General features: G+C 48.2%; 43 protein-coding genes (1 of these 43 only partly in view). 20 read left to right on the plus strand and 23 right to left on the minus strand.

Features of this window, described 5'->3' with window-relative positions; translation table 11 throughout:
- Positions 1–33, plus strand: the final stretch of a protein-coding gene (locus tag KVT36_RS24225; protein ID WP_217606038.1) for a fibronectin type III domain-containing protein. It extends 6,321 nt beyond the left edge of the window; the window shows 33 of its 6,354 coding nt (coding positions 6,322–6,354); the start codon falls outside the window, past its left edge; its stop codon occupies positions 31–33.
- Positions 34–307: 274 nt separating this feature from the next.
- Complete coding sequence (locus tag KVT36_RS24230; protein ID WP_217606039.1) at positions 308–1,993, plus strand: GMC oxidoreductase; 1,686 nt, start codon at positions 308–310, stop codon at positions 1,991–1,993.
- A 144-nt stretch (positions 1,994–2,137) separates the two neighbouring features.
- Here the strand turns inward: KVT36_RS24230 and KVT36_RS24235 are convergent, their stop codons facing one another.
- From KVT36_RS24235 to pdhA, 5 genes are all read right to left on the minus strand, one after another.
- Entirely contained in the window at positions 2,138–2,548 is a 411-nt protein-coding gene (locus tag KVT36_RS24235; protein WP_217606040.1) for an EVE domain-containing protein, read from the minus strand.
- A gap of 25 nt (positions 2,549–2,573) precedes the next feature.
- Positions 2,574–3,302 carry a (Fe-S)-binding protein gene (locus tag KVT36_RS24240; RefSeq protein ID WP_217606041.1) on the minus strand — a complete coding sequence of 243 codons (729 nt, stop codon included), beginning with the start codon at positions 3,300–3,302 and terminating at the stop codon, positions 2,574–2,576.
- 54 nt (positions 3,303–3,356) lie between these two features.
- On the minus strand, positions 3,357–3,854 hold the full coding sequence (gene ribH / locus KVT36_RS24245) for a 6,7-dimethyl-8-ribityllumazine synthase (RefSeq protein ID WP_217606042.1): 498 nt from the start codon (positions 3,852–3,854) through the stop codon (positions 3,357–3,359).
- A 21-nt stretch (positions 3,855–3,875) separates the two neighbouring features.
- Positions 3,876–4,586, minus strand: coding sequence for a tol-pal system YbgF family protein (locus tag KVT36_RS24250; protein ID WP_217606043.1), 711 nt, complete (start codon positions 4,584–4,586; stop codon positions 3,876–3,878).
- Between the two features lie 134 nt (positions 4,587–4,720).
- Positions 4,721–5,731: a pyruvate dehydrogenase (acetyl-transferring) E1 component subunit alpha gene (pdhA, locus tag KVT36_RS24255; RefSeq protein ID WP_217606044.1), complete on the minus strand. Its 1,011-nt coding sequence runs from the start codon at positions 5,729–5,731 to the stop codon at positions 4,721–4,723.
- Positions 5,732–5,911: 180 nt separating this feature from the next.
- Between pdhA and KVT36_RS24260 the strand changes: the two genes are divergently transcribed.
- Positions 5,912–7,105 (plus strand): DNA replication/repair protein RecF, encoded by a 1,194-nt coding sequence (locus KVT36_RS24260; protein ID WP_254640177.1) that lies wholly within the window; start codon positions 5,912–5,914, stop codon positions 7,103–7,105.
- Here the strand turns inward: KVT36_RS24260 and KVT36_RS24265 are convergent.
- Positions 7,084–7,968, minus strand: coding sequence for a GyrI-like domain-containing protein (locus tag KVT36_RS24265; RefSeq protein ID WP_217606045.1), 885 nt, complete (start codon positions 7,966–7,968; stop codon positions 7,084–7,086). The two genes, KVT36_RS24260 and KVT36_RS24265, sit on opposite strands and share 22 nt — an antisense overlap.
- A 111-nt stretch (positions 7,969–8,079) precedes the next feature.
- Between KVT36_RS24265 and KVT36_RS24270 the strand changes: the two genes are divergently transcribed.
- Together KVT36_RS24270 and KVT36_RS24275 are read left to right on the plus strand one after the other, a co-directional pair.
- Complete coding sequence (locus tag KVT36_RS24270; RefSeq protein WP_217606046.1) at positions 8,080–9,123, plus strand: hypothetical protein; 1,044 nt, start codon at positions 8,080–8,082, stop codon at positions 9,121–9,123.
- An 18-nt stretch (positions 9,124–9,141) separates the two neighbouring features.
- A complete protein-coding gene (locus tag KVT36_RS24275; RefSeq protein WP_217606047.1) occupies positions 9,142–9,429 on the plus strand; it encodes a DUF721 domain-containing protein in 288 nt (95 codons plus the stop codon).
- Positions 9,430–9,583: 154 nt separating this feature from the next.
- Here the strand turns inward: KVT36_RS24275 and KVT36_RS24280 are convergent, their stop codons facing one another.
- From KVT36_RS24280 to KVT36_RS24300, 5 genes are all read right to left on the minus strand, one after another.
- Positions 9,584–10,144: a DUF4252 domain-containing protein gene (locus KVT36_RS24280; RefSeq protein WP_217606048.1), complete on the minus strand. Its 561-nt coding sequence runs from the start codon at positions 10,142–10,144 to the stop codon at positions 9,584–9,586.
- Positions 10,141–10,665: a DUF4252 domain-containing protein gene (locus KVT36_RS24285; protein ID WP_217606049.1), complete on the minus strand. Its 525-nt coding sequence runs from the start codon at positions 10,663–10,665 to the stop codon at positions 10,141–10,143. Before KVT36_RS24285 ends, KVT36_RS24280 begins: the two co-directional genes overlap by 4 nt.
- Positions 10,666–10,779: 114 nt before the next feature.
- Positions 10,780–11,259 carry a hypothetical protein gene (locus tag KVT36_RS24290; protein WP_217606050.1) on the minus strand — a complete coding sequence of 160 codons (480 nt, stop codon included), beginning with the start codon at positions 11,257–11,259 and terminating at the stop codon, positions 10,780–10,782.
- The gene (locus tag KVT36_RS24295; protein WP_217606051.1) at positions 11,246–11,764 is read right to left on the minus strand and encodes an RNA polymerase sigma factor; all 519 of its coding nucleotides are present in this window, start codon (positions 11,762–11,764) and stop codon (positions 11,246–11,248) included. The genes KVT36_RS24290 and KVT36_RS24295 overlap by 14 nt, the downstream gene beginning before the upstream one ends.
- Before the next feature lie 396 nt (positions 11,765–12,160).
- Positions 12,161–14,617 (minus strand): ABC transporter permease, encoded by a 2,457-nt coding sequence (locus KVT36_RS24300; RefSeq protein ID WP_217606052.1) that lies wholly within the window; start codon positions 14,615–14,617, stop codon positions 12,161–12,163.
- Between the two features lie 343 nt (positions 14,618–14,960).
- Here KVT36_RS24300 and KVT36_RS24305 point away from each other — a divergent pair, with 343 nt between their 5' ends.
- Positions 14,961–15,863 (plus strand): AraC family transcriptional regulator, encoded by a 903-nt coding sequence (locus KVT36_RS24305; protein ID WP_217606053.1) that lies wholly within the window; start codon positions 14,961–14,963, stop codon positions 15,861–15,863.
- A 68-nt stretch (positions 15,864–15,931) separates the two neighbouring features.
- Complete coding sequence (locus KVT36_RS24310) at positions 15,932–16,627, plus strand: nitroreductase family protein (protein WP_217606054.1); 696 nt, start codon at positions 15,932–15,934, stop codon at positions 16,625–16,627.
- Here the strand turns inward: KVT36_RS24310 and KVT36_RS24315 are convergent.
- The 3 genes from KVT36_RS24315 to KVT36_RS24325 all read right to left on the minus strand — a co-directional run bounded on the left by KVT36_RS24315 (position 16,624) and on the right by KVT36_RS24325 (position 19,407).
- The gene (locus tag KVT36_RS24315) at positions 16,624–17,691 is read right to left on the minus strand and encodes an ABC transporter permease (RefSeq protein ID WP_254640178.1); all 1,068 of its coding nucleotides are present in this window, start codon (positions 17,689–17,691) and stop codon (positions 16,624–16,626) included. The two genes, KVT36_RS24310 and KVT36_RS24315, sit on opposite strands and share 4 nt — an antisense overlap.
- 6 nt (positions 17,692–17,697) lie before the next feature.
- Positions 17,698–18,786, minus strand: a complete 1,089-nt coding sequence (locus tag KVT36_RS24320; protein WP_217606055.1) for a BT_3928 family protein — start codon at positions 18,784–18,786, stop codon at positions 17,698–17,700.
- A 63-nt stretch (positions 18,787–18,849) separates the two neighbouring features.
- Positions 18,850–19,407 (minus strand): DUF1599 domain-containing protein, encoded by a 558-nt coding sequence (locus KVT36_RS24325; protein WP_217606056.1) that lies wholly within the window; start codon positions 19,405–19,407, stop codon positions 18,850–18,852.
- 60 nt (positions 19,408–19,467) lie between these two features.
- Between KVT36_RS24325 and folP the strand changes: the two genes are divergently transcribed.
- Complete coding sequence (folP, locus tag KVT36_RS24330) at positions 19,468–20,310, plus strand: dihydropteroate synthase (RefSeq protein ID WP_217606057.1); 843 nt, start codon at positions 19,468–19,470, stop codon at positions 20,308–20,310.
- Positions 20,311–20,383: 73 nt separating this feature from the next.
- A complete protein-coding gene (locus tag KVT36_RS24335; protein WP_217606058.1) occupies positions 20,384–21,193 on the plus strand; it encodes a diadenylate cyclase in 810 nt (269 codons plus the stop codon).
- Positions 21,194–21,360: 167 nt separating this feature from the next.
- Here the strand turns inward: KVT36_RS24335 and KVT36_RS24340 are convergent, their stop codons facing one another.
- Positions 21,361–22,230 carry an FKBP-type peptidyl-prolyl cis-trans isomerase gene (locus tag KVT36_RS24340; protein ID WP_217606059.1) on the minus strand — a complete coding sequence of 290 codons (870 nt, stop codon included), beginning with the start codon at positions 22,228–22,230 and terminating at the stop codon, positions 21,361–21,363.
- Between the two features lie 68 nt (positions 22,231–22,298).
- Positions 22,299–23,318, minus strand: coding sequence for a bifunctional oligoribonuclease/PAP phosphatase NrnA (locus tag KVT36_RS24345; protein WP_217606060.1), 1,020 nt, complete (start codon positions 23,316–23,318; stop codon positions 22,299–22,301).
- A 253-nt stretch (positions 23,319–23,571) separates the two neighbouring features.
- Between KVT36_RS24345 and KVT36_RS24350 the strand changes: the two genes are divergently transcribed.
- Positions 23,572–23,988: a nucleoside-diphosphate kinase gene (locus KVT36_RS24350; RefSeq protein ID WP_089921192.1), complete on the plus strand. Its 417-nt coding sequence runs from the start codon at positions 23,572–23,574 to the stop codon at positions 23,986–23,988.
- 181 nt (positions 23,989–24,169) lie between these two features.
- Here KVT36_RS24350 and KVT36_RS24355 read toward each other — a convergent pair whose 3' ends face one another.
- Positions 24,170–26,548, minus strand: a complete 2,379-nt coding sequence (locus tag KVT36_RS24355) for an ABC transporter permease (protein ID WP_217606061.1) — start codon at positions 26,546–26,548, stop codon at positions 24,170–24,172.
- A gap of 211 nt (positions 26,549–26,759) precedes the next feature.
- Here KVT36_RS24355 and KVT36_RS24360 point away from each other — a divergent pair, with 211 nt between their 5' ends.
- Entirely contained in the window at positions 26,760–28,259 is a 1,500-nt protein-coding gene (locus KVT36_RS24360) for a hypothetical protein (RefSeq protein WP_217606062.1), read from the plus strand.
- A gap of 10 nt (positions 28,260–28,269) precedes the next feature.
- Here the strand turns inward: KVT36_RS24360 and KVT36_RS24365 are convergent, their stop codons facing one another.
- Positions 28,270–31,725: a pyruvate carboxylase gene (locus KVT36_RS24365; protein WP_217606063.1), complete on the minus strand. Its 3,456-nt coding sequence runs from the start codon at positions 31,723–31,725 to the stop codon at positions 28,270–28,272.
- A 379-nt stretch (positions 31,726–32,104) separates the two neighbouring features.
- On the opposite strand from KVT36_RS24365, the gene xerD reads away from it, so the two are divergent.
- On the plus strand, positions 32,105–33,001 hold the full coding sequence (xerD, locus tag KVT36_RS24370; RefSeq protein WP_217606064.1) for a site-specific tyrosine recombinase XerD: 897 nt from the start codon (positions 32,105–32,107) through the stop codon (positions 32,999–33,001).
- Positions 33,002–33,308: 307 nt separating this feature from the next.
- On the opposite strand, the gene KVT36_RS24375 is transcribed toward xerD, so the two are convergent.
- Complete coding sequence (locus KVT36_RS24375; RefSeq protein ID WP_217606065.1) at positions 33,309–34,196, minus strand: hypothetical protein; 888 nt, start codon at positions 34,194–34,196, stop codon at positions 33,309–33,311.
- 734 nt (positions 34,197–34,930) lie between these two features.
- Here KVT36_RS24375 and KVT36_RS24380 point away from each other — a divergent pair.
- From KVT36_RS24380 to KVT36_RS24415, 8 genes are all read left to right on the plus strand, one after another.
- On the plus strand, positions 34,931–35,335 hold the full coding sequence (locus tag KVT36_RS24380; RefSeq protein ID WP_217606066.1) for a hypothetical protein: 405 nt from the start codon (positions 34,931–34,933) through the stop codon (positions 35,333–35,335).
- A gap of 220 nt (positions 35,336–35,555) precedes the next feature.
- Complete coding sequence (locus KVT36_RS24385) at positions 35,556–36,026, plus strand: hypothetical protein (RefSeq protein ID WP_217606067.1); 471 nt, start codon at positions 35,556–35,558, stop codon at positions 36,024–36,026.
- Positions 36,013–36,816, plus strand: a complete 804-nt coding sequence (locus KVT36_RS24390) for a sensor histidine kinase (RefSeq protein ID WP_217606068.1) — start codon at positions 36,013–36,015, stop codon at positions 36,814–36,816. The genes KVT36_RS24385 and KVT36_RS24390 overlap by 14 nt, the downstream gene beginning before the upstream one ends.
- Positions 36,817–36,917: 101 nt before the next feature.
- Positions 36,918–37,592, plus strand: a complete 675-nt coding sequence (locus KVT36_RS24395) for a response regulator transcription factor (RefSeq protein WP_217606069.1) — start codon at positions 36,918–36,920, stop codon at positions 37,590–37,592.
- A gap of 137 nt (positions 37,593–37,729) precedes the next feature.
- Entirely contained in the window at positions 37,730–38,578 is an 849-nt protein-coding gene (locus KVT36_RS24400) for a DUF2911 domain-containing protein (RefSeq protein WP_217606070.1), read from the plus strand.
- A 247-nt stretch (positions 38,579–38,825) separates the two neighbouring features.
- On the plus strand, positions 38,826–41,015 hold the full coding sequence (locus KVT36_RS24405) for a hypothetical protein (protein WP_217606071.1): 2,190 nt from the start codon (positions 38,826–38,828) through the stop codon (positions 41,013–41,015).
- A 12-nt stretch (positions 41,016–41,027) separates the two neighbouring features.
- A complete protein-coding gene (locus KVT36_RS24410) occupies positions 41,028–41,318 on the plus strand; it encodes a hypothetical protein (protein WP_089917073.1) in 291 nt (96 codons plus the stop codon).
- A 12-nt stretch (positions 41,319–41,330) separates the two neighbouring features.
- On the plus strand, positions 41,331–41,570 hold the full coding sequence (locus KVT36_RS24415) for a hypothetical protein (RefSeq protein WP_217606072.1): 240 nt from the start codon (positions 41,331–41,333) through the stop codon (positions 41,568–41,570).
- Between the two features lie 11 nt (positions 41,571–41,581).
- On the opposite strand, the gene KVT36_RS24420 is transcribed toward KVT36_RS24415, so the two are convergent.
- The 4 genes from KVT36_RS24420 to KVT36_RS24435 form a co-directional block, all read right to left on the minus strand.
- Complete coding sequence (locus KVT36_RS24420) at positions 41,582–43,276, minus strand: sodium:solute symporter (RefSeq protein ID WP_217606073.1); 1,695 nt, start codon at positions 43,274–43,276, stop codon at positions 41,582–41,584.
- A 222-nt stretch (positions 43,277–43,498) separates the two neighbouring features.
- Positions 43,499–43,663, minus strand: coding sequence for a hypothetical protein (locus tag KVT36_RS24425; RefSeq protein WP_156093023.1), 165 nt, complete (start codon positions 43,661–43,663; stop codon positions 43,499–43,501).
- A 1-nt stretch (position 43,664) separates the two neighbouring features.
- Positions 43,665–46,145, minus strand: coding sequence for a PIG-L family deacetylase (locus tag KVT36_RS24430; RefSeq protein WP_217606074.1), 2,481 nt, complete (start codon positions 46,143–46,145; stop codon positions 43,665–43,667).
- A gap of 109 nt (positions 46,146–46,254) precedes the next feature.
- The coding region (locus KVT36_RS24435; protein WP_217606075.1) for a DMT family protein at positions 46,255–46,568 on the minus strand (314 nt) is incomplete at its 5' end.

Genomic DNA, 46,568 nt, shown 5'->3' on the forward strand with positions numbered 1-46,568 from the left:
CCAGTGAAGACGATCAAGCTGATCAGACATTAGACATTAGATTTTAGCTCTTAGATTTTAGATTTAGATTTAGATTTAGATTTGACCGGAGCGGACGTATTGTCCGCCCTGGTCAGGATCTAAAGAAAATTAAACAATAGGATTTTAGATCTTAGATTACGATCCTAGATTTGACCGGAGCGGATAAGACCCGCCGCTATCAGATCTAAAATCGTAAATCTAAGATCGTAGATCCGGTTACTGCGGTAACCGGATTTTTTTTCATATATTATACCGGATACATTTTAGCCTAGTAATGCACTGAAATATGAACGCCCTTAAGGAAAATTCATTTGACGCTATTGTCATTGGCTCTGGCATTAGTGGTGGTTGGGCAGCCAAAGAGCTGTGTGAAAAAGGATTAAAGACCCTTTTGTTGGAAAGAGGCAGGAACGTGGAGCATATTAAAGATTATCCCACCACCCTGCTGAACCCGTGGGATTTTAAACACCGCCTCACCAATCCTGAAAAAGATGTGATGGCAGACCCGGTACAAAGCGCTGCTTATGATGAAAGCAGCAAGCACTTTTTTGTGCGGGACTCTGAACATCCCTACATACAGGAAACGCCTTTTAGCTGGATACGCGGCTACCAGGTGGGCGGGCGCTCCCTTACCTGGGGACGGCAATGTTACCGCCTCAGCGACCTTGATTTTGCCGCTAATGCGCAGGATGGAAATGGAGTAGACTGGCCGATCCGTTATAAGGATATTGCGCCCTGGTATGATTATGTGGAAACCTACGCCGGCATCAGCGGGCAGGCAGAAGGCTTAGCTCACCTGCCGGACGGACAATTTCTGCCGGCCATGGAAATGAACTGCCTGGAGCTGCACTTCCGCGAACAGCTGAAAAAGAAATACAACGACCGCTTAGTGACCATTGCCCGCGTAGCCAACCTTACAAAAGGCTGGAACGGACGGCTGCCCTGCCAGTACCGTAACCTGTGCCACCGCGGATGCCCGTATGGCGGGTACTTCAGCAGCAACGCAGCTACCCTGCCTGCAGCAAAAGCTACCAATAATCTTACGTTGCGGCCGTTTTCTACCGTGGCATCTATTATTTATGACAAGGATAAGAAAAAGGCTATAGGCGTTCACGTTATAGATTCGGAAACTAAAGAATCTTACGAGTATTATGCACGTATTATTTTCCTGAATGCCTCTACCATTGCCACAGCGGCTATTCTGCTGAACTCTGTGTCAGATGCATTCCCCACCGGTTTGGGTAATGGCAGCGACCAGGTAGGCCGCAACCTGATGGACCATCATTTTAAAGTAGGCGCCAAAGGTGATTTTGACGGGCTGCATGACCGCTATTATATTGGCAGAAGGCCCACCGGCATTTACATACCACGCTTCCGCAACCTGGATGAAGGCAGTAAAATGCCGGATTATGTACGGGGTTTTGGTTACCAGGGTTATGGCGAACGTGAGGCCTGGATGGATAATTACAGTGCTCCCGGTTTTGGGGAAGACTTTAAAAAAGCCATTACCGCACCCGGTAAGTGGACCATGTGGTTAGGCGGCTGGGGCGAAATGCTGCCCTATGCCTTTAACCGCGTAACGCTGGATAATACAAAACCGGATCCCTGGGGATTACCGCAGGCCAAAATATCTTTTGAGCTGGGCGGCAATGAGCTAAGCATGCGTACGGACATGAAAATAAGCGCCATGGAAATGCTGGAGAAAAGCGGGTTTACCAACATATCCGGTTTTGACTATAATTATATTGGCGGGGAATGTGTGCATGAAATGGGTACTGCCCGCATGGGTAACGACCCTGCCACCTCTGTGCTGAATAGATGGAACCAGATGCACGAAGTACAGAATGTGTTTGTTACAGATGGCAGCTGCATGACCTCCTCCGCATGCCAGAACCCTTCCCTCACCTATATGGCGCTCACTGCCAGGGCCTGTGATTATGCTGTGGGAGAAATGAAGAAAGGGAATTTGTAGATGAGTAGATGTGCAGATATGCAAATGTGCAGATGATAGGATGATAAAACAAAAAGCCCTGACAGTTTTCGTAAGCTGTCAGGGCTTTTTTATATTCGCTGCATTATTTCATCTGCACATTTGCACATCTGCATATTTGCACATCTACTTCATGTCCGCCATTTCCATGATCACACTAAACTCATCGTGGGTAACGGCGCTTACGGATAAGCGGCTCAGCTTTACCAGCTGCAGGTTTGCCAGGCGTTTTTCTGCTTTTACCTGTGCCAGGGTAACGGCTTTCTTTAAAGGTTTTACGGGTTTCAGATCCACTACTACCCAGTTGGCATCCGTAGTGGTAGGGTCCTGGTAATGTTCTTTCAGCACTTCTGCAATACCCACAATTTCCAGTCCTTCATTGCTGTGATAAAAAAACACCTTATCCCCTTTTTTCATGGCTTTGAGATTGTTGCGGGCAGCGTAATTACGCACCCCATCCCAAAAGGTTTTGCCATCTTTTACAAACTGGTCCCAGGAATATTTTACAGGTTCTGATTTAACAAGCCAGTAGTTCATCTTCTAATTTACGATTTTAGATTTATCAATCCACTCCCCATCCGCTTGCCAGCACGTCTGCAATATGCATGGTTTTAATGGAGAGCCCGTGTTTGCGGATATAACCATCCAGGTGCATCAGGCAGGAAAGATCGGTGGAGATCAGGTATTCTGCGCCGCTTTCAATGGCATTCAGCACTTTCTGCTCGCCCATGCCAATGGAAATGGCTTCAAACTTTACGGAAAAGGTACCGCCAAAACCGCAGCATACTTCACTGTCGGCCACTTCACGCAGCTCCAGGCCTTTTACTTTGGAAAGCAGCTGCCGGGGCCCTTCCTTAATACCGCACTCGCGCAGTGCGCCGCAGGCATCATGGTAGGTGGCTACGCCGTTCAGGGTGGCGCCAATATCGGTAACTCCCAGCACCTGGGTAAGGAACTCTGTGAACTCAAACATATGTTTGCGCAGCAGCTTTACCTCGTTGTGTGTGGCAGAGTTATCGAACAGCTTACTGTAGTAGTTGCGCACAAAGCCGGTGCAGGACCCGCTGGGCGCTACTATGTAATCATATACCTGAAAATCTTTTACGAATTTGGTGGCTACAGCGCGGCACTCATCCCGGTAACCGGCGTTAAAGGCCGGCTGCCCGCAACAGGTTTGATTGGAGTTGTAGCTTACATTACACCCCAGCTTTTCCAGTACTTTCACCATATTAAATCCTGTTTCCGGAAAAAGCTGGTCCACAAAACATGGTATGAAAAGCTGTACGTTCATTGAGTTAGTCTTTTGCTATTTATGACCTGCTTTAGGGAGGGGATAATGCTGCCGCTATTTTTGGAGCTGCCGTACCATGGCAATCATCTTTAACGCGGTAATGGCCGCTTCGTCCCCTTTGTGCCCGTGTTTACCGCCCAGGCGCTCCTGCGCCTGTTCCATATTATCAACCGTTAAGATCCCGAATATAACGGGTACGGGTAATTGAACATTTAGCTGCATAATGCCGGAGGTAACGCCATCACATACATAATCGAAGTGAGGGGTTTCTCCGCGGATCACGCATCCAAATGCAATAATAGCGCCAGGTTGTGCGCTGGTGCCCTTTTTAGCCTCCCAGTACTGGCGGCAGGCAAACGGCAGCTCAAAAGCGCCGGGTACCTGGATCTTTGTTACGCGGGATATATTATACTGTTGTAAAGTACGTTCACAGCCTGCTACCAGCTCATTGGTAACACCATCGTTCCATTCAGTATAGATCATAACAACACTGGCATCCTCTAAATGGAGAATGCCAGTATCGTTCAGTAATGTCTGATTATTTATTGACATGTAGAATTACGGATTAGTCAATTACTCTTTCACTTCTCCCAGCTTGGCCAGGTATTTATCCATTTCGCGGCCTTCGTTGGTTTGGGGATATTTCTCTTTGATCTCTTTGTAAATAGCAATGGCGTCCTGCGTTTTACCGGCTTTCTGCAAAGCCAGGCCAGCGCGGAACAGGTACAAAGGAGCGGTTAGCTCATTATCGCTGTAATGACCGGCTTTTTTGTAATAGTCAATGCCATCCTCTGTTTTATTCAGCTCCATATAGGCGTCGCCGGTAAGGCCATATGCATATGCCTGTACCAGTTTATCATTGGCGCTGAATGACTGCAGCAGATCAATACCTTTCTGGAACTCGCCCAGCCGTACGTAACAAACACCGGCGCTATATTTAGCCAGGTTGCCAACTTTGGTACCGCCGTATTTATCAATTACCTGTAAATAACCATAGTTGTTGCCATCACCGTTCAGGGCCAGCTTAAAAGAATCGGCAGCAAAGTACTGCTGCGCGTGGAACACCATTTCCTGTGCTTTCTTTTCGTTGGGGGCTTTAATAAAACGGTTGTAGGCAAAGAAACCGCCTACGATCACGATCACTGCTACTATTGCAATGTTAATGACGTTCTTGTTCTTGTAATAAAAATCCTCTGCCTTGTGCATGGACTCCTGCAGGTCAAAATCCTGCTTAGATGTTGTAGTGTCTGGTGTAGCGGCTTTATGCTTTGTTTCTGCTGCCATTTTTTTTGTTTGTTATCAGTTTTTTACTCATAGGTGTGAGTAATAGTGGTTAGTGACGAATGGTTAGCTGTTAGCGAACGCGGATAACCTTCCGCAAAAATACTAACAACTAACCATCTGTACCAAATCACTTATTAGTCTACTATAAAAGGATAATCCTGCTGCATGTAAACATCCTTCAGCAGTTCATCATCGGAAGGCCAGGGTGATTCTTCAGCGAATTTCACACATTCTTCTACTTCGTTCTTCACCTTCTCGTTGATGGCTTCAATTTCTGCGTCGGTTGCCCACTTGTTCTTCTGGATCGTTTTCAACACTACGTTGATAGGATCTTTGTCTTTATATTCTTCTACTTCTTCCTTGGTACGGTATTTAGCCGGGTCGCTCATGGAGTGGCCGCGGTAACGGTAAGTTTTGATCTCTACCAGGGTAGGACCATTGCCTTCGCGGGCGCGTTTTACTGCGCGGTCCAGGCCTTCGTGTACGGCTTCGCAGCTCATACCATCAATGGTATCGCTGGGCATTTCGTATGCTTCAGCCAGTTTATAGATGTCCAGTACATTAGAGGTACGTTCTACAGAAGTACCCATGGCGTACATATTGTTCTCGCAAATAAAGATCACCGGCAGTTTCCACAGCATGGCCATGTTAAAGGTTTCATGCAGGATACCCTGACGGGCGGCGCCATCGCCAAAGAAACAAAGCACTACGTTATCTGTACCCTGGTATTGCTCTGCAAAAGCCAGGCCTGCACCGGTTCCTATTTGTGCGCCTACGATACCGTGGCCGCCGAAGAAACCTTTTTCTTTGGAGAAAAAGTGCATGCTGCCTCCCTTACCTTTGGAGCAGCCGGTTGCTTTACCATACAGCTCTGCCATACAGGCATCTGCAGTAATGCCTTTGGCAATTGCCAGGGCGTGATCACGGTAAGCAGTGATGAATTTATCAGAGGGTTTGGTAGCACTCATGGCGCCTGCGGCAATTGCTTCCTGTCCGATGTACAGGTGGCAGAAACCACGGATCTTCTGCATACCATATAACTGTCCTGCTTTCTCTTCAAAGCGGCGCAGTAAGAGCATCAGCTCATACCAATACAAGTACGTTTCTTTCGTAAACTTCGTCTTCGCTTCTGTTTTAGTAGCCACTGTTTCTAAATTTGTCCGCAAATATAACAGGAAAATCCTAAAAACTAAATAACTGTGACAATTACCTGTAAATTTGTCGTTTACGAATTAGAAATTAAGCCAAAAGCGCAAAGCTGAAAGCAGAAAGCTTAATGCAGCGTACGGTATTGGTAAAAGCTAAAGGCTAAAAGCTAAAAGCCCATGCGGCATATCGGCCGTACCCTGTACCGGCTGCCAACATACAGTATGGCCCGGCTTTATGCTTTATGCTTTCACCTTTCCCCTTATCTTTGCCGCTTGCTTACCATCAAAAACATATCACTTACCCAGTTCAAGAACTATGCGCATACCGCTTATGCCTTTGAGCAGCGCATTGTAGGTATTACCGGCCGTAATGGCAGCGGCAAAACTAACCTGCTGGACGCCATTTATTACCTGTGCTTCACCAAAAGCTACTTTAGCAGCAATGAAGGGCAAAATACGCAGTACCAGACCAACGGCTTCCGGCTGGATGGGCAGCTGGAACGCAACGGGCAGCCCCACCGCATTATCTGCACCCTGAAAGACGGTAAAAAAGACATTACCCTCGATGAGGAAAGCTATGACCGTTTTTCCCGGCACATAGGCGAGTTCCCGGCTGTAATGATTGCGCCGGATGATGCTGAGATCATCCTGGGCGGCAGCGAAGAGCGCCGTAAGTGGCTGGATGGCCTGCTTTCCCAGCTGTACCCCAATTACCTGGAACACCTCATCACCTATAATAAGATATTACAGCAGCGCAACAGCCTGTTAAAAACCATTGCCACCCAAAACCGCAACCAGGACGTCCTGCTGGACATTTTTGACGCCCAGCTGGTGCAGCACGGTGTGCCGGTATTTGAAATGCGCCGGGCCTTTTTGCCCGCTTTTATACAACAGGTACAACAATTATATGATTACCTGGCCGGCAAACACGAGGTAGTGAGCATCCAGTACCAGTGTAACCTGCTGGAACAGCCGCTGGATAAGCTGCTGGCTGCCAACCGCCATAAAGACCTGCTGCTGCAGCGCACCAGCGGGGGCATTCACCGGGACGACCTTGTGTTCCTGCTGGACGAACATGCCATGAAGGCCAGCGCCTCCCAGGGACAGCGTAAAAGCTTTTTGTTTGCCCTGAAGCTGGCCCAGTACGAGGTGATCAAACAACAAAAACAGTTCCCTCCCCTGCTGCTGCTGGATGATGTATTTGAAAAGCTGGACCAGGAGCGGGTTACACGCCTCATTCAGCTGGTAAGCAGCCAGGAGTACGGGCAGGTGTTTATTACAGATACACATGCCGAACGGCTACAGGCGGCATTTGCAGAGAAAGAAGGTTTTCAGCTGATCGAGGTTGGTCACTCTCCCACCGGCAGGTGAATTTCCGTGAGGAGCCCCTCTGGCGCCGTATTTTTCCGGCTATTCAGGTATACTTCAAAAGGCGGCACCTCCCGCAGCTGCATATTACTGTAAGGCAGCCAGGTTCTGTAAGCCTGGCTCCAGGTTTGCCATAAGGTATCATACGGGCCTTTGTGCAAGAACACCGCCCATTTTCCGGCGCTTATCAGGCACCTTTCCATAGGTTTTACAGGGATGTGCTGCAAGGTTTCCGGCAGCACTATGCAGGCATCAAAACGCCATTGGGCTGTATCCAGCAGCTCCATATCGCGCAGCACCCCTAAGCGCATTTGTACATGGCCGGTAAGCTTGTGCTGGTTTAAGTAATCGTACAAGAGATCAAAAGTAGCACCGGCATTAAAGAACTCATTTTCCACTCCCTTTTTGCTCACATACAATAAAGGCAGGTCCGGCAGCTCGCGTATGGCTGCCTGAAGTGTACCTGCCGGGCGGTTGGTTTTAGCGGGCCTTTGGGGATAGCGCAGCTTTTCCCTGTCTGGCCGGCGGGCTGGCAGCATGCCAAATGCTTTCCTGAACACTTTTATAAAGGCCGATGTGGTCTGATAGCCCACCGCTGCACCGGCATCAGCCACGGTGCAGCCATCCTCCAACAGCCTGGCAGCTTTTGCCATGCGGATGCGGGTAATGTACTCCCCCACCGTTTCGCCGGTGAAGGCGGAAAAGATGCGGTGAAAATGAAAAGGTGAAAAATGGGCCTGGGCGGCAATAGCTGCAATACACAGCTGCTGATCCGAATGTGCACGCATATAACGCATGGCCTGGTTAATGCGGTTCCGGTAATCCATAGTGGTATCCGGGCGGTTGCGGCTTCCGGGGTCTTTCATACTCCCAAGATAGTAAAACCATGTTTTGCAATAACGCGATCTTGCTAACTTCTGTTATGCGCACGCGGGGAATGCATTTGCTATTTAATTTTAAGCGCCATTCTGAATAATATGATGATGAAAATATTCCTGACCGCTTTATTATTTGCCGGTACTGCCTGTGCGCAAACCAGCGCGCCTATACCCAAAACAAAATTCACTCCGCAGCCCACCGGGGTTAGCCAGCGGGAATTTGCAGACAGCTCCCGCAGCAACTGGCTGGGCACCGGTCCGCGGCCTATACGCTGTATAACCTGGTATCCATCCGGCGCCGGCGGGCAGGCAGCGCTCATACAGGATTCCATACAGTTCCCGGCACCCGTAACCGCCATGCGGGATGCCGGCCTGTCTGCCCGCAAAAAAAAGTATCCGCTCATTCTCATATCACATGGCGCGCAGGGCCATGCATTACATATGCGATGGCTGGGTTATTACCTGGCTTCCAGGGGGTACATTACCGTAGCAGTAGATCATAATGGTACGGATGTGGAAGAACGGAAAACCGCGCTGCTTACACTCTCTGATTTTTGCATGTGGATGAGGCCTAAAGACTTATCCTTTGTGTTGGACAAATTACTACAGGATCCGTTGTTTGCCGGCCGTATTGATACCAGCCGTATAGGCGTGGCCGGTCTTTCCCTGGGCGGCGCTACGGCTATATGGATAGCAGGCGCCCGGTTTGACCTGCAGCACCTGGCTGCCAATGCGCCCCCGCCACCGGGCAGCCTTAAAGCAGATGTTGACCGCCTGATCGCTTTATCTAAAACAGATCCGGTGGTAAAGAAAATGATGTTACATTCTGCAGATGATTACCACGATAAACGTATTAAAGCAGTATTTGCATTAGCGCCTGCTATCGGAGAGGCATTCACGAAAGAAGGTTTGCAAAACATCCGGGTGCCTGTGCAGGTAGTGGTGGGTGATGAGGATGTTATTACGCCCAAGGAAACCAATGCAGCGCATTATGCAGCAGACATTCCCACGGCGCACAGGCTCATTGTATTACCAGGTGAGCGCGGGCATTATACGCATCCCACAAGTGGTACATCACGTGCGGTAGAATTGCAGGAAGTAAGTCAGTTAGCGTATGATTTTTTTGCGGAGGTATTGAAATAACTACGTTACCTTTGACGCATGCGTCATGGTATTAGCTCAATAGGAGATGCACTCCGGGAATATATGAATAAAAGCCGCCTGAAACCGCGGATGATGGAGGTGCGTATACAGGAAAACTGGGAACAGCTGATGGGTAAAACCATTGCCCGCTATACACAAAATATACAGCTGATTGACGCTAAGCTGATCATAACCACCAATGTAGCTCCGCTTAAACAGGAGCTTAACTACGCTAAAGAAAAGATCATTAAACTGGTAAACGAGATGCTGGGCGAGCCGGTTGTACGCGAAGTGATTATTAATTAATAATCGGGGTAATTACAGGTTTATCATCTCACAAAACATTGCTGCTTATTTCCTTTTTGAATAAAAAAAGAATGAATAATTGATAACCAACCGGTAGTTGAAGAACTGCCTTCGTGATTATTAATTATTCATTCTTCATTATTAATTAAGCCGGCTACAGGCTTTGCGTACTATCAGCTACAGGTGCAGCAGCTACTGGTTTTGATGCGGCCATCTTTTTATCAATCAGCCCCTGGATATCACTCATTTTCAAACGGGTATGCAGGTGCACCATTACCAGGTCTTGTTCATCCTTTATCAGCACTACCAGGTTGCCCAGCTCATCCCCTTTCCCTTTGTTCATCATGTACACATGGCTGTCTTCATTCCTTACTTCCAGCAGTGGCTCCATACCTGACCGCTGCACCAGCGTATTCCTTAGTTTTTGTATATCGGCAGAGGCTATGCTTTCATGATCATCTGCCGTGATGGTATATACTTTTAGCTTGCCCACTTTTTTCAGCATGCGTTTTATCACGTACACATCTTCATCATCTATTAACCGGGCGGGTATTAATCCGCGGCCCATCCTTATCAGGAATCCCAGGCCTATACGGTGGGTTTCTGCGCGGTCGTAGTACTCACGCTGGAAACGTTTAAGATACTTCTGCTGGCTGAAAGCCGGACCGGCAGCGCATGCCAGGCCAATAAAGAGGAAGAGGGCGCGTACTTTCATTTCTTTAATTTTTTGAGGTTTTCCATCCCGTGAATGTTCATGTTACCGGCAATCTGGGATATTTCGTTCAGGTCAATATCGCCCACCAGGCTCATAGCCACAAATTCATCGTCGCTGCCTACGAGCATGATCAGCTCTGCAATATTGCCTTTGGCATTTTCCTTTACCATGAATTTCAGGTCTGTATTATCATCGCGTACGGTCATCAGCTCTTCCATGTCTTTGGTAAGAAAAGCGGCAGCTTCGCGGTACAGTTTGGGACCGTCCTTCGTGTCTTCCTTTGCCAGGATGCGCAGGCCCCGGAGCTTCTTTATAACCTGCATAAACTGCTGCCCCTCGCCGGTATTAATATCCAGCTTACTGAACATGCTGAACATTTTAGGCGTTACGCTTACCAGTGTAAAGCTGCGGTCCTCTTCATATTTCTGGAAGAAACGGTCTATGGCACTTCCCTGGCCCTGTGCGGATAACCGTAACCCGGCAATGACCAGTAAGAGTATTAATATGATTTGCTTTTTCATGATCTTAGTTTTTGTTTTAGAAGGCGGAAGGATTGAGTTAATTACGAATTGTCAATTACGAATTACAAATGAATGGCGCGCGCACTTTTACCATAATTGAACAACCCTTAATTATTAATTCTTAATTTTTTGTGTAGCATCATTAAAGTAAGATAGCTTCTCCATCTGCTCCGTACCCTTGTTCAGGTTACGGGACAGGAGCTGCAGGGCTTTCTGCGTTTCCGCATATGCCTTTTCCGGATCTTCAAATGTGTCCTGCTGCGTCCAGTCGGCGGCTATCAGCTGATGCTGTTTTTGCCGGAACTGCTGCACGCTGTAACCTACGCCGGCCATAATAAGCAGTACGGCGGCATACTTCATCCAGTGCTGCCAGGGTTTGCTTTTACGCAGGGGCACTATCCTGGCCGCCGGTTGCGGTATTTCCTTCTCCTGTTCCAGCCGAAAGTACTGGAACATAGGTGCGGCTTCCCGCAGGTCTTCCGGTAAGGCCTGTGTGTGCGTTACAAAAAAATGGCGGAGCATCTGTTCCTCTTCCAAAGAAGATTCCCCTTCCCAATATTTCTCCAGCAGCGCTCTTATTTTATTGTAATCCATATACCTGAATATTTTGCAGTTGTTCCCGTACGGCTTTCCTGGCACGGTGCAGGTTTGTTTTCACTTCATTCATTGTCAGCTCCAGAATGTCGGCAATTTCCTGGTAGGAAAAACCGTCAATGTCACGCAGTTGAATAATGGTCCGGTATTTTTCCGGCAGGGCGTGTATGATCCGGTGCACGCGGTCCATTACATCCTGCTGTTCGGCGGCCAGGTGCGGGTTGGGCTGGTGGGAGGCCTGCATCGCGTCTGCTTTGTCCAGTAATTCCGTATTCCGGTATTTTTTTGACTTCAGCCGGTCCAGGGCCAGGTTGCGCACTATACGCATACACCAGGCCTCCAGGTTTTGCAGCTCCGCCATCCTGCCCTGCTGGTTCCATACCCTGAGCATTGCATCCTGGGTAATGTCCTGGGCATCCTGCTCATTATTCAGCAGGCGGTAAGCAAAGCGGTACAGCTTTGGCCTTATGGGCATTACCTGGGAATGAAACAGCTCTAATGACATATCAACGTTATGGCGTTTTCTCGATGTTATACAAGGAAGACGACCGGTAAAAAGGTTTGTTACAAAAAGTACAAAAAAAAATTCCCGCTCACCAATTGATGAACGGGAAACTTCAACCATAGTTATAATCGGGGGAGACTATACTTTATTAAAAACCTGACCATCCGGATGCTTTTTGCCTGGTTTACAAGGCCATACGGCCGGTAGTGAAATTTGTGTTTATGCTGCCGGTAATCAATATACTGGTGAATACCGTGATAAAAGATAATGGTTTATTTTGAGTAAAATGTGGTTTACTCTAAGATAAGGTAAACTAAGTAGATGTGCAAATATGCAGCTGGCAGGCTTCGCAGCATAACCATGCACATCTGCATATTTGCACATCTGCACATTAAATCATTCCGCCTTCAGGCTCTTAACCGGGTTAGCCAGGGCTGCCTTTACGGCTTTATACCCTACTGCTGCCCAGGCAATACCTATGGATAACAGAACCGCCAGCACAAATGTCCCCCAGCCCATACTGGTATGATATTGAAAACCGGACAGCCATTCCTGCATAAAATAATATCCCAGGGGCGCGGCTATTATAAAGGCAATGCCTATTAATAAAGTGAACTCTTTTGAGAACAGGTACACAATATGCTGCACAGATGCGCCCAGCACCTTGCGGATGCCCACCTCCTTGGTTTTTTGCACGGCCATAAAGGATACCAGCCCGTATAAGCCCAGGCAGGAGATGAAAATGGCCAGGAAGGCAAATACTTTGAACAGCTGTGCCGTCATAGCCTCGGCGGTATAGAACCGCCCGATCTGGTCATCAAAGAAAACAGTGTCGTAGATATAAGTAGGATAGATCTCTGTAAAGGTCTTTTGCACCTGCTTCAAAGTAGCGGCCATTTTCTCACCCGGCTGTAAACGCAGCGCCAGTGTGCCATAATCATTATAACCGGATGTGAGCACGGTAGGCTGAATGGGATCGCGTAAGGAGCTGTTATTGAAGTCGCGCAGCACACCTACTACCGGGTACCGGGGGCTGTTATCCCTAAAGCCAATGAGTTTTCCCAGGATCTCTTCCGGCGACTTTAATCCCAGCTTTTTCACCAGGGTTTCATTCACCACCAGCTCACGCGCAGTGTCGCTGGCATAAGGCATGCGGCCAGCCACCATGCTCATTTTGAAGGTGTTCAGGTAACCGGTATCTGCAAACAGCCGTTTTACGCTATAAGGCTGTTTCTCAGCATCATTATTAAAAAATACGTCCGTAAAATACCCTGACAGGGAGGAAGGAGCATTGCTGCACAATGCAGCTGATGTTACGCCCGGCAATTCCAGCATACGCGTTTTCAGGTAAGCGTATTTGGCTTTTAAGGTACTGTCGCTGGGCAGATCCACCAGCACAATAGCCTCTTTCTGAAAACCCATGGACTGCTTGCGGAAATACTGCATTTGTTTTACTACCACCAGGGTGCCTATTACCAGCAGCTGCGCAATAATGAACTGGAACACCACCAGCCCCCGGCGCAGGGAAATACCGCCTACTGTGCGGGCGCTGATCTTATTTTTAATGGCGGCCACCGGGCTGAAGCCGGATAACACCATGGCCGGGTAAAAACCGGCCAGCAACGTTACCAGCAAGCCGGTTGCTATCAGGAACAACAGAATGGAAGGCGCCTGCAACAGGTCCATGGTCAGTGTTTTGCCCATCAGCTGATTTAGCTTCGGTATAAACAGCAGGGCCAGTATAATGCCGCTTATCAGTGCCAGGAAAGTAATAAGGGCTGTTTCGTTCAGGAACTGTCTTAACAATTGCAGGCGGTTGCTGCCCAGCACCTTGCGCACGCCTATTTCCTTGGCGCGGGTTACGGCTTGCGCAGTGGCCAGGTTTATAAAGTTGATGCAGGCTACCAGCAGTAAAAAAGTGCCAATGAGGCCCAGCGCCCACAACTCTTTGGTGGAAAGGCTATTGCCCCTAATGGTACCAAAACGTTTATCCAGGTGCATTTCCCGCATCGGCTGAAAATTAAGTCTGGTGGTGGTAAAGGTATGGTCCTCATCCTCCTTGTAATTATTCTTTACAAATGCCGGCAGCTGCGCCTGTAAGCGTTTTATATTTTCATTTTTGGGCAGCAGCACAAAACATTGGGAGCCTCCGGCAAGAGAGCGCCAGTCGTCCATGGCCTGCGCCTGCTGCTGCGGAGTGCCGATCAGATTTATGCGGGTAGGGTTGGAAATGCCCATGCGCAGCGGTATATCTGTATGCTCCGTCAGGTTCTTAAATACTCCGGTAACGCGCAGGGGTATACGATAAGACCATAATTGTATGGTTTTGCCCATAGCATTGTGGATGCTGCCAAAATAGTTGGTAGCCATATTTTCTTCCAGCACCACGGTGTTAGGCTCTTTCAGGCCGGCAGCATTACCTTCCAGCCAGGTAAAATCCAGTATATCAAACAGGGAGGGTTCTGTAAAAAACAGCCCGCCCGGTTCTTTAAACTTCTTTTCGTCAGACAGGTTTTTGCCGGGCACATAGATCTGCGAACCCCCGATCTCCCACACAGTGGCTATCTTTTCCAGCGTGGGAAAAGTTCTTTGCAGGCCACTTTCCAGGGGTAGCACTACCATACTATGTGTCCAGCCTACTTCCCCATTGCTGCGGTTAATGCTGCTGGTTACTACCCGGTATATGCGGTCACGTTTTGTCTGGTAATCATCATAGGTCATTTCATGCCGGATCACCAGGAAAATGAGCAAGCCTGCGCCAATGCCTACTGCCAGGCCCAGGATATTGATCAGGGAAAAAGACCGCTTTCTCCATAATGCACGGAATGAGAGCTTAATGCTGGTATTGATCATAACAGTGAGATTGGCTACTGCCGTACAAAAAACAGGTCAGAAATATATTGCTTTAATTTTCAATGATATACGTACAGGGAACACTGTGGGTTTGTCCGGTTACGGAACAGGAAGTGTGCGAATATGAACAATTGGAAGTACCACTATCAACCATAAAAAAAGGCGGGCCCGCTCTTAGTTGAAGAACGGCCCCGCCTGCGTTCATAACATGCTGGTATCGGCAAGCCATACCATTCTTTTTGTGTGCTGTTGTTGTGTTAAACGTGAACCAGAAGTGGCATCCAAAGTATGCGATCCAAATTTAGGATAATCACCCCCTTACTTTTAAATACTTTTTTATCCTATGTTTGTACTCATCGGATCAAACACACCCGCTATGGCAAGGGATGCGCAAAAGATACCTTCTTACCCGCTGGAGCAGCAGGCTGCCGCACAATTCAATATACGCCGGGTATCGCGCTCCGGTTATGACGAAAGGAAATGGGTGGCCAGCCCGCACCGGCATAACTTCTACTTCCTGGCCCTTGTACAGCAGGGGCATGGCAAACACCTGATAGATTTTAAGGAGTATACACTTGCACCCAATACGCTGAACATTATCAGCCCTCACCAGGTGCATCATGTGCGTGAGCAGCCGGATACCGGTCAAACCGTAAAAGGCATTGTACTTGCCTTTACCAAAGATTTTGTGCTCCCCCATCCCCTGCTGGATAACATTGAATGGATGGAAGGCCAGCTGCACCTGGACGAAACCGAATTACAGCTGTTGCTGAACCTTTGCGAGCAAATGCTGGCCGAGTTTGAAGCAGCGCAGCCTATGAGCGACCGCATTATTAAAAACTACCTGGATATTTTATTCTCCTGTATAAACCGTATGATGCAAACCCGGGAAACCACGCTACAGCTCAGCAACGACGCCCGTATTGTGAAAACGCTGCAGCAGCTTATTCACCAGCATTTCCGGGAGCAAAAGTCTGCCGGGGAATATGCCGCCCTGCTGAACCTTTCGTCCGGTTACCTGAGCGAGATCGTAAAAAAACAAACCGGCCAAAGCCCTTCCCAGCTTATTGCCGACCGGGTAATACTGGAAGCTAAACGCCTGCTGGTTCATACTGCAGACAGTGTAAAGGAAATTGCCTACCTGCTGAACTTCAATGAAGCCACCTACTTTTACCGCTTTTTTAAGAAATATACCGGGCAAACACCCGAGCACTTCCGCGACGAGATCCGAAAAAAGTATAGTTAAACCCGGGTATTGTATGCAAACGGGAGCTGCCCGGCGGCGGATCTTTGCAGTAACAATTATTACTGCATATGAATAACGTGATCACAACCACACATGACGTACATCCGCTGCTGCTGGACCGTTGGAGCCCTAAATCTTTCCGGGACACCCCGGTATGTTCCAACACATTAGACCGCCTTTTTGAAGCGGCCCGCCTGGCGCCCTCCTGTTTTAATGAGCAGCCCTGGCATTTTATAGTAGCCACTAAGGGCGATGCCGCCCAGTATGAAAAGATCTTACACTGTTTTACGGAAGATAACCAGGCCTGGGCACAAACTGCACCGGTGCTGATGATAGCTGTAACCAAGCTGTATTTTGAACACAACGGCGCGCCCAATGTATTTGCCTGGCATGATATGGGCCTGGCTGTAGCCAACCTCACCTTCCAGGCCGTGTTTGAAGGGCTGCAGGTTTGCGAAGCCGCCGGTATTGAACATGAAAAAGTGTATACTGAGCTTGCCATTCCGGAAGGCTACCAGCCCTGCGTGGGTATTGCGCTGGGCTATGCCGGTAACGGGGATAACCTTTCACCGGTGTTACAGCAAAAGCATAACCGGGAAAGAACACGTAAACCGCTGAGCAGCTTTGTACATTATGGTGAACCGGACCTGCAAATGAGATTAAATGAGCAGCAGAAACAGGTATATGAGATGGTGAAAGGAAAATTTGAGTTCGGGGATCTGCGGCCGGTGTTTGCAATGGTCAGGGGGCGTATGAAACATTAAAGCTTAATGCGGGGATCTACAATGCTGTACAGCACATCTGCCAGCAGGCTAATGATCACAAAAATGCCGGCGGTGAATAACACGGATCCCATGAGCACGGGAAAGTCAAATTTCTCCAACGCATCTACCGTTACTTTGCCGATGCCTTTCCAGCCAAAAATATATTCTACAAAAAAAGCGCCTGCCAGCAGCTCTGCAAACCAGCCGGTAACCGCAGTGATCACCGGGTTCAGGGCATTACGCAACGCGTGTTTAAAGACCACAGCACTACGCTTCAGGCCTTTGGCATATGCCGTGCGTATGTAGTCCTGGTTCAGCACATCCAGCATGGCGCTGCGGGTTAGCTGCACTATAATAGCCAGCGGGCGTATGCCCAGCGTGATGGCCGGCAGCACCAGGTTACGCAGGTTCATCACCCGGCCCTTAAAAGGATCCATATCGAACAGGCTGCCGGTCATATGCAAACCGGTGTACTGGCTCAGCACAAAACCAAACAGGTAAGCCAGCACAATACCTGCAAAGAACGATGGTACGGAAATACCCAGCACACTGGCAAAAATAGCGCTGGTATCCATCCAGGTATTTTGTTTTACGGCAGAGAGTACGCCCAGGGCAATACCCGCTACCGTAGCAAACAGCATAGCTGCCAATGCCAGCAGCAAGGTGCCGGGCAGCGCTTCAATGAGTATTTCCCACACATCTTTTTTGCCCTGGTAAGAGCGGCGCAGATAGGGCGTTTTTAGCACCAGTATTTTGGAAGAGGATATATGCAGTAACGTTAGGTAGTGCAGCTTACCGCGCGCCTCCTGCTCCGGGTGAATGCTGATGGGCAGCAGGTCGTTTAAGTATAACAGGAACTGTACAGGCATCGGCTTATCCAGGTGCAGCTCCCGGCGCACATTTTCCAGGGAGGCCACATCTGCCCGCTGCCCCAGGGTAAGGCGTGCAGGATCTGCCGGCAGCACATTGAACAGCACAAACACCAATACCACTACCCCCAGCAGTACCAGCAAACCATATGATATTTTTTTTAGCAAGTAGTGCATGGTGGTAAAAGAGTCCATGGACCCTCAAGGAATATCATTATAATGCCATTTCCCTTTAATGGTACCCTGCTCCAGCAAAATAAGGCAGGGGTTACTGCGGCCGGCGGTTTTAATAGCCGTGCCATCCATTTGCACAAAGGGGAAGCTGATGCCATGTGCTTTTTCAAAAGCGGCTACGGCTTCTTTGCTGGAGCCGGTAACCCCGTATATATACACTTCATTGGCTTCCATCTTTTTTTGCAGTGCCTGCATTTTGGCATCCCAGCCTTTGCCGGCAGTAGCGGTGTTCAGCACCAGGAACAGGTATACCGGTTTAGGTTCCGATAAAATGGCCTGGGTTTGATTGCCGCCATCAAAGTCCGTTAAAATGAAATCCTTAATGCCCGGCTCTCCAATACCTTTTTTCACCAGCTTATCCTTACGGTCTACGAATTTCCAGGTGCTATCTGCCCAGGGATAGTTTTCCATGGTGAACTCTTTGCGTTCCCCGTTCTTTTCGTAGATCATGGTGGTTTCATATACATCCGGCGTAGAACCCGGCGGCATTTTCATTTTTTCAGGAATGTTGTTACCTACCTTGTATGCCAGGCAATCTACAAACGGCAGGTGGCTTAACGTGTACCACTGTACGCCGAAGGAGAATACCAGCGCAGCAGCCATAATAATATTGGATGCCATTTTAGGGAACAGCGGTTGTATACGTTTGCGGTAGGTAAAGATCACCAGGATCATTACTAACAAAGCAACATCCTTGTAGAAAGTTTGTTCTGCCGTAAGCTTAATGCAATCTCCAAAACAGCCGCATTCCTTAATGGTGCCGCTGAACAGCGCATAACCGGTAAGGAAGGTGAAGAAAATGATGAGCAGCAGCAACAGCACAGAGAACAGGCGCATACGGTATCCCAGCAATACCGCTACCCCGGCTACTATTTCAAACACGTTCATGGTTACAGAATACACCAGGGAATAGTGCGACATGAAGGTCATGTGCAGCACCTCGAAGAACTCATCCATTTTATAGCTGAGCCCCAGCGGGTCATTAGCCTTAATAAGGCCGGAAAAAATAAAAAGTACGCCTACGAGTACCCGTAATAGGATCAGGATAAATTTCATATCTGCAATTATAAGACAGCGATCAATTTAAAGAATTAATAAGGAACGGCGAATAATTAATGATCAAAGGCGGCCCGCGGGTGCGGCTTCATCTATTTTGATCAGGGCAAACAGCGCGTAGTTAATGATATCCACAAAGTTAGCGTCAATACCTTCTGAGATCAGCGTTTTACCTTCATTACGCAGTATTTGCTTGATGCGCAGCAGTTTAGTGAGTATAAGGTCCACGAAGGATTCCTGGCTCATATCGCGCCAGGCTTCGCCATAGTCATGGTTTTTATCTTCCATTACGCTTTGTACAAAACGGGCCTGCTCATCGTACAGGCGGGATACTTCATCTACCGGCAGGTCCTGGTAGGGATTGCCATGCTGCCCCAGCTGTATAAGGCCAATAATGCCGTAGTTTACAATACCGCGGAACTCCCCGTCAATCTGGTCCTCCACCTTCTGGGTGCCCAGCTCCTGGATGTTGCGGATGCGCTGTGCTTTTATAAAGATCTGGTCGGTAACGGAAACGAGCCTTAATACCCGCCAGGAGGTGCCGTAGTCCCTGGCTTTTTTAATGAAGATATCTTTACACGTGCCGATGGCCTGCTGGTATTGCGCTAAGGTGTTGCTCATTGTCTTTATTAAGGAAGAAACTTTAATTTGCAGGGCAAAGTAACAAAAAATAATGTGCGGATGAACATCCAACCCTACACCCTCTCCTGCCGTGGTCAGCTGGTAGACCTTAGTACTCCGGTGGTGATGGGTATTATTAATATTACCAATGATTCTTTTTATGCAGAAAGCCGCAGCCGGCACCTGCAGCATATTATAGAAAAGGCCGGCGAGCACCTGGCCAATGGCGCCCGTATACTGGACCTGGGCGCCCAAAGCACACGCCCGGGCGCTGCTACTATTGGCGCGCAGGAAGAGCTGGACCGCCTGCTGCCCGCCATTCATGGCATCATTAACCATTACCCGGAAGTTATTATTTCTGTGGATACCTATCACGCTGCCGTAGCAGAAAAAACCGTTCAGGCCGGGGCAGCCATTATTAATGACGTTAGCGCCGGGGAAATGGACCCGGACATGTTAACCACTGCCGGCCGCCTGCAGGTACCCTATATTGCCATGCACATGCGGGGCACGCCTGCCACCATGCAAAAAGACCCGCAATATGATAATGTAGTACGGGAAGTGCTGGATTATTTTATACAAAAAACAGCGCAGTGCAGGGCCGCCGGTATTAATGATGTGATCCTGGATCCCGGTTTTGGTTTTGGGAAGACCATTGCCCACAATTACACCCTGCTGCGCGGTCTGAACCTGTTCCACATCCTGGAGTGCCCCGTGCTGGTGGGCGTATCCCGTAAATCCATGATATACCGTTTGTTAAACACTACCCCGGAAGCCGCGTTAAACGGCACAACGGTGATCCATACACTGGCTTTGCAGCAGGGCGCACATTTACTGCGGGTGCATGATGTAAAGGAAGCGGCAGAGACTGTGAAGCTGCTGCAGTACATGCATTCACTGTAAAAAGTGTTGCAACAACGCAGTACATATAAATCTAAAATCGTAAATCTGGGATCTAAAATCTATTTTTACAATTATGGATATGTTTCAATTTTACGGATATAGATTTAACTGGCTGAATATTCTGGACCTGTCGATCGTAATTTTCCTGGTTATTCAATTATACCGGTTATTAAAGGGCAGCCTGGCTTTCAACATTTTTGTAGGCCTGCTGATGGTGTACCTGGCTTACTTCCTGGTACAGGCGCTGGGTATGCCCATTCTCACCAATATTTTACAGAACTTCATTAACGTAGGGCTCATTGCCATTATCATTATATTTCAGCCGGAGATCCGCAAGTTCCTGCTGGTACTGGGCAAGAAAACACCGCTGAGCAAGGATAGTTTTTTTACCAAGCTGTTTATGCCGGACCGGTTTAAAAGCTACCGCGAAGAGGAGAATATTATTAATGAAGTGATCACCGCCGTAGGCCACCTCTCGGCCCGCCATACCGGCGCCCTTATTGTGATTGCCACTACCCACAGGGTAAAGTTTGATACGGCCAGCAGCATTGGTATTGATGGCAACATCAGCGCTAAGCTGGTTGAAAGTATTTTTTCCAAAAGCAGTCCCCTGCATGATGGGGCACTGATCATTGTAGGCAATAAGATCCTGGCCGCCAAGGTAATACTGCCGGTATCCGATAATCCCAACCTGCCTACCCGTATTGGTTTGCGCCACCGCTCTGCCGTAGGTATCACAGAACATAGTGATAACCTGGCCATTGTAGTATCAGAAGAACGCGCTACTATTTCCTATGCACAGGATGGCCGTTTGGTACAGGATGTATCCCTGGAGGAGCTGAAGATCAAGATGTATGAGGTGCTGGTGGATGGCGAGAGTTAATTAATCAGATAGTTTTCTAAAATAAAGAGGAATGGTGTTTACCTGAACATCATTCCTCTTTGTCATTATAGCACTGTTAGCCTTAACTAATAATTATTCATTCTTCACAAAACAAAAGGCTGTCCCAATAAAAATTGAGACAGCCCTTACTATTAACTTTCTGAATATTACTTACCGGGAGCAGCCGGTGCAGCGGCAGGCGCTTTACCGGGCTTTACATCAACCAGTTGCACGTCAAATACCAGTACAGAGTTGCTGGGAATAGCCGGGGGGCTACCCTGCAGGCCATAAGCCAGTGAAGAAGGTATTACCAGCGTAGCTTTGGAACCTTTGTTCAGGGAACCAATACCAGCATCCCAACCTTTAATTACAAAACCCTGGCCAATGGGGAACTTAATAGGTTCCAGCGGCATACCGGGACGTAAAGTAGAATCCAGGCTGGAGTCAAAGGTTTTACCGCTCAGCAGCTTACCGGTGTAGTGTACAAACACGGTATCGCCGGGTTTAGGCATGTCGCCGGTACCGGGCTGGCTAACGGATACGTATACACCTTCAGCATTTTTAGTAGCGTTCAGCTTATGAGCATCCAGGTATTCTTTTATTTCCTTTTCTTCTTTGGCAGTTTGTGTAGATGCAGAATATTTGTTCTCTACAGCAAAAGTTACCTTCAGCTTGTCGCCTTTTTTACCAAATGGCGGACGGGGCTCTGGTAAAGAATCCCAGGGAATAATGAACGTAGCGCTATCTCCTTCTTTCAGCAGGGCCAATCCTTCCATCAGGTCATATTTATTCACTGATTTAGAGATCAGCACCGGCACAGGCGCACCCACCAGCTTGCGGGATTCTGCCAGGATAGAGTCGTTCAGGCGCTGGGTAATGTTCATCAGCACCGTATCGCCCAGCTTCAGCTGTGCACCGCTGCCCGATTTATGTACGGTGTATTCTACACCACCAGGTGTTTTCTTGGGCCCACCGGCACCGCAGCTAGCCATGAACAAGCCTAATGCTGCTACAAGTAACTGATTGTTTTTTTTCATCTGTAGGTATTTGTCTTTATTTTTTTTGGTCAGTCTTTAACGGTTTAAGCCTGAAGGATGTTGTGCCCTCAAACTTTTATATGATCCTGTAATAATGCTTCGTTCTCTTCCATGGCATGAATAAAGCGCTGTACTGTTTTTTCCAGCGTATCCGTACTTCTGCCGCCGGCTGCATTAAAGTGGCCGCCGCCTTCAAAGTACCTGCGGGCAAAGGTATTCACGTCAAAATCGCCTTTGGAGCGGAATGACAGCTTCACCTCTTCCCGGCGGTCTATGATCAGTGCTGCCATTTTAATACCCTGTATAGATAATAAAAAGTTCACTAATCCTTCTGTATCCCCTGTTTGCAGGTCAAACCTTTTCAGGTCTGCATAGGGAATTGCCATCATAGCCGTATTATATTCGTAGAAGACCTCCATCCGGTGCAACAGGCTGTGGCCAATAAAGCGCAGGCGGTTTTCCAGAAAATTGTCGTAAATGTTCTGGTGAATGATCTCATGCTTTAACCCCCTGTCCATCAGGTCTGCTACCATACGGTGCACCCTGGCAGAGGTAGAGGCGAACCGGAAAGATCCCGTGTCCGTGATGGTTCCGGCATAGATACATTGCGCAATCTCTTCGGTAATATACTGCTCTTCCCCCAATTTATAAAGCGTTTCATATACCAGCTGTGCGGTAGAAGAAGCTTTAGTATCACTTACACCATAGTCAAAAGCAGGCTGTGGTTCCAGGTGATGGTCAATGAGTATTTTCGGACACTTCAGCTGCTCCAGGTACGGCGCCAGGTTTTTGGTGCGGTATAAAGCGTTGAAATCCAAACAAAATAACAGCTCCACCCCTTCCAGTGCGCTCATAGCCTTCTCCTGCATGGATTCAAAATCCACCACCAGGTCGGCCCCGGGCAACCAGGCCAGAAAATCCGGGAAGTTAGTAGGCGAAATAACAGTGATGTCATGTCCCTTCTGACGCAGGTAATGATACATGGCCAAAGACGAACCCATGGCATCTGCATCCGGTTTCTGGTGCATGGTAATCACCACTTTTTTAGGGGTTTCCAGCAAAGGCTTGATTTCCTCGATCGGCTTCATACCAAGAATAAGCGGATGATAAAATATTGTTATGCGTTCATTTAAAACGAAGTGCGAAGTTCTTTATTTGGTGCAGCATTTCAAAATTTTGACCCGGATTTATCTGATAAACAAATTCTGGTTACCTTTGCGCCCGTTGGATGCCCGGTAAAGTGGGCAGCTAGCAGTTAGCGGAACCATGAGCCTGGCTGCCGGTAAGCAAGCGACAGACAGTGGACCTCAGAACAAACAATTTAACTTGGAATAACAACATATGGGTAACAGAACATTTACGATGATTAAGCCGGACGCTGTAGCCAATGGGCATATCGGCGCCATTTTGGAAAAGATCAATGGAGCTGGCTTCCGCATTGTGGCACTCAAAATGACCCGGTTATCAACCGAAAAAGCGGGCGAATTTTATGCTGTCCACAAAGAGCGTCCTTTTTACGGGGAGCTGGTGGAATTTATGAGCAGCGGCCACATTGTAGCGGCTATCCTGGAAAAGGACAATGCCGTGGAAGATTTCCGCAAGCTGATCGGCGCTACCAACCCTGCTAATGCTGATGCCGGCACCATCCGCAAATTATTTGCAGAATCCCTGGGCCGTAATGCTATTCACGGTTCTGATTCTGATGAGAATGCAGCTATTGAAGGCAGCTTTTTCTTCAGCGGACTGGAACAGTTCTAAGACGATTCATCTCTCTTTAATAGAAAAGCCGTTCCGGTTAACTGGAACGGCTTTCTTTATAATGTAAAATGTAAAATTTTAAATCTTAAATGTAAAAGGGAAATGCAACGAATGAAGTATGCCTGGTATCGCTGCCTTTCCCTTTTACATTTAGCATTTTACATTTATGATTTTACATTCTTCATTCCATTCTAAGGCTCTTCACCGGATTCGCTATCGCCGCTTTTATGGTCTGGAAGCTCACCGTTCCCAATATCAGCACCAACGCACCTAATCCTACCCCTGCAAAGATCCACCAGGATAATGCCGCCCGGTACTCATAATGCTGCAGCCAGCCATGCATAAAGTAATACCCCGCAGGTATAGCTATCAGCAATGCAATTGTAATGAGCATCATAAAATCTTTGGATAACAAGCACCATACATTAAACACCGTAGCGCCCATTACCTTACGTACGCCAATTTCCTTGGTGCGCTGTTCCGCCACAAAAGCAGCCAGTCCATAGAGGCCCAAACAGCTGATGAAAACAGCCAGGATGGTGAAAAAGGCCGCCAGCTTGCCCAGGCGTTCTTCATCCTGGAACTTGGCCTGGAAATCATCATCTGCAAAAGCATATTCAAACGGCGTAACGGGATTATACTTTTTAAAGATGGTTTCTATCTGCGCTACAGCCTTGCCGGCGCTCAGCGCAGGGTTAATACGCAGGTTAATGAACTTTACCCTGTTAAATGCATCCAGGTAAAATATAGTAGGCCTCACCGGATCAAACATAGATTGCATGACCATATCTTTTACCACGCCAATTACATGGTACTGGCGGTCAAAAGCATTCACCATCTCTCCTACCGGGTTATCAAAACCCATGTATTTTACGGCTGCCTGGTTTAATACAAAACCTGCTGAATCCGTGGCAAAGAGCTTATTAAAATCGCGCCCGTCTGCCATTTGCCAGTTAATGGTTTTTCCAAACTCCGGGGAAATAGCCATGGTTACAATTTCATCCTGCATATTAGGGTCTTTGCCACGCCAGCTAAAACCAATGTTGGTAACGCCTGCATACATAGCAGAGCTTTGGGATTGCGCCACACTGGTTACCACCCCGCTTTGCAGCAGCGCATCGCGGAAGGCAGGATAATTCTTACGGGTTTCCTTCGTGATCATGCGCATGGTTAATAAACCCTGCCGGTTAAATCCAATAGGACGGTCTTTTGCAAACAGGATCTGCTTAAAAACAATAATGGTGCAAATGATCAGCGTTACGGAAATGGAGAACTGCATTACCACCAGCGTTTTACGCGGCACAGCTGCAAACCGCCCGGCCTTAAAAGTCCCCTTCAATACCTTTACCGGTTTTAAGGCCGACAGGTATAATGCAGGGTAACTGCCGGCCAGCACTCCGGTAAACAGGGTAAAACCCAGGCACAGTAACCAGAATATAGGTTGCCCCCATAAAATGCTGAGCTTTTTATCTGCTATCCCGTTAAACCAGGGCAGGATAAAGCTTACCAGCAACAGGGATAATAGGAAACAAATGAATGCCGTAAGTACAGACTCTCCCAGGAACTGCAGGATCAGCTGCCCCCGGCCGGAGCCAATAGCTTTGCGGATGCCTACTCCCTTAGCCCGTTTTTCTGAACGCGCCGTAGCCAGGTACATGAAATTAATACAGGCCAGCAGCAGCACAAAACCGCCAATGATACCAAAGAACCAAACAAACTGTATGCGGCCACCGGCCGGCACCCCGTTCCTGAACCTGGAATACAGGTGCCAGCGGTTCATAGGATGCAGGAACGTCTGCGGCTGAAAGGCATCGCTATTTATCCTTTGCAGGCCCACATTTTTGATCTTTGCAGATACCTGCTGCATATCCGTATTATCCGCTATTTGCACATAAGTCTGGAACCAGCGGTTCCCCCAGCCTATTCCTCTGCCGGCCAGGTCTTCGCTTTTGGCGTATAATTCCCAGGGCGATATGAAGCCCAGGTTTGAGAAGGTAGTGTTAGCAGGCAGGTCTTCATATACGCCGGTTACCTTTACATCCAGCTTATTATCAATTTTCATGAGCTTACCTATGGGATCTGCGTCTCCGAAAAAAGTTTTAGCCACGGATGCGGATAATAAAATGGAAGCTGGGTCCTGCAAGCCGGCCCGCGTGCCTTTGAGCATATGCAGGGTAAACATTTCCGGCGCCTGCGGCTCCATATAACTACCGTTCTTATTGAGATTATTATCCCCGTAAGAAAGGATATGCCCCGCGGGATTAGTGGAGGTAACCACATACTTAAAATAGCTGCTGTACTTAACCCGCAGCTCCGGCGCCATTTGCATAGGCTCATCACCGCTGGTTTGTATTTCCCCGTTCACATACTGGCTGGTCATTACCATGGCAATACGGTCATGGTTTTGATAGTATTGGTCAAAGGACAGCTCATCCCAGATCAGCAAACCAATGAGTATAGACAGGGCTATGCCCACAGATAATCCTGCAATATTGATCACTGACTGTGACTTGTTCTTAAGCAGGTTACGCCAGGCAGTTTTGAGTTGAATGTTAACCATATGCAGCTATTTCCTCTATTGTAAGATAGTGTTTGACTTACTAATTGAATGCCGGAGTTTAACACAATTGATAATCAGCCGGTTGCCTGCTTATAAATGCTTCTCTTGTCCGGTATTGGCACAGGCGGGTGTCCGGTTGCGGACAGGTTTGCCAGGTATTTGTTTTTTTCATAACTTACTATAATCTATTCTTTAAAACATCCCTCATTATATGCCCAATCGATATTACCCCGACCGGTTACAAGTCCCATCCCATCAATCTATACAGGAAAGCAACACCCGGCATGGCATTCAGAAAACCGCTGTTCCGGTAAAGCTGGAAACAAACCATACGGAAATACAACAACCAGTTATACAAGGTGTTTTTGTTTTTGACGGTAGCGTAGTAGTAAATTTTCCCGGCGATCACCCAATTCCCTATTGGGAAAAAACTCATCAGAAGATCTATGACGCCGTTTATGACGATTATGTATATGTGCCTATAGGACAGGTGAAGCTTTACAGGAAAACCATGGAGAAGGTACGCGCACAACATCCGCCCACACCAGTGAAACCAAGCGGTTTGGAAGGCCCACGTGAAGATGATGAGATGCGGGAACATTTAATGGCACTCTATCATTATCATAATGATTTACCTGCACCAGGACCTGGCAGGAAAAGGCGCAAGCCCACAATAGATGCATTTGTAAGAACGTATGAAAGGCTAAAAAAAGAGGAAACTCTTGAAGGCATTACACCGGAAAACCTGTATAAACAGGTAATGGCAGAAAACGGCTTTGATGATTCAGTGGATGATTACTTATCACAGGAAAGCGAAGCAGAGGAAATGTCCCTTCTGTTCCCGGAGATAAAACAGGTAAGTATGGAAGAAATAGAAAAGCTGTCTAAAAAAACCACTAAAGTGGGTGCAGATAAGTGGGACAAGCCAGTTACTTCAAAAAAGGGTATTTACACGGATGAAATGAGACCCTGTATTACCGTAGGGCTAACTGCCACCTCTTCCGACGGGCAACCGGTAAGCGCCTTGTTTCACAGCATGATGCCTTCGCATAAAGCCATTTATATTTTAGGACAATTAAAGGCTGCATTTGGTGAGGAATATAACCAGCTTTCATCCATAAAATATTTTGTAGTAGGCGGAAGCCACGAAAGCATTGGTAAAGCAGTGGATATATTGAACACACTGTCACAAATGGGCCTTAGTGTAAGCGGTGTAAAGCTGACCACAACTTTAGAAGAAAGACATCTGATCAAAAGTGTGGTGGTTACACCAACCGGCCAGCTGCGTTATGCAGTGAGCGTTGCCCCGCCAACAAGCGCACCTATATCATTTGGTACCGATAGCCCGGAGCAGGAAATACCTTCCGGCTTCTCATCCGGTTTTGGAAGACCGCCGGGCGGCAGCGGTTCGTTCTCTGGATTCGGGTCAGCATCAAATATAAACAAGGGCAATACAACGCCCTCTTTTAGCGGTGGCTTTACAACTGCTTCCACAGTCAAAAAACAATCCGAAGAAGGCACACCCACTCAATCACCTCTTCCCGGTTTTTCGCTGGCATCCGGCATCAGGAGGTCGCCGGGCGGCCCGCCTCCCTCATCCGGTTTCAGGCTGGCCTCCCAGGTAAATGAGCAACAGTCCGCCCCTCCTGCTGCAACAGGTTTTACCTTTGCTTCCAAGCTAAAAAAAGAACCCGAGGATAAACCTCAATAGGCAGTTCAGCTTATTCTCCCAGCTCCACTACCAGGTCATCCTGCTGCACCATGGTACCTTCCGGTAAGTGTACTGCTTTTACTTTGGTAGTGCGTGTTGCCGTTACCGTTGTTTCCATTTTCATGGCTTCAATAATAAACAGCGGAGTATTGCTGCCTACCGTGTCGCCCACGCGTACCAGCAGCTTGGAGAGCTTACCCTGTAAGGGTGCGCCTATTTCCAGATCGGGGTTAGCGGCTTTTTTATTAACCGGCACCAGGCTGGATACGGAGTGATCCCTTACCTGCACGCGGCGGGTATAACCATTCAGCTCAAATACTACGGTGCACATGCCGCTTTCATCGGCCTTTTGCACGTACAGCAGCTTTACAATAATGGTTTTGCCTTTGCTAAGGGTTACCAGCATTTCCTCGCCCAGCTTTAATCCATAGAAGAAGGCTGGTGTAGGAATGGCTTCTACGTTCCCGTAAATCACGGCATGATGGTAATACTCATCAAACACTTTCGGGAACATATGGTAGCTGAGGTAATCCAGGAATTCGGCCTGGGGGTATTTTAGCTGGAACTTTGCAAAATCGCTGTCGAAATCAACAGGCGGCAAGTGCTCATTGGGCTTGCCTTTCAGGGGCTGCTCCCCTTTGAGCACAATGCGCTGCAGCTTTTCAGGGAAACCGCCATACGGCACTCCCAGGTCGCCACGGAAAAAGCCTGTTACTGAAGCGGGGAATGAGAGGTTGCGGGTTTCATCCAGCACATCTTCTTTTGTTAACCCGTTGGCTGTCATAAACAGGGCCATGTCCCCTACTACTTTAGAGCTGGGCGTTACTTTCACAATATCGCCAAACAGCTGGTTCACCACGGCATAGTTCTTTTTAATGGTTTCCAGCTGCGTGCCCAGGCCCAGTGATTCTGCCTGCTGGCGCAGGTTGGAGTATTGCCCGCCGGGGATCTCGTTCTCATAGATCTGCGCGGTGCCGGCCTTCATATCCGATTCAAAGGGATAGTAATATTCACGTACATCCTCCCAGTAATTGCTGTACTCATTCAGTGAGGCCAGGTTCATGGGGCGGCTTCTTTCATGCCCGTCTAAAATGGCCACCAGCGCATTCAGGTTAGGTTGCGAGGTGAGCCCGCTCAGAGAAGCTATAGCGCCGTCTACCACGTTCACACCGGCTTCTATGGCTTTCAGGTAAGTGGCGGCCTGCACGGACGATGTATCATGCGTATGCAATACTATGGGCAGCTGCACAGATTCGCGCAGGGTGCTTATTAAGAGTGATGCGGCCTGTGGTTTTAACAATCCCGCCATATCTTTTACTGCCAGCATATGGGCGCCGGCATCTTCCAGGCGTTTAGCCAGGTCCACATAATATTGAAGGGTGTACTTTTTGTTGTCCTTGTTCAGGATATCGCCGGTATAACTAATGGCTGCCTGGGCCAGCGCATCTGTGTATTCACGCACAAAACGTATGCTGGGGGCCATGGCATCTACCCAGTTCAGGGAATCAAAAATGCGGAATACATCAATACCGTTCTCCCAGCTCTTTTCAATGAACTTGGCTATCAGGTTCTCCGGGTAAGCCGAGTAGCCGACACCGTTAGATCCGCGGAACAGCATTTGCAGCAACAGGTTGGGCATGGCCTGCCGGATCTGTTGCAGGCGCCTCCAGGGACATTCATGCAAAAAACGCATGGAAACGTCAAAGGTGGCGCCGCCCCAAACCTCCATGGAGAACAGTTGTGGGTTGTTACGCGCATAGCCTTCTGCTACGGCTATAATATCTTTGGTGCGCACCCGGGTAGCCAGCAGGCTTTGGTGGGCATCGCGGTAAGTAGTGTCTGTAAAATATACCGGTTGTTCCTGCCGCAGCCAGCGCGCAAAGTCATCGCGGCCCATTTGCTGCAGCTTGTTCTTAGTACCTTCCGGGACCGGCGTAGCGCGGGAATAGCCCGGCACCTGCGGTATGCGGAACCTGCGGTTGGGGTCTTTCACCTTTACATCCGGGTGTCCGTTCACCGTAACATCTGCCAGGTATAACAAGGTTTTGGTGCCCCTGTCGCGGATCTGCGCCAGCTTAAACAGCTCCGGGTGTTTATCAATAAACCCAACGGTGCAGTTGCCTTTGCGGAAAATATCGTGTGTGATCACATTTTCCAGGAAACCGATATTGGTTTTTACCCCGCGTATGCGGAACTCGCGTAAGGTACGGTGCAGGCGGGCGGTGGCGCCTGACAGGGTGCGGCCTGAAGCGGTTACCTTTACCAGCATAGAGTCAAAAAAGGGCGAGATCTTTACACCGGAATAGGTGCTGCCTTCATCCAGGCGTATGCCGAAACCGCCGGCATTGCGGTAGGCTATTACCACCCCATAATCCGGGGTAAAGTTATTCTCCGGGTCTTCTGTGGTAATGCGGCATTGCACGGCAAAACCGTTCAGCTTTACATCCGCCTGCCCTTTCAGGAATATTTCCGGGTCGCTCAGCTGGTGGCCCTGTGCAATGAGGATCTGTGAGCGTACAATATCAATACCGGTTACTTCCTCAGTTACAGTATGTTCCACCTGTATGCGGGGATTCACCTCAATAAAATATACTTTGTTGCTGCGGTCTACCAGGAACTCTACGGTGCCTACGTTATTATAGTTCACCTTGCGGGCCAGGCGCAGTGCATATTCATAGATCTCTTCACGGGTTTCTTCCGGCAGGTTGGGGCTGGGCGCTATTTCCACCACTTTTTGAAAGCGGCGCTGTACGGAGCAATCGCGCTCATAGAGGTGTACAATATTGCCATGGTTATCGCCCATCAGCTGCACTTCAATATGTTTGGGCTCTTCAATGAACTTTTCAATGAAAATGGTATCATCGCCAAATGCTTTGGCAGCTTCGCTGCGGGCCTCTGTAAATGACTTCTCCAAACCAGCTGCGTTATGCACTACGCGCATGCCCCTGCCACCGCCACCGGCAGCTGCTTTCAGCATTACGGGAAAGCCTATACGTGTTGCTTCCTGCAAGGCCACGGCTACACTTTCCAGCTTTACCTGGCTATCTTCTATCAGCGGCACCTGCGCTTCGCGGGCCAGGCTTTTGGCGGCTACTTTATCGCCCAGCTGGGCCATTACTTCCGGTGTGGGGCCTACGAAAATAATGCCTTCTTCCCGGCAGCGGCGTGCAAACTGCACGTTCTCACTCAGGAATCCGTAACCGGGGTGGATGGCGTCTACCTGCTGTTCTTTTGCGAGCTGAATAATAGCTTCAATGTCTAAGTAAGGTTTTAAGGGGTCATCATCTTTGCCTATCTGGTAAGCTTCATCTGCTTTGTAGCGGTGCAGTGAATAACGATCTTCATACGTGAAAATAGCTACGGTGCGGATGCGTAGTTCGGCAGCGGCGCGTAGTACCCGTACTGCAATCTCTCCCCGGTTGGCTACCAGTAATTTCTGGATCTTCTGAAGTGGAATGTCCGGCATGATATGTTAAATAAATATGCGTTTTTGTTAAAATTGCATTGCTAAATTAAGGTAAAACCTTTGTATCAGGCGGCGCTAAAATAGTAAAAGAACAAATGAATTTGTTCGAATATTTCTAATTAAAGGATGATTAGAATGAATAATATTCAAATTTAGTTAATCAGTTCTAAACGGCTGGTTTGGGGAAATGAAAATGGAAGATGGGGATTGGAAGGATTCAGCCAGCTGAAAGCTATTTGCATTTATGTTTCATCAGCCTTACGAAATATGCCATGGACCATCGACCATGGACCTTGGACTATTTTAATTTACATTTACGTTTTCATTCAACCCTACGCAATATGCTATGGACCATGGACCATGGACTATTTAATAACTTATGTGGAACGTGTACCTGAAAGGTTTTAGCGCTTATATGCAGCTGGAGCGTTCGCTCTCAGCCAACTCCGTGCAGGCGTATATACGCGACGTGGAAAAGCTGGAACAGTACCTGCTGGCCAACGATAAAAAGATATCACCGGAGCAGGTTACACTGGATGACCTGCAATCCTGTATCCAATGGATAGCCCAGCTGGGTATGACGGCTACTTCGCAGGCACGCATTATTTCAGGCATCAAGGCTTTTTATAAATACCTGCTGATGGAGGACCTTATTAAAGAGGACCCTACGCAGCTGCTGGAAGCGCCCAAAATACGCCGCAAACTGCCGGATGTGCTGAGTTTTGCAGAAATAGAAAATATCATAGGGCAAATAAAGGCCGGCACCCCTGAAGGGCAGCGTAACCGCGCCATCCTGGAAACCATGTATAGCTGCGGGTTGCGCGTTAGTGAGGTGGTGAACCTTAAAATATCACAGCTGCATTTTGATGCGGGTTTTATTCGTGTGATCGGGAAAGGTAATAAAGAAAGGCTGGTGCCAATTGGCCGGGATGCAGTAAAATATATTAACCTGTATGCCAACGAGGTCCGCGTGCATGTGCCTATTAAAAAGGGGCAGGAAGATACTTTGTTCCTGAACCGCCGTGGCAGCGGTTTAAGCCGTGTAATGATCTTCCTGGTGATCAAGGAATTAACGGCAGCAGCCGGTATTCAAAAGCAGGTATCGCCCCACACCTTCCGGCATTCTTTTGCTCCCCATTTGGTGGAAGGCGGCGGCGACCTGAGAGCTGTACAGGAAATGCTGGGGCATGAAAGTAATACTACAACGGAGATCTATACCCACCTGGACCGGGAATATTTAAGGGATACTTTGCAACGGTTTCATCCGAGATTTTGAGAAGTCCATGGTCGATGGTCCATAGTCCATTGCATTTTTCGTGAGGCTGATGGAGCGTGAATGGAAAGTTGGGCCATGGTTCCATGGCATTTTTATGGAGCTTACAAAATATAATGGAAAAATTTTTAAGATAGAACGGATACTGCTTACACCTATACTTTTACTCCTATGAAAAAGTCCATGGACCATCGACTATGGACCATGGACTTTTAATAAAAAAAACAGCTACCTGTAACTGGCTGAAGCGGTAGCTGTTTTTGTATTTGCATTGGGGCTCTCAAACAAGATGGACTCCTAACTAAAACTCTTAGAATGGCGCTAATAACTGAAAATCATCCGAATGTCTCCTTCTTTGCCTGGTTACTGCAGACCAACCGCCCAACCAGTGGGCCAGTTGCCGCGTAGCTTTTGTGGCGGTAGCAGGCTTAATTACGATATTCAGTAGTGTACAGGGAGCAATAGCTCTCCTTTCAGGGCATGTTGCCGTTTGTGCATCCTCCTCCCAAAGCAGCTGGTTGTTACGGTAGATCTTAAAATATACATCCGGGCCGGTGTGATGCTGCCCGTGTTTTACCGGTAACGCTCCTGCTGACATATCTTCCACTCCAAACTGCAGCTTATAGCGGCCCTGCCCATTGGTGTGGGTGGTGCCCAGTAAGCGGCTGTTCTGCGCATTGTAGATCTCTACTTTCAACTGCGGCTGGCCGGCCATGGTTTCAAAATGACGTACCGTACCGCTGATCACCCAGGTGTCGTAGCTGCCACGGATCAGGTTCCAGTGTTCGGAAGGGATCACGTAGGCAAATGCGGCCAGGTATTTATCTTTTGTGCGTTTCCAGTGTGGCACCAGTTTGCTCAGGTGATACTGTGTTACGCTGTTTTTACCGGAGGCCCGGCCCGGGATCTGTTCTAAACACAGATCCAGTTCCAGGGGTTCCGTGAACAGGTGAAGCTGTTCCCAGGAAAGGCGAAAATCGCCTCTTTCATCCAGCACTGTTTCTGTTAACAAACGATGTTCTTTACGCGCCACTTGCGTGGGTGTAAGCTGTATAAGGTGGTTAAACTTAGCCAGGCCGGAGGTATCAGCCGGATAAGCGTCTTCAGGTAAATAGATCCGTAAGCGGCCTTTTGCCAGCGGTTCGATACAATCGTCACAGATCAATGCAGAGATGTTGCCAATTAACAGGTAACTCATAGTTTTAAATTTTAAAAAAAAGGGGTTAACGAGCTAAACCTAAAAACCGACTATTCGTGAGAACAGTCCTACTTTTTTCTCTTTACTCTTTTTCTCTGCATATACCGGAAGAAACAAACATGGGTAGAAAGGCCCAAAAAGTGAAAACCCAAGTACTGTCCCCCTCTTGTGAATAACGTGTTTCCAAAATCTTTTTCCTTAGGTCGATGATGCAAAGGTTGAGAATATTGGAACAGCAGTCAAGCGTTAAACTGCTTAAAAGGTAAAAATGCGTAGAACTACGCAATTTTGCGGAAAGTACGCATAAGCCGCTGCAGACACAGGAAAGCGGGCATCTTAACGGTCATCCCTATGCGAAAAAAAGTTTTTGGACTACTATTGTTATATGATGTTATAATCCGGGGCAGAAAACAGGCAAAAGCATATAAATATATCGTACAACCGGCCAGTACAGCCGCCTTATAAAATAATCATTAGCGGGAAAAATCAAATGGCTGTGCCGGGCAGGATCCCGGAATGCGTAGTTCTACGCATTTTTTCCGAAAAATACGGGAAATGGCAAAAAACGTTCGGAAGGGGTATAATTACCAAATCCTTTCTGGTATTGCATTACAGCCGGAACCCGGTTATAATTAACACAAAAGTATTATATATACCGGCTATTTGATGAGAAAGATTTTATGATACCTTTACGCCCATAACTCATCACACTCTACTAACTAAAACTAAAACACATGAGTACCACAACAAAAAGGATCTTCCCCCCTGATGCGGGAACATTCATTACATTGAAAGAAGCTGATAGGCTGATCGGCAACTTCCATGACCATGAAACAAAACAAGGTAAAAAGGATTTCACCAAAGCTTACTTTTTTGGTAAAGATAAGATCAAGGAACTCCTGGATTGCCCGGATTGCGTAGGCATCCGTATTTATTATGGTAAAGACCTGGATGGTGATGGAGTTGACGACAAAAAAATGGTTATCTATCCTGTAAATAAAGAAGGTAAGAATATGCCTTACCATCCGCCGAAACCGCATACCGCTGGTGCAAGTTTTTCACCTCCGGGCGACCCGGAAGAAGATGGTGGCGGTAAAGCGTTGGATGGCGGCTTATCCTGTCCCTCTTATTGCCCTTGAGAAGTTTAAAAAGTATTATTAAGTGCCGATAATCGAAATTACCTTTTACACAATGATGGGGATCGAATGCTTGCTTTTGATCCCCTTCACTTTAAATTACAAATTGCTGGATAAAGCCGGAAGGTGGGCGTACTATTATTTAGTTTCCAGTGTTATTTATGCTGTTGGCTCCATTATCTTAGCAAAGATATTTCATAGTAACCTGTGGTTTTCCAACATCATGCAGCTTGCGCAGTTCTTCATCCTTTCTTTTTATTATTACCTCGTCATTAAAAACAACCTGGTTAAGCAAATTATAAAGATCGTAGCGGGACTGGCGCTTATTATTTTCCTGTTGGATTTCTTTAAACTGGAAGGGATACACAGTGCTAACTCTATTTTTGCTACTATCCGTACCATGGTGTTTTTGATCTACGGTATTATTTTTTTCCTGCAGCTTTTATCAGACGAGAACCTGGTAAAGGAAGCGGTTTTTATTAACAGCCTGCCGGATTTCTGGTTTAACTCGGGGCTTTTTATCTACCTGTGCAGCTCCTTTTTTTATGCCCTGGCCAGTAACTTTTTGATCCGTAATAATATTGCAACAGATGCCCCTATCCAAACCGTCATCTTCCTCGGCGGCATAATTGAAGGAATTCTTTTCTATATTGGACTTATGAAAGCCCAAAAACTGCGGCATGAATTTTTTTGAGATCATAATAATCGGAACGGTAGCCATGCTCCTGCTGGGCATACTGGTGGTAGTATTGGTGATATTTCAGCAAAAGCAGGTGATCCAGCACAAGCTGGTGCTGCGGGATAAAGACCTGCAGCTGCAACGGGAGCGCCTGGTGGCTGTTTTACAGGGCCAGGAGCAGGAGCGCAAACGTATTGCAGAAGACCTGCATGATGAAGTAGGCGCCCAGCTATCCGTATTAAAGCTGAATATTGGCCAGCTGCAGCAGCATCTCAAAAACGGCAATGGTGAAGGCGACCGTTTAAAAGAAACCAAAGATTTTACAGACACCATTATACAGCACCTGCGTTTCATTTCCCAAAGCCTGCATCCCCAGGCGCTGGATAACCTGGGCCTTTCCCATGCCCTGGACTCGTTCTGCAGCCTGATGAACAAGAATAAACAGGTGGCCATCTCCTTTAAGACCGCCGGTAACGGGCAGCCGGTAGACCGGGAAAAAGCCCTGAACATATACCGCGTGGTACAGGAGCTGATGAATAACATCCTGAAACATGCACAGGCCACCGAAGTACTGATCACCTACCATAGCACCCCCACCCTCTTAAGCATTGACGTTGAAGACAATGGCAATGGCCTGCTGCTGGCCGCCCTGGACAGCTCCCGCAAGAAAACAGGCAGCCTTGGACTTAAAAATATCGAAAGCCGCTTGAATATTATCGGCGGAAGTATCAACTTTGTATCGAGGTCACCCAAAGGAACAATTGCGCAGATACGGGTGGAAAATTATCAACCGTCAGTGAATTAGCTAATAATTTGTTAGTTATTAAATTGTTGATCATTAAACGTTAAGAAAAAAAATCACTTAACTTTACGGGCTATTTACACTGTACACAATTATTACTCCCTATGGCGGAACAGATAAAAGTGGCGATTGCTGACGATCACAAGATCTTTCGCAGCGGCGTTATTAATACACTCACCCCGTATGATAATATTAATGTGATCTTTGAGGCGGAAGATGGTGAGCACCTGTTAAAGATCATGGACGAGCAGCAGCCAGATGTAATACTGATGGACCTGAAAATGCCCAATATGGACGGCATACAGGCCACCATCCAGGTAAAGGAACGGTACCCGGATATAAAGATCATCATACTAACCATGTATGAAGATGATAACTTTATTGTACACCTGGTAGAGAATGGGGCCAACGCCTATTTATTAAAAAATGCAGAACCGGAAGAGATATACGAAGCCATTTGCACCACGTATGAAAAGGGATTTTACTTCAGCGAGAACGTAAACCTGGCCTTGCTGAAGAAAGTGCTGCACAAGAATAAACAACAGTTCAAACCTACCTTTAAAAGCAACAGCGCCAATACAGAACTGCAGCTGAACGACCGCGAAAAGGAAGTGCTGCAGCTGATCTGCAATGAATGCACCACCCAGGAGATCTCTGAAAAAATATTCCTCAGCCCCCGCACCGTAGAGGGCATACGGCAAAAGCTGCTGGAAAAAACCAGCGCCAAAAATACCGTAGGGCTGGTGATCTATGCATTCAGGAACGGACTTATTGAGTAGCGGAAAGCTGAAAGCAAAAAGCTGCCTGTATAGTATAATAAGCGTGTATTTATCAACGTTATATGCTCTCTGCTTTCTCCTTTATGCTTTACGCTTTTTGCTTTATCCTTTACGCTTTTAAAACCACCAATTATATTATGAAAACTTTACGTTACCATTTTACTGTAGCAGCCTGCGCGCTTCTGTGCATGGCCCAGGGTGCATTTGCACAGAACCTGAAATTGCCTGCGCCCAGCCCTACCCAAACCGTTAAACAGGATTTTGCCTTATCATCTGTAGAAGTGAACTACTCCCGCCCCTTAGTAAAAGGCAGGAAGATCATGGGCGACCTGGTGCCTTATGGTAAAGTATGGAGAACAGGCGCCAACAGCGCTACCACCATCACTTTTGGCGATGACGTAAAATTCGGCGGCAAAGATGTGAAAGCCGGTAAATACGGCCTGCTCACAATTCCCGGCCAGTCTGAATGGACAGTTATCCTGACCAAAGACCTGGACGTAACCAGCCCCGCAGCCTACAAACCGGAGAATGATGTGGTACGCATTAGCGTAAGCCCGGTTGATCTGCCGGTTGACATTGAAAGCTTTATGATCATGTTTGACCAGGTACGGTCTACCTCCATGAACATGATGCTGCTGTGGGAACGCACCGGTGTGCCGGTTGAAATTACTGCCGACATTGACGGTAAAGTAATGAAGCAGATAGACGAAGCCATGAAAGGTGAAAAGAAGCCTTACTTTGCTGCAGCCAACTATTACTTTGAGAACGGGAAAGATCTGAAACAGGCGCTGGCCTGGGTAGATGCCGCTACCAAAGAAAATCCCAAGGCTTTTTACATGTTTTACCTGAAAGCCCGGATCCAGGCCAAAGCCGGCGACAAAAAAGGCGCTAAAGCTACTGCACAGCAATCAATCGAACTTTCTAAAGAAGCTAAGAACGATGATTATGTAGCGCTGAATAATAAGCTGATAGCAACGCTGGATTAATCTGATTTACTGGTTTATAGATCTTATAAACAACTGCCTGCATCTTCATGGTGCAGGCAGTTTTATTTTATATCGGTTGCATTTCCTGAAACTGCCAGCCTATCAGCTATCAGCACATTAATCAGGTATTTCTACGCTTGTCTGCTGTTATCTCATTCCCTTACTTTTGTATCCTGCAATCCCCAAAACCTCCTCATTACTCTGGAGGATAATTTTAGTTTTCAGTAGAACCCCAAAATGTAATGTTATGCAATCACAACCACGTAAAGCGGTTCCCCAAACCGCACCCACTTCAAAAGTACCTGCAACCACAGCACCAGCTGGGGCAGCGGCAGCAGCAGACGACAATGCCGGCCTGCGAAGCCAGCAACATTGGCTGCTGCTTAAAAATCCAAACTATTTTGGCATACAGGACAAAGACAGTCCCCTGAACCAGCTGTTTAAACCGGAAGTTAGCATCCAGTACAACACCTTTTACGAACAGGTGACCTGTGTTAGCTACAAACCGGACATACAGCGCCTGAGCGCCATTGTAAAGGTGAAACAGGGTTACGGTTACAGCGGCGGCCCCTGTACGCCCGGAAGCAAAGAGTATGTACGCTTTTATGTAAGTTATGACAACGGCACCTCCTGGGAGGATGAAGGCGTGGTGGACTTTAACATCCACGACTTTGGCGCCAACGAAGATCTGTGTTATGAGCTGTTCACCACCTTTACACCCAAGAAAAGAAGCTGCTGCGACAAAAAACCGGTACTGCCCCGCGCACGCGCCATTCTTTCCTGGAACCAGCCACCGCCCGCCGGAGCGCCTTTCTGGATCCCTATCTGGGGCAATGTGCTGGACGCCAACATCCAGGCTGCACCCCGTACCGGTTTTATTTGCCTGCTGGATGATATACTCGGAAATGTGGGCGTGAAGCTGGATGAAAAACAGTTTGACCAGGTAGAAAAAAACCTGCCCCCGCTGGAATACACTGCCGTGGCAAAAGAAAACTATTCCCTGGCAGAGATCAGCAAAATTTACGGGAAAGAGGTGGAACCCGCCCGTAAAGGCTACAGCTTTGTGAGCAATGCCCTTTTCACCAAAGCCGCCATCACAGCCCCGCAATACGAGCTGCTGAAAAAATATGAGCTGGACCTCAGCGATATTATTGGCGTGCTGCAGCAGCAACAGTTCAACACCACCTATGAAGAGGTGAGCTGTGTAGGCCTGAACCGCGAGTTTGATACGCTGAATGCCGCCATTCAAATAAAACGCAATGCCGGTTACTCCGGTAACCTGTGCTCCAAAGGCTCCAAAGAATACCTGGCGTATTACATGGACTTTGGCGGTGGATGGGTGTACATGGGCACTTCTTCCGTAACCGTACACGATATTCCCATACCCGATGGCGGCCTTTGGTACAATGCCCCGCTGAAAATAGTGCTGGACCCATACCAGAAAGAGTGGTGCCAGACGGGCAAAGCCAAAGTGCGTGTGATCCTTTCCTGGAACTACGTACCGCCCATTGATCCCAACTGGGTAGCACCCTGGGGCGACCGTGAAGAATGCACCGTTGAAGTTAAACCGCTGCCACAGGGCGTACCTAACGGCCAGCTGAAACCCTTTATAGAGCTGCTGGGCGGTATGCCGGTAGACCTGATCAGTGGTGTAAGCGGCGAAGCCAACGGCCTGCACACGCTTGGTTTTACGGCAGTACAAAGTCCGTTTGGCGGTAATACCACCTTGCGTGGCCGCTTCTTTAACCAGAATACACACAACTTCCGGTACCGGATCCGTGTTATAGAACCAGGAACCTCTGAACATTCTGTTATGTCGCCTGTTCATATTAAAACGGATACTTTTGGCACCATCAGCCCGGCCATCACACTTACACCTGATGCCAACGGCTGGATGCCTTACCTGGCCAACCCAAGCTCCAACACCTTTATCGTGGACGACCTGTTTGGCAGTTTTGTACCGGCCCAGAATGGCGTGCATTACATTAAGATAGAGTTTGAAGATGTATCCCTGGGCGGCGTGTTCTATAACAGCCAGTGGGTAAAATTCCTGGCCGATGTACATGCACCGGATGTGGATGTGACCATTACCAGCGGCGGCGGCGATTGTGGCGATTTTCCGCCGGGCAGCAGCATTTCCGGCACTTACCAGATGCTGGATAATGATGCCGAAAGCCTGACCCTGTACATTACCCCGGCTGCAGCTGGCACCACCATCACTATTGATGGATTGCCTACCGCATCCCTGGCTTATGGCAGTGGCCTGTTCCCATTACCGAATAACGGCCAGTCCGGCACCTGGACGCTGCAAACCACGGCCAATGTTACACCGCCCTGTGGTTACAACATCTGGATCCAGGGCCATGACCGTACCATTGTAGGCAGCAGCCAGTACGGGTATTATAATTATATGCCTAAAGGTTTCTGTTTAGGATAAGCACTAACGTTAATGCATATATACTTATTCATATTATGTATACTGGCCACCTGGCGCATCACGCACCTGCTACAGGCAGAAGACGGCCCGTTTGACATCATTTTTTGGTTGCGGAAAAAAGCAGGAGCAGGTTTCTTCGGAAACCTGCTTGACTGCTTTTATTGTTTAAGCATCTGGATAGCGCTGCCCTTTGCCGCATGGCTGGGCATTAGCTGGGAGGAGCGGTTGCTGTTATGGCCGGCCCTTTCCGGCGCCGCTATTTTACTGGAAAAACTAACCTCAAAGGAAAATACTTCATCCTAAAAAGACTACACTATGTGTTGCGGAAAAAAGAGAGCCACCCTGGCTGCTACAACGGGCACGGCCCAACGATTATTAGGGCATGATGCCATACATTTTGCCTTCCGGTACATTGGTGATACCGCGTTAACTACGGTAGGTATGAATACAGGTAAGATCTACCGCTTTGCATCCAAAGGCGCAGTGCAGATGGTGCATTCAAAAGATGCGGTAACTATGCTGGAGGTACCGAATTTGATACAGGTGGAGGAATAAAATGACGTTTTTTACCTTTTAATTTTCTCCGGAAGGCAGCAGTGGATCAAAAAGGCCAGTATTATTACCAGCCCGCAGCCTATTACGTTCAGCCACAGGAAGGATACGATGTCCCATTTATAAATGGTGATGATCAATGCTTCTGAAATAACTGCGCTCCAGAACGTGGCCGTCCCTCCTAACCGCTTAATATAAAAGGCTATCATAAAAATGCCCAGTATTACCCCGTAGAACAGGGAGCCCAATACATTCACCGCTTCTATTAAGCTTCCCAGCTGGCTGGCAAACTGTGCTACCACTATACAGAAAATGCCCCAGATGAGCGTCCACCATTTGGATACTTTCAGATAATGTTCATCCGAATCATCTTTGTTCACCATGCGTTTGTACACATCCACTACGGTAGTGGATGCCAGCGAATTTAACGCCGCTGCCACACTGCCCCAGGAGGCCAGGAAGATAATGGCGATCAGCAATCCCACCAATCCCTTTGGCAGGTTATGCACTACAAAGTGCAGAAAAATATAGTTGGTATCATTATCATCCGCCGCAGGATCGGCTTTTTTGATCAGCTTAACGGCTTGTTCCCGGAGGCTGGCAGCAGCAGATTCCGTAGCCTGTAAGTTACGCTGGGTGGCACGTACCGTGTTTTCATCCTTAGCGGCTAAAGCATCAGCCAGCGCCTTCACCTGCTGTTGTTTAACGGCAGCCAGTTCATTATAATGGGCCTCCAGTTTTTTGAGCGCAGGCCCCTGTGCAGACTGGTAGGTTTTATCCAGCTGTGCTTCATTAAAGAAAATGGGCGAACGGAAATACAGGTAAAACACAAATACCAGCGCGCCTATTAACAGTATCAGGAATTGCATAGGCACTTTCACCAGCCCGTTCATAAGTAATCCCAGCCGGCTTTCTGTAACAGAACGCGCGGTGAGATAGCGCCCTACCTGCGACTGATCTGTACCAAAATAAGATAACGCCAGGAAAAACCCGCCTATTACACCGCTCCATATGTTGTAGCGGTCTTTCCAGTCAAAATCAGTCACCACCACATTCAGGCGGTCCATTTTACCGGCTACATGTAATGCGTCGCTGAAGCCAATATCCTTTGGCAGCAAATGCACCACCATCCAGCCGGCCAGGAACATACCGGTGAATACGATTGCCAGCTGCAATGTTTGCGTATAACTAACGGCCTTTGTACCACCGGACATGGTATAAATGATGAGCACTCCGCCCATTACAATATTGGTCCAGTAAATATTCCAGCCCAGCAGGCTGCTGAGAATGATAGATGGCGCGTAAATGCTGATGCCCGTGGAGAGTCCTCTTTGCACCAGGAATAAAATAGAGGTTAGGGTGCGCGTTTTCAGATCAAACCGCTGCTCCAGGAACTCATAGGCGGTAAATACCTTCAGCTTATGGAAAATGGGGACAAAGGTAATGCACAGCACCACCATGGCCAGCGGCAGGCCAAAGTAATATTGAACAAAACGCATCCCGTCCGTATAGGCCTGACCGGGAGCAGAGATAAAGGTAATAGCGCTGGCCTGCGTACCAATAATGGACAATAATACAATGTACCAGGGCATAGACTGGTTACCCAGGAAATAACTGTGTATGTTTTTTTGCCCCCGGCTTTTCCATACACCGTATAAAATAATTACAGCTAAAGTTGCGGATAGGACTATCCAATCCAGTACACTCATGAGAATGTTTTGGTGAATAAAAAGAATAACAGGATCAGTACAGCCAGCCAGACAGTCACCAACAGGTACCAGATCCACCATGCGCTGAATAAAGGTGGCTTTTCATTTTCCATGAACAGGAATTACAGGTAATTACGAATGATCAAACATGGTTTCCTTTACATGATAATCCGTAATTGAATTAAGAATACATTCCTTAGCTATTTCATTTCATAATTGAATCTATCTTCTTCTCAGCAATCCTCCCCCTAAAAGCCCCAGCGCCAAACCAATGAACAGGCCTACCTGCACACGTTTGATCACAATGCCTATAATAAGGCCCAGCGCTATACACAAACCGGCGGCAATCGTAAGGCGGGGGCGGTTTTCCTCGTGCTTTTTACTCATATTACTTTTTTGCCGAAATAAGATTTACAAATAAGCGGTATGCACCGGGCACACCAGCAGGCAGCTCACGGAAAAAGGCCAGGGAAGTGTATACATACCTGCCTTTACCATAATTAGCCACCAGGGTGCTGCCATCCAGCGGCTGCTCCCCTTTATCGTTCATGGCAAACAGCCTGCGGTATTCAGAAGCTGCATTTACCGTAAAGTATAAACCCCGCTCCTGCACCCAGCCGTCAAAGTCCTGCTGCGTGATCTGGTTGGGATAATGCATTACTTCGTCATTCGGTTGCAGCCAGGTAACTTTCGCATTTTCATCTGTAACCCGGTCGCCACGGGAAAGGCTAAACGGATATGGTCCCAGCTGGCTGGTAACCAGCGGTCCTACGGTATTGTACTGTATTAGCAGGGTGCCGCCGTTCTTAACATATTCCATTAAGCGGGGCTGCCAGTATTTTAAACGTTCATTGGTATTGTAGGCACGTACGCCTGCAATAATAGCATCGTATTGCTGCAGGTGTCCGCCCATGATATCCTTCTCATCCAGCAGGGTTACTTCATAACCTACCTGCTGCAGGGAAGCGGCCACCAGGTCGCCTGCGCCGGCAATGTAGCCCAGCTTGTTGCCATTGTGTTTTAAACGCAGGCTTACTACCCGTGCTGCTGCCGGCGGAAACAGGGTAATGGGCGGAATATGATCGTAGTGAATAGTTTGCAGGCTTTGCGTATAAACGTGACCGTTTACGGTAGCAGCTACGTTAAACGTATCTACCCGGCTGTTATTACCATTCATTTGCACCGGTACCAGGTTAAACAGCACTTCGGTTTCATCGCCTTTATGGTTAAGCGTAAAGGACTGTTGTTCCGGGCTGGCTTTAAACCCACTGGGCACCTGCAGCTGTACGGTACCGTTAGTACCATCTGCCATAGCTTTCAGCTTTACGGTTACCGGCTGTGCCTGAGGTTCTGTGAAAATGAATACCTGAGTATTCAGGTTAGCTACCACAGGGGGCGCTATTACCAGCGGCTCATACACCTCTCCCTTTACAGGATCAGTATGTTTGTATTGCAGTGGGCGTTGTACCGTAAAGGCCTGCCCGTCAATTTCCAAATGAATGGCAGCCTGTAGTGCAGGTATATTTTCCGGGCGGCCTACCAGCTGCTGATCTGCTATCATGTACATACCCAGCGGGTGCGGGGCAGCCAGCCAGTAAGGCTGTGATAAAGCGGTATTAGCCGGTACCGTGATCATTTGCGGAATGCTCACAAACTGGTCAAACTCCAGCTGTTTATTCAAAGTAGTATCCTTGTCCTGCTGCTGAATGCTTTGCAGGCGTACCGGTACATGGCTGTTATTGATCAGCTGCACGCTGGCCTGTAGTGGCTTCCCGGGCACGGTTTCAGCGGTGGTGCTGTAAGCCTCCATCCATAAACCGGCGCAGGCCAGCACCAGCTGTTCTGTTTCTTTCAGCTTCTGCGTTTTCCAGTAGCTATCCGGTAAGGCGGTAATGGCTTTTCGTATAGCCAGCAGCGCGGGTACGGATGCTGCGGGATCTTCTACCTGGTAACTGGTTATCACTTTATCTACCATTTCCCCAATGGCCTTACCGCCGCCGGGTACACGTTCCCAGGAGGTGTTAACACCGTCCATCAGGCTTTGTTTAGGTGCATCGCCCTGGATAGTGGTAAAGTATTCCAGGGAGCTGCCACGGGAGGCCGCTACGCCAAAACCCTGGCTTTTGTGCTGGGAGCGGCTTTCAGCGGCTATTTCCCCATATCCCCTGCCCAGCAGCACGTTAAAGGCGCCTACATCTATTTTATATTGATCGGGTGCGGTAGTATTATTACCCCCAAAGTTGAAGGTGTTCCATAACAGGCGTTTGGCCTGCCAGGGTTTTACGTATTTCAGCTGTTCCGGAAAACGTTTAGGATCTGCAGCAGCGGCAAAAGCTTCTGCGGCCAGCATAGCGGAACCGGTATGGTGCCCATGCCCTGCCCTGCTATCTGCCGGGAAACGGCAAATGATCACATCCGGCTGGAACTGGCGGATCACCCATACTGCATCGGCCAGGATCTTTTCCCGGTCCCAGATGGAAAAAGTTTCCTGCGGGTTCTTGGAAAAGCCGAAGTCCTGCGCACGGGTAAAGAACTGTTCTGCGCCATCAATGCGGCGGGCAGCCAGCAGCTCCTGGGTACGGATCAGGCCTAATAGCTCTCCCTGCTCATTCCCTACCAGGTTTTGCCCGCCATCACCACGGGTGAGTGACAGGTAACCGGTGCGGTATAATTTCTCCTTAGCCAGGTAACCCAGCAGGCGGGTATTTTCATCATCCGGATGAGCGGCCATGTATAACACGCTGCCCAGGGTATCCAGTTTACGGAGCTGTAATTTTATATCTGCGGCATTCAACACAGGCGAGGGCTGCGCCCATGCGGTTAATTGAGCCGCCAGGGCGGTAAGTAATAAGCTGATCCTTACAAGCATGTTGTTGATTCGTGGTTTTCAGATGGTCAAAAATAAGCATTAAATGTGCGAATGCACCGGTGGTATGCCGTCAAATGTGAGAATGGACCGATAAAGGGATGAGTGGAGATCACTTCTTAAACATAAAGTACACGGCTGCCAGTATAAACACAAAGGAAACCAGGTAATTCCAGCGCAAAGGCTCTTTCAGGTAAAACACGGCAAACAGGCAAAACACGCTCAGGGTAACGATTTCCTGGATGGTTTTCAGCTGGAAACCGCTAAACCCTTCCTGTGATCCCAAACGATTGGCCGGCACCATAAAACAATATTCAAAAAAGGCAATGCCCCAGCAAATGAGGATCACCTTCCACAACGCCTTATCCTGGTGTTTGAGATGCCCGTACCAGGCAAAGGTCATACAGGTGTTGGATACGATGAGGA

The organism is Chitinophaga sp. GbtcB8, assembly GCF_019091455.1.
In the GTDB taxonomy this organism is placed as follows: Bacteria; Bacteroidota; Bacteroidia; order Chitinophagales; family Chitinophagaceae; genus Chitinophaga.

What these genes read in the sequence shown, in the direction of transcription:
- KVT36_RS24230 (WP_217606039.1), top strand. Translation starts at nt 308, where the DNA reads ATGAACGCCCTTAAGGAAAATTCATTTGACGCTATTGTCATTGGCTCT.
- KVT36_RS24235 (WP_217606040.1), bottom strand. Translation starts at nt 2,548, where the DNA reads ATGAACTACTGGCTTGTTAAATCAGAACCTGTAAAATATTCCTGGGAC.
- KVT36_RS24240 (WP_217606041.1), bottom strand. Translation starts at nt 3,302, where the DNA reads ATGAACGTACAGCTTTTCATACCATGTTTTGTGGACCAGCTTTTTCCG.
- ribH (WP_217606042.1), bottom strand. Translation starts at nt 3,854, where the DNA reads ATGTCAATAAATAATCAGACATTACTGAACGATACTGGCATTCTCCAT.
- KVT36_RS24250 (WP_217606043.1), bottom strand. Translation starts at nt 4,586, where the DNA reads ATGGCAGCAGAAACAAAGCATAAAGCCGCTACACCAGACACTACAACA.
- KVT36_RS24260 (WP_254640177.1), top strand. Translation starts at nt 5,912, where the DNA reads ATGCGGCATATCGGCCGTACCCTGTACCGGCTGCCAACATACAGTATG.
- KVT36_RS24265 (WP_217606045.1), bottom strand. Translation starts at nt 7,968, where the DNA reads ATGAAAGACCCCGGAAGCCGCAACCGCCCGGATACCACTATGGATTAC.
- KVT36_RS24270 (WP_217606046.1), top strand. Translation starts at nt 8,080, where the DNA reads ATGATGATGAAAATATTCCTGACCGCTTTATTATTTGCCGGTACTGCC.
- KVT36_RS24275 (WP_217606047.1), top strand. Translation starts at nt 9,142, where the DNA reads ATGCGTCATGGTATTAGCTCAATAGGAGATGCACTCCGGGAATATATG.
- KVT36_RS24280 (WP_217606048.1), bottom strand. Translation starts at nt 10,144, where the DNA reads ATGAAAGTACGCGCCCTCTTCCTCTTTATTGGCCTGGCATGCGCTGCC.
- KVT36_RS24285 (WP_217606049.1), bottom strand. Translation starts at nt 10,665, where the DNA reads ATGAAAAAGCAAATCATATTAATACTCTTACTGGTCATTGCCGGGTTA.
- KVT36_RS24290 (WP_217606050.1), bottom strand. Translation starts at nt 11,259, where the DNA reads ATGGATTACAATAAAATAAGAGCGCTGCTGGAGAAATATTGGGAAGGG.
- KVT36_RS24295 (WP_217606051.1), bottom strand. Translation starts at nt 11,764, where the DNA reads ATGTCATTAGAGCTGTTTCATTCCCAGGTAATGCCCATAAGGCCAAAG.
- KVT36_RS24300 (WP_217606052.1), bottom strand. Translation starts at nt 14,617, where the DNA reads ATGATCAATACCAGCATTAAGCTCTCATTCCGTGCATTATGGAGAAAG.
- KVT36_RS24305 (WP_217606053.1), top strand. Translation starts at nt 14,961, where the DNA reads ATGTTTGTACTCATCGGATCAAACACACCCGCTATGGCAAGGGATGCG.
- KVT36_RS24310 (WP_217606054.1), top strand. Translation starts at nt 15,932, where the DNA reads ATGAATAACGTGATCACAACCACACATGACGTACATCCGCTGCTGCTG.
- KVT36_RS24315 (WP_254640178.1), bottom strand. Translation starts at nt 17,691, where the DNA reads ATGGACTCTTTTACCACCATGCACTACTTGCTAAAAAAAATATCATAT.
- KVT36_RS24320 (WP_217606055.1), bottom strand. Translation starts at nt 18,786, where the DNA reads ATGAAATTTATCCTGATCCTATTACGGGTACTCGTAGGCGTACTTTTT.
- KVT36_RS24325 (WP_217606056.1), bottom strand. Translation starts at nt 19,407, where the DNA reads ATGAGCAACACCTTAGCGCAATACCAGCAGGCCATCGGCACGTGTAAA.
- folP (WP_217606057.1), top strand. Translation starts at nt 19,468, where the DNA reads ATGAACATCCAACCCTACACCCTCTCCTGCCGTGGTCAGCTGGTAGAC.
- KVT36_RS24335 (WP_217606058.1), top strand. Translation starts at nt 20,384, where the DNA reads ATGGATATGTTTCAATTTTACGGATATAGATTTAACTGGCTGAATATT.
- KVT36_RS24340 (WP_217606059.1), bottom strand. Translation starts at nt 22,230, where the DNA reads ATGAAAAAAAACAATCAGTTACTTGTAGCAGCATTAGGCTTGTTCATG.
- KVT36_RS24345 (WP_217606060.1), bottom strand. Translation starts at nt 23,318, where the DNA reads ATGAAGCCGATCGAGGAAATCAAGCCTTTGCTGGAAACCCCTAAAAAA.
- KVT36_RS24350 (WP_089921192.1), top strand. Translation starts at nt 23,572, where the DNA reads ATGGGTAACAGAACATTTACGATGATTAAGCCGGACGCTGTAGCCAAT.
- KVT36_RS24355 (WP_217606061.1), bottom strand. Translation starts at nt 26,548, where the DNA reads ATGGTTAACATTCAACTCAAAACTGCCTGGCGTAACCTGCTTAAGAAC.
- KVT36_RS24360 (WP_217606062.1), top strand. Translation starts at nt 26,760, where the DNA reads ATGCCCAATCGATATTACCCCGACCGGTTACAAGTCCCATCCCATCAA.
- KVT36_RS24365 (WP_217606063.1), bottom strand. Translation starts at nt 31,725, where the DNA reads ATGCCGGACATTCCACTTCAGAAGATCCAGAAATTACTGGTAGCCAAC.
- xerD (WP_217606064.1), top strand. Translation starts at nt 32,105, where the DNA reads ATGTGGAACGTGTACCTGAAAGGTTTTAGCGCTTATATGCAGCTGGAG.
- KVT36_RS24375 (WP_217606065.1), bottom strand. Translation starts at nt 34,196, where the DNA reads ATGAGTTACCTGTTAATTGGCAACATCTCTGCATTGATCTGTGACGAT.
- KVT36_RS24380 (WP_217606066.1), top strand. Translation starts at nt 34,931, where the DNA reads ATGAGTACCACAACAAAAAGGATCTTCCCCCCTGATGCGGGAACATTC.
- KVT36_RS24385 (WP_217606067.1), top strand. Translation starts at nt 35,556, where the DNA reads ATGCAGCTTGCGCAGTTCTTCATCCTTTCTTTTTATTATTACCTCGTC.
- KVT36_RS24390 (WP_217606068.1), top strand. Translation starts at nt 36,013, where the DNA reads ATGAATTTTTTTGAGATCATAATAATCGGAACGGTAGCCATGCTCCTG.
- KVT36_RS24395 (WP_217606069.1), top strand. Translation starts at nt 36,918, where the DNA reads ATGGCGGAACAGATAAAAGTGGCGATTGCTGACGATCACAAGATCTTT.
- KVT36_RS24400 (WP_217606070.1), top strand. Translation starts at nt 37,730, where the DNA reads ATGAAAACTTTACGTTACCATTTTACTGTAGCAGCCTGCGCGCTTCTG.
- KVT36_RS24405 (WP_217606071.1), top strand. Translation starts at nt 38,826, where the DNA reads ATGCAATCACAACCACGTAAAGCGGTTCCCCAAACCGCACCCACTTCA.
- KVT36_RS24410 (WP_089917073.1), top strand. Translation starts at nt 41,028, where the DNA reads ATGCATATATACTTATTCATATTATGTATACTGGCCACCTGGCGCATC.
- KVT36_RS24415 (WP_217606072.1), top strand. Translation starts at nt 41,331, where the DNA reads ATGTGTTGCGGAAAAAAGAGAGCCACCCTGGCTGCTACAACGGGCACG.
- KVT36_RS24420 (WP_217606073.1), bottom strand. Translation starts at nt 43,276, where the DNA reads ATGAGTGTACTGGATTGGATAGTCCTATCCGCAACTTTAGCTGTAATT.
- KVT36_RS24425 (WP_156093023.1), bottom strand. Translation starts at nt 43,663, where the DNA reads ATGAGTAAAAAGCACGAGGAAAACCGCCCCCGCCTTACGATTGCCGCC.
- KVT36_RS24430 (WP_217606074.1), bottom strand. Translation starts at nt 46,145, where the DNA reads ATGCTTGTAAGGATCAGCTTATTACTTACCGCCCTGGCGGCTCAATTA.